This is a genomic window from Micromonospora sp. NPDC127501, assembly GCF_040302185.1.
Classification (GTDB): Bacteria; Actinomycetota; Actinomycetes; order Mycobacteriales; family Micromonosporaceae; genus Micromonospora.
Genome location: NZ_JBEORJ010000008.1, coordinates 171,765 through 229,435 on the forward strand (window position 1 = coordinate 171,765; position 57,671 = coordinate 229,435).

The window sequence follows — 57,671 nt, forward strand, 5'->3', positions numbered from 1 at the left end:
TCGTGACGCTCGCCGACCGGAACCCGGTGACCGGCATCGGGCCGAACATGACCCAACGTGAGACCGACGAGGCGAAGAAGCCGCACAACGACTTCCTGCGGGCGTACGTGGAGACCGGGCTGCTCGGTCTCGGGGCGTACCTGCTGATGCTGTTCGCCTTTCTGCACACCGCCCGGACCGCGCTGCGGCGCGCGCCTCCGGGCAGCTTCGAGCGCGGCGTCGCCGTCGGGTTCACCGGCTGCGCCGCCGCGTTCGTGGCGGTCAGCGCCGCCTCCAACGTCATTTCCAACGTGGTCACCCTCTGGTACTTCGTCGCGTTCGCCGCGGCGGCCAGCGTGATCGCCCGCCAACCGGCTCCGAACCTGGCCGGCGAGCAGCCACGAGGCACGTCCGTCCCGGTTTGACTGAACGACAGCATTGGGGAAAAAGTGGAGATCGTCGACTACCTGCGGGTCGCCCGGCGGCGCCTCTGGGTACTCGTGGGCGTGCCGGTGCTCGCCACCGGCGCCGCGGCCGCCATCGTCCTGCTCGCGCCACAGCAGTTCAGCGGGACCGCGTACGTGGCGGCGCCGGCGCTGGTGGGCGGCGCGGCCGGGACGCAGTACACCGGTACGCAGGCGGCGAACCAGTTCGTCGCGGCGTTCGGCGCGGCGGTCACCTCGCCCCGCGTCCTCGCCGACGTGGCCGCTGACACCGGGGTGCCGCCGGAGCGCTTGCGCGACGGGCTCGCCATCACCCAGGTCGGCGCGAGCAGCCAGTTGGAGGTCACGTACACCGCCGGCGACCGGGCGACTGTCGCGCCGGTGCTGACCGCGACCACCACCCGGGCGCTGGCCTTCCTCTTCTCCTCCCAGGTCGGCATCGCCACCGGTGAGGTCGAGGCGGCCAACGCCGACGTCACGGCGGCGACCAAGGCGATCGGCGAGTGGGAGAAGACGAACAAGGTCTCCCAGCCGGACCGGATCTACCAGGCCACGCTGGGCGAGCTGACCAGCCTGCGCCAGCAACAGCTCTCCATGCAGGCGGTCGGCAACGGCCGAGGTGTCGACGCGGCGACCGCCGCGATCACCGCCGCCCAGAAGAAGCTCGACGAGCTGGGGCCGAAACTCCCCGACTACCAGGCCCTGCTCGCCCAGCGGGACGCGGCGACCAACGCCCTGTCCCAGGCGCGGGAAGGGTTGCAGGCGGCGCGGGCGCAGGCCCAGGCCGCTGATCCGTTGCAGGTGACCAGCATCGGCGAGGCGCACGAGGTGAGCCGGATGACGGAGCTGGTGCGCACCGCCCTGCCGGTGGGTGGCGCGGGTCTGCTGCTCGGGGTGCTGCTGGTGGGCGTACTCGAACTGCTCTCCCGAGGTCGTGCCGCCGCCCGGCCGACGGCCCCGGCGGCGACCACCGCGGCCCCCTCGGCGCCGGCGGAGGCCGTGACCGCGGCACGACCGTGACCGTCGGGAAACGGGCCGCCGGGTGCGCGAGGTGACCGGCCGGTCGCCGGCCGCGCCGGAGGCGGGCGACCAGCAGGTACGCGGCATGGCCCGCGGAGGTGTGCTGAACCTGGGCAGCGCCGTGCTCAGCCAGGTGGCCCTCTTCCTGGTCATGCTGTTGCTGGCCCGGGTCCTGGGTGTACGCGAACTCGGCCGGTACGCCCAGGTCTACGCCGTGCTGTCGCTGCTCGGGTTGCTCTCGCTCTCCGGTTTCCGGGCCGGGCTGACCCGGTTCGTGGCGGTGCACCTCGCCGACGACGAGCCGGCCGCCCTCAGGGGCGCGATCCGCCTCGGGGTCGGCATCTCGGCCGTGGCGTCCACAGTGATCGCTCTCGGTCTGGCGGGCGGCGCGCCGTGGCTCGCCGACGCCCTGCACGACCCGCAGCTCACCACCGGGCTGCGGTTGGCGGCGCTCTGCCTGCCCGCCGCGACCGTCTGCGAGGCCGCGCTCGCGGCCACCCGGGGGTGGCGCACGCAACGGGCCTACGCGCTCATCGGCCAGGTCTACGAGCCGGCCGCCCGGCTGGTGCTCACCGCGCTGGTGCTCGTCCTCGGGGCGGGCCTGACCGGCGCGTTCTGGGCGCTGGTCGCGGCGAGCTGGAGCGCGGCCGGGCTCGCCCTCGTGGCGCTCGCCCGGATGGTGCGCCGGGTGCCCGCCGCCCGGCCCGCGTACCGGCCGGGCGAGCTGTTCCGGTTCTCCACCGTCAGCTGGGTCTCCTCGCTGTCGTCCACCGGGCTGATCTGGGTGGACGCGTTGCTGCTCGGCTTCTTCGACTACGGTCCGGACGCGATCGGCGTCTACCACGTGGCGACGAGGCTGGTCACGATCGCGGTGTTCGTGCTGGCGCCGGTGAACGCCTCGTTCGGTCCGCACCTGGCGCACCTCTACCACCAGGGTCGACTGGACGAGGTCCGCCGCATCTACCGGGTCGCCACCGGTTGGGTGCTCCGGCTGTCGTTGCCGGCCTTCGTGGCGTTGCTGGTCTTCCCGGAGCAGTTGCTGCGGCTGGTCGGGGGGCCGGGTCTGGCCGGCGGTGCGGCGGTGACGGTGGTGCTGGCGCTCGGCCAACTCGTCAACGCCGCCACCGGGCCCTGCGGGACGCTGCTGAACATGTCCGGCCGGGTCTCGGTCAACATGGTGGACAACCTCGCGGCCCTGCTGCTCAACGTCCTGCTCAACCTCTGGCTCATCCCGGCGTACGGCATTCTCGGCGCGGCGGTTGCCTGGGCGGTGTCGTTGGCGGCGGTGAACGTCGCCCGGGTCTGGCAGGTGCGCACGCAGGTGCACACCGTGCCGGTGACGGCGGGCATGGTCAAGGGCCTGGTCGCCGCGCTGGTCGCGATGGGCGTCGGGTTGGGTGTGCGGTGGTTGGTCGGTGGCGGGACGGGGCAGCTGGTGGTCGGTCTGGCCGCGATCGTGGTGGCGTACCTCGCCGTGGTGCTCGCCCTCGGGCTCAGTCGGGAGGACGTCATGGTGTTGCGCTCGGTGACCCGCCGAGGTGGTCGACGCGCCCCGGCCGACCCCGCCGACGGTGCCGGTGTGCGAGCCGGCCGCCCAGTGGTCCGCTCGTGACCGGCGTCGCGCGGCGTCAGGTCACCGACCGGCTGCGTCGGGGGGTACGCGCGGCGCGGGCCTGGGGGCGTGCGGCCCGGCCGGGAGAGCCCGGTCCGCTGCCCGACTTCCTGGTGATCGGTGGGCAGCGCTGCGGAACCACGTCGCTGTACCACCATCTCGCCGCGCATCCCCAGGTCCGGGTGGCCAGCGGCAAGGAGTTGCAGTACTTCAGCGTCCACCACGGTCGGGGGGTGCGGTGGTACCGGGGGCACTTCCCGCGCCTCGCTCCGGGTGAACGCACGTTCGAGGCGAGCCCCTACTACCTGTTCCACCCGAGCGTGCCGGCCCGGGTCGCGGCGACCCTGCCGCAGGCCCGCTTCGTCGTCCTGCTGCGCGATCCGGTGCAGCGGGCCTACTCGCACTACCTGCACACCCGCTCGTACGGCTTGGAGCCGCTGTCCTTCGCCGACGCGCTCGACGCGGAGGAGGAGCGGCTGGCCCGGGCGACGCGCGGTGGCCCGGACAGCGCCGCAGCGCACCGGGTGTTGCGTCATTACTCGTACGCGGCCCGGGGTCGCTATGCCGAGCAGTTGGACCGGTGGTTCGCGCAGGTCCCGCGGGAGCGGATCCACGTCGCCCGGACCGAAGACCTGCACACCGACCCGGCCGGCACGTACGGCGACATGCTGCGCTTCCTCGGCCTGCCGGCCTTCACCCCCGAAACGTTCACCCGGCACACCCGTCGCGTCGACCACGGCGTCTCGCAGCTGACCCCGGCTCTGCGCGAGCGTCTCGACGCGTACTTCGCGCCGCACAACGCCCGCCTGACCGCCCTGCTCGACTGGCCCGAACCCTGGCCCGGCTAGGGCACGGCGGTCACTCGGCACATCGACATGCGGGCCAGCGAGCGCACGCTGGAGGTCGCTAACGGACGGTGGCGAGGATCCGGTCCACCGGCTGGTCGGCGCGGAGCAGGACGGGGACGTCGGTCACCGTGGTGCCGCCACCGGCAGCGCCGAGCGGGGAACCCACCGCCCCGGCCCGTCCGCCCGGTGTCGCCGGCACGGTCACCGGCGCGTTCGACGCCGACCAGAGCACCAGCGTGCTCGACCCGCCCCGGACGAACGCGACCCCGTGCAGTCTGCCGGCCACCGGGGCGGGCAGCGGGGTGACGGTGGCGTCCCGGGCCGCGTCGGCCAGGGCCGCCAGCATCCGCCCGGCGTCCCGTTCGGCGCCGTCCGGGTCGAGCAGGCCGTAGCGGACCTCGCTGCCGGCGGCGTTGTTCGGGTTGTACGCCAACGGCAGCCAACTGATCTCGCCGATCCCGCCGGCGACCAGCAGGGTGACCGTCTTGACCATCTCCGCCGCCCGGCTGGTCGGGTCACCGTCGCCGTCGCGCCAGAACTGCCCGACCTCCCACGCCTGGATCGGCGTACCCGGCGGTGTGGTGGCGCGCAGGTAGTCCAGCAGCGGGGCCACCCCGCTGAAGTGCTCGTAGAAGTGCACCTGACGGACGTCGACGGTGCGGTCGGTCAGCAGCGACTCGGTCACCGCCAGGAAGCGCAGGCTGCGGCTGTTGGTCTCGGTGCCGAGCGCCCGGCGCAGCTGCGCCTCCCCGGTCACCGCCGGGATCTGCTGCCCCCGGGTGCCGACCCGACGTTGAAAGTACGCCTGGTAGGCGGCGATGGCCTCGGGCACCCGACCGGCGCGCACCAGCCGGTCGGCCACCCCCATGCCGTACGCGACGCTGCTGATGCCGGAATCGACAACCCGCGCCTTCGGGTCGGTCGCGTGGATCGTCTCGGCGGCGGCCCGGACCAGTCGCGCGTACTCCTCGGGGCTGCCGGCCCAGTAGCTCGGCGCGTTGACCTCGTTCTCGATGGCGTACTCCCGCACCCCGTACGGGCCGTAGCGTTGCACCACCGAGCGGACGAACCGCTGGTACGCGCCGAGGTCGGTGGGCATCGCCGACTCGGTCTTGTTCGCCGCGCCCCGGGTGTAGCGGGCGGTGCCACCGGTCGCCCAGCACACGCCGGTGCGGATCTTCAGGTGCAGTGTGATGCCCAGCTCCCGGCTGCGCGAGGCGATCTCGTCCAGCCCGGCCCAGTCGGCCTGCCCCGAGCTCCGTTCGATCTCGCACCAGGAGATCTCCTCGTACGTCGCCGAACCGGCGAGCCGGCGCAGGTACGGCTCGAACTGCTGGTACCGCGACCAGTCCCAGTGCGCGCCGAACGGGTTGCTCACCTGGTTAGCCGTGCGCTCCGGAGTGCCGGCTCCGGGCGCCGCCGTCGCGGAGGGGGTGGCGGCCGGCGGCGGATCGTCGCCGCCGGCGGTGCAGCCGGTGGTGAGCAGGAGCGTGGCGGCGACGGCGGTGGCGACCGCGCGCAGCCGGCCCGGGCGGGTCACCGGTAGCCCAGCGCGCGCAGGGTGCGACCGGAGAAGACCCGGACCAGCAGGCGGAGGAACGGGTCGAGTTCGCGGCGGTAGCTGCCGACCCGGGAGCCGTAGATCGGCGCGGTGTCGCCCACCGCCGCGCGTCGTCGCTCCGCCTCGGTGGTGTACTTCTGGGCCACGTCGTGCTGCTTGCTGTCGTAGTCGAGGATGCCGTCCTCCCACGGCTCGCCGAGGAACTCGAAGAGGCCCCGCATCGCCTTCTCCGGCTCGCTGACCGCCTGCTCGTACCGCAGCTCGTAGTAGCGGTCCGCCGGCAGGGTGGCGCCGACCGCCCGCGCGGCGCGGATGTAGCGCGGCCACTTCACCACGCACTTCACCGCGGACCAGTAGCCGAACCGTTTGCGGTGCGAGACCACCACGTCGCGTCCGTCCCGGATGAGGTGCACGATCTGGGCGTCCGGGAAGACCTCGGTGACGAAGTCGAGCGACATCGCGTACAGCGGGGTCTTGTCGGCCCACCGGGTCTTGCCCCGCGCGGCGGCGTAGTCGGCGTGCACGCCGCCGAAGAAGTCCCGGATCCGGCGCAGCCAGTCCTCGCGCGGAAAACCGAAGCGGGCCAGCCGTTCCCAGTCCCGGCCGACGATCCGTCGCAGGTCCGGCAGGAACCGGGTCTCCGGGCCGCAGCTGATCCGCGAGTGCGAGTCCAGGACGAGGCGCACCATCGTGGTGCCCGACCGCTGGCAGCCGACCAGGAAGATCGGCGCGGTACGGGTTCCGGTCTCAGCCACTGTCGACCGCCTTCGTCGTGTCGGATCGGGCGTCGGCCGCCGCGCGGTCGAGCCGGTCGGTCAGCTCGTCGCAGCGGGCCCGGACACGCGGGTCGATCGGTAGCCGTCGGTCGCTCGCCGCGCCGTGCGACGTGCGCGGGGCGATGTGCGCGTGCAGCCGGGGATGGTAGGGGAAGTCGAGGAAGGCGCAGAGCCGTCGGAGCTGCGCGGCGGGCTCGGCGACCAGGCTCTCGTAGCGGCAGAGCAGCACGTCGGCCCGCCGGTCCAGGCCGAGCTGGAAGAACAGCGCGTTGCGGACGTACCAGAACAGCGCCGCGCCGCTGTGCGGATCCAACCCCTGCGGGTCGTGGGCCCGGATCAGCTCGATGGTGTCGGCGTCGAGGCGTTGCCCCTCCCACCGGCGGCCGATGCTGCCGTCGGCGATCGCGCGCAGGGCCCGCAGGTTCGCGTCACCGAACTTGGCGACCTCGGAGCGGGCCCGGTCGTCGACGTCGCGGTAGACCCAGAGCGCGCGCCCCGGCGTCACCCCCGGCAGGGCCAGCAACTCGTCCACGCGGTGGCTCTCGCAGAGCGGTTTGACCAGCACGTACGCGTGCCGGCTGCGGTGGAGGGTGGCGGTCAGCACCGGGTCCGGGCGGAGGTGGAAGCGGTGGAAGACGGTGCTGTCGTTCTCGTTGCGGACCTCGACCTCTCCGGCGGCGTCCAGGCCCCGGACCAGCATGTTCGTGCCGGAGCGTTGCAGACCGACCAGGTAGACCGGCATCGCCGAGCCGGGCGTCCGGCCGGCCCGCCGTCGCCAGCGTCGCTTCGCCAGGGCGGTGCCGACCCGGTCGACCGGGTTGAGGCGGTCCTCCTCGATGAGCCGTCCGATCCCCTCGGTACGCGCCCAGCGCAGATGCCGTCGGACCCGCCGCGCGGTGTACGCGAGCGCGGAGACCTCGTCGTCGGCTGCCACGGTCCTCCTCGTCGGACACCGGCCCGGCCCTCCATCTGAGCGGGTGCGACCGGCGGCAGCCAGGCTATCGGGAGATCATGGCGGGAGGCCAGGCCGCGGACCGCACGGGCAGACGAAGATCACCCGTTCAGCCACATGCCAAACGTGAGCTGGACTCGCCGACCCGCCCTGCATACCGTGGGCCCTGGCCGGGGCGGGCAGACTCCGGTCGTCACCTCCGGGCCCGGTTCGCCCGATCGACGTGAGCAGGGCGAGTCGATGCGCGTGCTGCATGTGAACAAGTTCCTCTACCGCCGTGGCGGCGCGGAGGGGTATCTGCTCGATCTCGCCGACCTGCAACGGGCTGCCGGCGACACGGTCGCCTACTTCGGCATGAGCCACCCGGAGAACGAGTCGCCCCTGCCGTACGCCGCGCGGTTTCCGTCCGAAGTGGAGTTGGAGCCGGCGCCGAGCGGGGTGCGGCCCCGCGCGGTGGCAGTCGGTCGGATGCTGTGGTCACCGACGAGCCGCCGCGGGCTGGCCCGGGTGATCAACGACTTTCGGCCGGACGTGCTGCACCTGCACAACATCTACCACCAGCTCTCCCCGTCGGTGCTCGCCGCGGCCCGCGCCGCCGGTGTGCCGTGTGTGCTGACCATGCACGACTACAAGCTCGCCTGCCCGAGCTACCAACTGCTGGACCGTGGCCGCCCCTGCCAGGCGTGCGTCACCGGTGGCCCGTTGCAGGCGGCCCGTCGCCGCTGCAAGGACGGATCGCTGTCGCGCAGTGGCCTGCTCGCCGTCGAGTCCTGGCTGCACCGGCGGCTCGACGCGTACGACCCGGTGCAGCTCTTCGTGAGCCCGAGCGGGTTCCTGGCCGACGTGATGCGCCGCGCGGGCGTCTACCCGGGCCGGTTGCGGGTGGTCAACCACTTCGTCGACCTGACCGGCGTCGCGGCCAAGCAGACGTCCGGCGGCGGTGTCGTATTCGCCGGGCGGCTGGCGCCGGAGAAGGGTGTCGACGTGCTGATCGAGGCGGCCGCCGCGCTGCCGGACGGGGTCAGCGTCGACATCGCCGGAGACGGCCCGGCCCGCCCGGAGTTGGAGGCGCTCGCCGCTCGGCGGGTGCCCGGCCGGGTCCGGTTCCACGGCCGTCTCGACAAGCCGCGCCTGCACGAGCTGATCCGGTCGGCGGCGGTGGTCGCCGTTCCGTCCCGGTGGCACGAGAACCAACCGATGGCGGTGCTGGAGGCGTTCGCCTGCGGGGTGCCGGTGGTCGCCACCGACCTGGGCGGGCTTCCCGAGCTGGTCGAGCCGGGAGTGGATGGCCGCGTCGTGGCCGCCGACGCGCCGACGGCCCTCGGCGAAGCGCTCACCGACCTCCTGGCCGACCCCGAACGGGCGTACCGGATGGGCCGGGCTGGTCGGGCGAAGATCGCCGCCCAGTTCGCCCCGGACCGGCACCTGGAGCGGATCCGTGGCCTGTACGCGGAGGCCGCGGAGGCGCTGCCGTCGCGGCGGCGGGCCGGTCGGGCCACCGCCGGTGGGGGAGCGGCCCGGTGAACCCGGTACGGGTGCTCTACCTCGCCGGCAGTGGTCGCAGTGGCAGCACGCTGGTGACCACGGTCCTGGGACAGTTGCCGGGTTTCTTCGCGGCGGGGGAGCTGCGGTACCTGTGGCGGCGCGGCATCCTGGAGAACCGGCCCTGCGGCTGCGGCTCCCCGGTCGCCGACTGCCCGCTCTGGGCCCGGGTGCGCGCCGACCTGACCGACGCCGACCCGGCCGGGATCGCCGCCCGGTTGGCCCAGCGGCTGCGGCTGCGCGGACTGCCCGCACTGCTGCGCCGCCAGCGTCGGGGGCAGCCGCCGATCGCGGGCCACCCCGACGACACGCAGCTGGCCCGGCTCTACGCCTCGATCGCCGAGCACGCCCTGGCCGGTCGGTCGGACGGTGTCATCGTCGACTCGTCCAAGCTGCCGCCGTACGGGGCCCTGCTCGGCAGCCTGCCCGGCATCGACCTGTACGTCCTGCACGTGGTGCGCGACCCGCGCGCCACCGCGTACTCCTGGCGTCGCCGACGCCCACTGGACGGGCGCGCCGACGATGAGCTGATGAGCCGGCCACCGGTCGGCAAGGCCGCGCTGCTCTGGCTGGTCTGGAACACCGCGACCGTCCGACTCTGGGGCGACCGCCGCCGTGCGCCGGGCCGCTACCTGCGGCTGCGGTACGAGGACTTCGTCGCCGACCCGGCCGGCGCCACCGCCCGGATCGCCGGCTTCGTGGGCGCGACCCCCGACGAGCTTCCGTTTCCGACACCGGCCACGGTACGGCTCGCCCCCACCCACTCGGTGGCCGGCAATCCGTCGCGGCACCGCACCGGGCTGGTCGACGTGGTCGCCGACACCGAGTGGCTGACCGGGCTGCCCGCCCGCGCGTACGCCGTGGTGACCGGGCTGACCGCCGTGGCCCTGACCCGGTTCGGCTACCCGTTGCGCCGCCCGGCGGCCACCTCTCTGGCCGCCCGTCCCGCCGCGGACCCGGCCGTCTCCCCGTCACCCGCCACCCGGCAGGAAGGCTGAACGATGCTCTCACTGGTGGTGGGCACCGGTCGCTGCGGTTCGACACTGGTCCAGGAGTTGCTCTCCCGGCATCCCGCGGTCGGCTTCGTCTCCGGCCTGGACGACAAGATGGCCCGGCTCAACCCCAAGGGCAGGTTCAACGGCGCGCTCTACCGGCGTTCGGCGCCGCGCCCGGCGGGGATGACCTCGCTACGACACAGTCGACGGTTGCTGGAGCGGGGCCGGCTGCGGGTGGCGCCGTCGGAGGCGTACCACCTGCTCGACCGGCAGGTGCTGGCCGGCTTCTCCCGACCGTGTCGGGACCTGCTGGCCGAGGACCTGACCCCGTTCGTGGCCCGGCGGCTGCGGGCCTTCTTCGACGAGCGGATCGCGCGGCAGGGCTGTCAGCAGTTGGTGCAGCACGTCACCGGGTGGCCGCGGACCGGCCTGCTGCACGCCGCGTACCCGGAGCTGCGGGTGGTCAACGTGGTACGCGACGGGCGGGCGGTGGCCAACTCGTGGCTCCAGATGGGCTGGTGGGACGGCTGGCGCGGGCCGGACAACTGGATCTACGGCCCGCTCCCGTCCGACCTGCGCGAGGAGTGGGCCGAGTCCGGTCGCTCCTTCCAGGTGCTCGCCGCGCTGGGCTGGAAGATGCTGATGGACGCCTTCGCGCAGGCCCGGCTGCGTCACCCGGCCGACCAGTGGTTGGACGTGCGCTACGAGGACCTGGTCGAGCAGCCCCGCGAGCAGGTCGGCCGGATGCTCGACTTCCTCGGCCTGAGCTGGTCGACAGCCTTCGAGAAGGGCTTCTCCCGGTACGACTTCACAGTGGGCCGGGCGGAGGCGTACCGGGACGAACTCAGCCCGGCGCAGCTCGCCGCGATCGAACGGGTGCTCGAGAAGCCGCTGGCCGAGTGGGGCTACCCGATCTAGGGGCGTCTGTCGCCGTCCTCGCTATCGACGGACGTCACGGCGGCGGCTAATCTTTGGCCCCACACCATCGATGTGAGGAGATGCGATGGCGCGCCGTACCGGCCGACCCTCCTACCAGTTGGACAAGGCCGATGTGCGTCACCGCCGCACAGTGCGCTACGCGACCGTCGCGGGCGTGATCGCACTGGTCACCGCGTTGCTGGGTGGGCTGATCGGCTACCAGGTGGGCCGTCCGGACGCCACCGAGGCGACCATCGCGAGCCTCAAGGAGGCCGAGGCGAAGCGGGACGCCCAGCAGATCGTGGAGCTGATCGAGACGGCCCGACGGGTTCGCGATCAGGTCGCCCCGGTCCTGGCCGGCATCAAGACGGAGACGACCGGCGGACGTGCGCCGGATCCGGCGAAGGCACGCCAGTGGCAGGAGGTCATGCGCCGGGCGGCCGAGCCGTTCGCCGACCCGCCGTCGGGGACCACCGCCACCAACGTGGCGCGCGGAGGGTTGCGCGGAGCGGTCCAGCAGGCGTCGCTGGCCGTCGACGCCTACGCGCTGGCGGCCGGCGTTCCGGCGGCGCAGCGTGCGGCCCTGCTGGACGTCACCGCGCGGCAGGCGGCCGAGGCCGCGACGATCTGGTCGGTCGCGGCGACCCAGCTCGACCAGATCAGCGTCGATTCCGGCCAGGGCCACCAGCATGTGTTCCTGGACACAGACCCCCACGAAGGGGCCCTCACCCCGGACGGGGCGGCCGAGGGAACCGGTGGCTGAGTCACCTTGCGGGGCAAGTGTCGGGTTTGCCGGCGAAGGTCGCCGGGGCGGGTCGGCCGGGCGCTCACGGCGTGATCTGTGGGCGGTCCGCCGGATCGGGTACGGTCGCTTATCGCAAAGTCTATGAACCAGATTGGCTTTCTGTGCAATGGAAGCCGAATCGGAGGGACACAGCCGTGAGGTTCCCAAGCGCCGTCCGTCAGGCCGGACTCGTCGTGGCCGTCGCCGCCCTCGCGCTGACCGCGGGTTGCGCGAAGAAGGATGACAGCGAGGTCCAGGCGAGCGGCGTCAAGCTGGTCGCGGCGGGCAAGCTGACCGTCTGCACCCACCTGCCGTACCCGCCGTTCCAGTCCAAGGACGCCAGCGGCAAGGTGACCGGCTTCGACGTCGAGATCATGGACCTGGTCGCCAAGGAACTCGGCGTCGAGCAGACGATCATCGACACCCCGTTCGAGGGGATCAAGTCCGGCCAGGATCTCAACACCGGCAAGTGCGACGCGGCCGCCGCCGGCATGACCATCACCGAGGAGCGGCGGAAGGTGATCGACTTCTCCGATCCCTACTTCGACGCCACCCAGGCGATGCTGGTGAAGACCGGCAAGACGTACAAGTCGCTCGACGACCTCAAGGGCAGGAAGCTCGGCGTCCAGGCGGCCACCACGGGTCGTGACTACGCCAAGAAGCTCGAGGCGGAGAAGGGCCTGAAGCTCGTCGAGTTCGAGGACCTCGCCGCCCTCCAGCAGGCCGTCGCCAACGGCCAGGTCGAGGCCGCCATCAACGACCTGCCGGTCTGGACCGAGTACCTGAAGAAGAACCCGGGCGGGTTCGAGGTGGCCGCGGAGTTCGACACCGGCGAGCAGTACGGCTTCCCCGTGAAGAAGGACGCCAACCCGGAGTTGCTCAAGAAGATCAACGAGGTGCTGGCCAAGGCCAAGCAGGACGGCACGTACAACACGATCTACGAGAAGTGGATCGGTAAGCAGCCGAGCGTCTGAGCGCCGCGCAGTACCGGAGGGCGCGCGTCCCGCGCGCCCTCCGACGTCGGTAACCTCCGGGAAGGCAACGAGCGAACGTGAAGCTGCGACGCCGCCAGCGGGAGCGGCTGTCCCTCGGGCTCCAGTACCTGGTCTTCATCGCCATCATCGCCACGGTGCTCGTCGCCGCGGACTGGGACAGGTTGGCCGACGCGTTCTTCCGCGTCGACATCATCAAGTCGATGTTCCCGACGATCATCACCGTCGCGCTGCGCAACACCATCCTCTACACGCTGGGCGCGTTCGCCTTCGGCCTCGTGTTCGGCACCATCCTGGCGCTGATGCGCCTGTCCCGGGTGGCGCCGTACCGCTGGGTGGCGACGGCGTACATCGAGCTGTTCCGGGGTCTGCCCGCGCTGCTGGTGCTCTTCCTCGTCGGGTACGGCATCCCGATCGCCTTCCCGGAGCGCGAGATCCCGGGCGGGGTGTTCGGTTCGATCGCGATCGGTCTCGGGTTGACCGCCGCGGCGTACATGGCGGAGACGATCCGGGCCGGCATCCAGGCCGTGCCGAAGGGGCAGATGGAGGCGGCGCGGACCCTCGGCATGTCGCACTTCACCGCCATGCGCACGATCGTCATCCCGCAGGCGTTCCGGATCGTGATCCCGCCGCTGACGAACGAGCTCATCCTGCTCACCAAGGATTCCTCGCTGGCCTACGTGCTCGGGGTGACGGCGCAGACGATCGAGATCACCAAGTTCGGTCGGGACATGCTCAACGACCGGGTGAACGCGACCCCGCTGCTGGTGGCCGGCCTCGCCTACCTGGTGATCACCCTGCCGCTGTCGCAGGTGGTACGACGCCTCGAACTCCGCTACGCCAAGGCTCGGTGACCCCGATGACGACCACCCCTCCCCGCCCCGCCGTGGAGATCCGCGACCTGCACAAGTCCTTCGGGCCGCTCAAGGTGCTCAAGGGCATCGACTTCGAGGTCGGCCAGGGCGAGGTGGTCTGCGTCATCGGACCGTCCGGCTCCGGCAAGTCGACCCTGCTGCGCTGCGTCGATCTGCTGGAGGAGCCGACCGCTGGCAAGATCTGGGTGAACGGGGTCGAGATGACCGACCCGGACGTCGAGATCGACGCGGTCCGCCGCGGCATCGGCATGGTGTTCCAGTCGTTCAACCTGTTTCCGCACCTGACCGTCCTGAACAACCTCACCATCGCCCAGCGCCGGGTGCTCCGGCGAGGTCGGGCCGAGGCCGAGCGGATCGCCCGGGCCAATCTGGAGCGCGTCGGGCTGACCGACAAGGCCGATGCCTTCCCGGCGCAGCTCTCCGGTGGGCAGCAGCAGCGGGCGGCGATCGCCCGGTCGCTGTCGATGGAGCCGAAGCTGATGCTGTTCGACGAGCCGACCTCCGCGCTCGATCCGGAACTCGTCGGCGACGTGCTCACCGTCATGCGCAAGCTGGCCGAGGACGGCATGACGATGATGGTGGTCACCCACGAGATGGCGTTCGCCCGCGACGTCGCCGACCGGGTCGTCTTCATGGATGGTGGCGTGGTGGTCGAGCAGGGGCCGCCGCAGGAGGTGCTGGGCGCGCCGAAGCACGAACGGACCCGCGCGTTCCTCTCCCGGGTCCTCGACCCGACCCACGTCGCGCAGCTCGGTGGGCCCGACCAGTCGCCCGCGCCGCCCGACTAGCCGCTCGTGCGGGCGCGCGACGCACGCCCTGGACGAGCAATTGTGAGTTACCTGGCGGCTTTCACCGTGCGCTCGGCTGGCCCTCATGTCGAGCTGCTCGAAGCCGCATCCACCTCGACGTAGGTGACCGACGATGACCGGCGACATCCACGCCACGGCCGAGACGCCGGCACCGGCGTGGCCGCGCCCGACGATGCGTGTCAGCTTCATGTCAATCGACTGACGTCGTGATGTCAAGGTAATCTTCTTGCAATCAGAGCTGTACTTTCGTCGATGGATTACATAAGTTGCTGTCATCCATAGAAAGCTTTGAGTCTTCCGAGCAAAGTCCGCGACGAGCCTCACCCTCAGTCGTGCCACCGCCCCCGTGCTCGGGTCGATGCACCCTGCCCTCGTCGCGTCTTCGCCCGGTCGGGAACGGAGACCCATGGACGATCACGCTGGTGGCCCTCACCGCCACCTGTCCCGCAGATCGCTGATCGCCACCGGCGCGCTCGCCGCCGGGGCGTTGGGCGCGTCCGCCCCAACGATCGGCACCGCGTTCGGCGGCAGCCCCGCCCGGGCCGCCGCCGGTGTCACCAAGAAGATCACCATCTACGCCGAGCAACTGCCCGGCAACCTGTTCGGGTACGGCCTGGCGCCCGGTCAGGCCACCGTTCCGGGCCCGATCCTGGAGATGTACGAGGGTGACACGCTGGAGATCACCCTGGTCAACACCACCAGCCAGCGGCTGTCCATCCATCCGCACGGGGTGGACTACAGCACCGAGTCCGACGGCAGCCCGTTCAACGCCTCGTTCAACAACCCGGGTGAGACGCGGACGTACGTCTGGCGCTCCCACGAGATGGTGGCCGCGTCCGGTCGGCGGTACATGCCGGGCAGCGCCGGCTACTGGCACTACCACGATCACGCGATGGGTACCGACCACGGCACCGCCGGTGTCGCGAAGGGACTGTACGGGGCGCTGATCGTCCGGCGGCGCGGCGACATCCTGCCGTCGAAGCAGTTCACGGTCGTGTTCCACGACATGATGATCAACAACAAGATGGCTCCGGCGACCCCGATGTTCGAGGCGAACCTGGGCGAGCGTGTCGAGTGGATCGCCATCGGCCACGGCAACCTGTTCCACACCTTCCACCTGCACGCGCACCGCTGGGCGGACAACCGCACCGGGATGTTGGAGGGGCCGAGCGACCCGAGCCTGGTGGTCGACAACAAGGACCTCAACCCCGGCAGCTCGTTCGGTTTCCAGGTGCTGGCCGGGGAGGGCGTCGGACCAGGCGCGTGGATGTACCACTGCCACGTGCAGACGCACTCCGACGGCGGCATGGCCGGGATCTTCCTGGTGCGCAACGCCGACGGCAGCATGCCGCCGGGCGCCGAGGAGGCGATCCACCGGTTCCAGGGCCACACCCACACGCACGGAAGCTGACCGAACCGAAAGTGGGGACGGGCATGACCCGAAATCTACGACGAACCCTCGCCGCGGTAGCGGCCTTGGCGACACTGCTCCCGGCAACGACGGCGGCCGCGGCCGCACCACGAACGGCGGCCGCCCCGCAGGCGGCGCAGCCGCAGCAGACAGCGGTCCTGGTGTTCCACGGCCCGGTGGCCGAGCAACAGGACCCGGTTTCGCGCGCGGTGGACACCATCAAACAACTTGGTGCCGTTCATGACATCGATGTCACGGCCACCACGGACCCGGGCGCCTTCACCGCGGCCGGGCTGTCCGCGTACCGCAGCGTTGTCTTTCTCTCCGCGACGGGCGCCGCGCTCAACCGCGACCAGGAGTCGGCGCTCCAGAACTACGTCAAGGCCGGCGGCGGTTTCGTCGGCATCGCCGACGCCGCCCGAGCCCAGGTCGACTCCACCTGGTTCACCGGGCTGATCGGCACCCGCCCGGCCGGCGCCATCCCGATCGCCGAGCCGGTGGCCCGGGTGACCGCCAGCGGCGAGAACCCGCCCAACGAGACCAAGGAGAAGCTGACCGACGGCGACGCCAACACGAAGTGGCTGGTCCGCACCCCGACCGCCTGGGTGGCGTACGAGTTGAGCGCCCCGAAGAAGATCACCGGGTACGCGCTCACGTCGGCCAACGACTCCGCCGGTCGGGACCCGAAGGACTGGACCCTGCAGGGCTCCACGGACGGTCAGAGCTGGACCGACCTGGACCGCCGCACCGGGCAGACCTTCCCGGACCGGTACCAGACCCGGCGGTTCGACATCGCCGCGCCGCAGGAGTTCACGCGCTACCGGCTGAACGTCACCGCGAACAGCGGTGAACCGCTGGTCCAGCTCGCCGACCTGCGCCTGTTCACCGGCAGCACCACCGCCCCGGAGCCGCCCGCGGTGAACCGCGCGGTGGTGAACATCCTGGACCGCAAGCACCCGGCCACCGCGTCGCTGCCGATGACCCTCACCCGGTCCGACCGTTGGGAGAACTGGGACCCGAACCCGATCGGCACCGTGCACACCCTCGCCCAGGTCGAGGAGCGGCACTACAACCCGGGGGCGGCCGCCAACGGCCCCTTCCACCCGGTGTCCTGGTGCCGGGACTACGACGGCGGTCGGTCGTTCTACACCGGCATGGGCCACACCGAGGGCAGCTACGGCGAGGAGGCGTTCCGCACGCACCTCGCCGGCGCCCTCAACTGGACCACCGGTCGGGTACGCGGCGACTGCCAGGCCACCATCGCAGCGAACTACAAGGTGGAACGACTCACCGCCGCTAACCAGACCGGGCAGCTGGACCAGATCGGCGAGCCGCACGGGCTCACCATCGCGCCGGACGGCACTGTCTTCTACGTCGGCAAGGCGGCCTGCCCGAGCGGCCCGATCGCGGACTGGAACAACCCGAACGTCGGCCTGGGCTGCGGCACCATCCACTCCTGGGACCCGCGCACCAAGCAGGTCAAGCTGCTCACCACCCTGGAGGTGATGGGCAACCGGGGCAGCGGCTCTGAGCTGGTCAAGAACGAGGAGGGCCTGCTCGGCATCGTGCCCGACCCCGCGTTCGCCGAGAACGGCTGGCTCTACGTCTACTGGATGCCGCACGAGTCGGTCGACCGGGTGAAGCGGGTCGGTCAGCGGACCGTCTCGCGGTTCACCTACGACCGTCAGGCGCAGACCATCGACCAGGCCACCCGCAAGGACCTGTTGCAGTTCCCGGTGCAGATCCACAGTTGCTGCCACGCCGGCGGCGGCATGGCGTTCGACGCCAAGGGCAACCTCTACGTCGGCTCCGGCGACAACAACTCCTCGGAGGGGTCGCAGGGCTACTCCGGCAACAACTGGACCCAGGAGTACCAGGGGATCTCGTTCCAGGACGCCCGCCGCACGTCGGGTAACACCAACGACCTCGCCGGCAAGATCATCCGGATCCACCCGGAGGCCGACGGGACGTACACCATCCCGGAGGGCAACCTGTTCCCACCGGGCACCGAGAAGACCCGGCCGGAGATCTACGTGATGGGCGTACGCAACATCGCCCGCCTCCAGATCGACCCGGTGCACCAGTGGCTGACCGCCGGCTGGGTCGGCCCGGACGCCTCGTCGCCCAGCCCCACCCTGGGCCCGGCGAAGTACGAGACGGCCACCATCATCACCTCCGCCGGTAACCAGGGCTGGCCGTACTGCATGGGCAACCGGCAGCCGTACCGCGACCGCAGCACCACGGACGCGACGGTGCTGACCGGCTGGTACGACTGCGACAACCTGAAGAACGAGTCGCCGCGCAACACCGGACTGGTGGACATCCCGGCGGCCCGGGACAACATGATCTGGTACTCGCCCGACGGCGGCGGCCCGGTGTTCCCGAAGCGGACCGACGGCAGCGGCCTGCCGACCTACGTGGCGGCCGACGCCACCTACACGCAGCCGTACCTGCGCGGCGGCGGGCAGGCCATCATGTCCGGCCCGACGTACCACCGGAGCCTCGTCGACACCACCAGCGGCGTGGCATGGCCGGAGCACTGGGACGGCAAGTGGTTCATCGGCGACCAGTCGAACGCCGCCAACCGGGTCGCGGTCACCGTCGACCCGGCCGGCGTGCCGCAGGCCGCCCCACCGGTGTACGCCGAGTCGCTGCGGGCCATCATCCCCGGTGGCAACGGCGACAACCGGTTGCAGAGCTGGATGGACGCGAAGTTCGGCCCGGACGGCGCGCTCTACCTGCTCGACTACGGCGGCGGCTTCTTCAGCCTGCACGCGAACCAGAAGCTGATCCGGATCACCTACACCGGCGGGGCGCCCACCCCGGCACCGGCGGCGACCTCGGTCGCCGTGCAGAACAAGCCGCTGACCATCGCCTTCACCGGTTCCCGCTCCGGCGGCGTCAGCCACCGCTGGGAGTTCGGCGACGGCGCCACGTCGACCGAGGCGGACCCCCGGCACACCTACGCCACGGTCGGCACCTACACCGCGAAGCTCACCGTCACGTACGCCGACGGTCAGACCGCGACGGTGCAGACCACTGTGACGGTGGGCTGCGCGGTGCCCGACGACCGGTCGACGGTGTGGCTCGGCGACACGGACACCGGGGTGCCCAGTCGTACGGTCGGGCAGGGTTGCACGGCCAACGACCTGATCGACGACGAGAGCACCTGGGCCGACCACAACGGTTTCGTCCGGCACGTCACCGCGGTGGCCCGCACGTTGCAGGACGACAACCTGCTCAGCACCCGCGAAGCGGGGACCCTCACCCGCCTGGCCGCCGCGTCGGAGATCGGCCGGGACGGGCACACCGGGTACGAGCCGCTCTTCGACGGCACCGCCGAGTCGCTGCGCGGTTGGCAGCAGGCGCCGTCGGGACAGTTCGGCATCCAGCCGGACGGGTCGCTGCGCTCCAGCGGTGGCCTGGGCATGCTCTGGCACACCAAGGAGCTGGGCGACTTCTCGCTGAAGCTGCAGTTCCGGGACATCGCGCCGGGCACCGGCCGGGCCAACACCGGGGTCTTCATCCGGTTCCCGGATCTGCGAACGCCCCTCGACCAGCGGCCACCGGACAGCTGCGGCACTATCGGGTCGGCGCGGACATCACCGGCCTGGATGGCGATCTACTGCGGACACGAGATCCAGATCTACGACGGTGACACCGGTGAGCCGCAGAAGACCGGCTCGGTCTACAACTTCGACCCGGTGCCGCTGGCCCAGGCCGGGGTGACGCCGAAGAACGAGTGGAACGACTACGAGATCCGGGCCGTCGGGCAGCACTACACGATGATCCGCAACGGCGTGGTGATCAACGAGTTCGACAACACGCCGGGCAAGCAGTCGTCGCGCGCCGGCGACCCGCCGACCGACCTGCGGCAGTTCCTGCGCGGCTTCATCGGCCTGCAGAACCACGGTGACAACGACCTGACCGAGTTCCGCAACATCCGTGCGCGGGAACTCTAGGAGTGACGATGACCCGACGACTGACGGCCGCGCTGGCGGCGCTCCTGCTCACGGTGATCCCGTTGGCAGTGGCGCCCGCCTCCGCCGCCCCGCGTGTCGCCGCCGACCAGGTGTTGACCTGGACCGCCGACGACAGCATCACCCAGTACAAGTCCGCGCCCACCACGGCGGTGGCCGGAGCGACCACGATCATCTGGGAGAACAGCGCGGCCACCGGCAACACCACCGGAATGCCGCACACGCTGACCTTCGACACCAGCACCGAGGGCTACAACCACGACGTCACCCTCAACATCCTGGCCAGCCCGTTCGACGCCAACGACGGCCGCCACCAGGCGACCGTGACGCTGACCCCGGGCCGGTACCGGTACTTCTGCTCGATCCCCGGCCACAGCTCGATGGTCGGCGAGCTGGTGGTCACCGAGGGCGGTGGCGGCGGCGACACCACCGCGCCGACCGTGACCGCCGCGGTCTCCGGTGACCAGGACCAGGACGGCAACTACCTGGGCGCGGCCACGGTGACCGTGACGGCCACCGACGCCGACTCGGGGGTCCAGACCGTCGAGTACCAGGTCGACGACACCAGCTTCCTGCCGTACACCGAGCCGGTGCGGGTCACCGCGATCGGTGACCACGCGGTGCAGTTCCGCGCCACCGACCAGGCCGGCAACACCAGCGCCGTCGGCTCGGTGGCGTTCCGGATCGTCGAGCCGGGGGAGGAGGACACCACCGCGCCGGTGGTCGCGGTCGCGCTGGCCGGCGACCGCGACGGCGACGGCAACTACATCGGTACGGCCACCGCCACGTTGACCGCCACCGACAGCGGATCCGGTGTCGCCACCATCGAGTACGCCCTCGACGGGGCGGTTTTCACCGCGTACACGAACCCGATCGTGGTGAACGCGGCCGGGATGCACATGCTGCACTACCGGGCCACCGACGTCGCCGGCAACACCTCGGCGGAGCAGATGTCCCACTTCACCGTCGTCGAGCCGCAGGCCGAGGACACCACCCCACCCACTGTCGCCGCCACTGTGGCCGGTGACCGGAACGACGACGGCGGGTACGTCGGTGGCGCGACCGTCACCGTCACGGCCACCGACGCCGAGTCGGGCGTGGCGAAGATCGAGTACGCGCTCGACACCGGTGGCTGGACGGCGTACGCCGCTCCGGTCGCCGTCCGCGCACCCGGCGCGCACACGGTGCGGTACCGGGCGACCGACACGGCGGGGAACTCCTCCACCGAGCAGTCGACGTCGTTCACCGTCGTGGTCGACGACACCGACCGCTGCCCCGACTCGGATACCCGGGCAACCGTGGTCATCGACGGGGGCGACACCGGTGTGGCCAACGTGGACACCGGCGACGGCTGCACCATCAACGATTTGATCGACGAACACGCCGACTACCCCGGCCACGCCGAGTTCGTCCGACACGTGGAAGCGGTCACCGCCGCGCTCGTGACCGGCGGCACGCTCGACCGGCGGCAGCAGGGCGCCATCGTCCGGGCCGCGGCCCGATCGGACGTCGGCGCATGAGTCCTCGAACCTCATTGACAGGGAGTACCACGATGCCCGGACGTACCGTCGCCAAGCTCGCCACCGTGAGCGCCGTCATCGCGGCCTCGGTGCTGGCCGTGGCGCCCACCGCACACGCCGACCTGGTCACCCACTGCATCGGCACCGGCGGCGCGGTGACCGTGCCCAACGACCTGCTCGTGCCCGCCGGCGAGTCCTGCGCGCTCACCGGCACCACGATCACCGGCAACGTCACCGTCGCGGCCGGCGGCAACCTGGTGGTGACCGGTGGCCGGGTCAGCGGTGAGGTACGCGTCGCCGCCGACGGGTACCTCGACGCGACCGAGACGACCGTCGACGGCCAGGTGGTGCTCGCGGCCGGGGGGTACGGCGTCTTCCTGAAGGACGCCCGCACCGGCGCCGTCACCGTACGGCCGAAGGGCTCCACGACCATCGACAGCTTCCTGTTCGCCGAGGCGTCGACGGTCACCGGGCACGTCACCGTCGGTGCCGGCGAGGTCCGGCTCGACCGGGGCACCCAGGTGCAGCGCAACCTCAGCAGCACCGGCACCTACTACACCGACCTGCACGACTCGTTCGTCGACGGCACGCTGTCGGTACTCAACAGCGCCACCGGCAGCGTGGTGTGTGGCAGTGCGGTCCAGGGGCGAGCCACCTTCGCCGGGAACCTGGGCGGTGTGCAGCTCGGCCCGAACGGCACCCTCGACAGCTGCGCCTCCGGCGGCTACTGGGGTGGGGACGTGAGCATCACCAGCACCACCGGTGGCGTCACCGTCGACGACAACATCATCAACGGTCAGTTGGCGGTGACGTCCAACGACCCGGCCGCCCAGGTGGCCGCCAACAACCGGATCCGTGGCGGGGTGACCGGTGATCAGGCCGCGGCGACCATCAACCGGTCGGCCCGGGTGGCCGGCCCGGACCGGGAGGACGCCGGCGACCAGCGGGCCGAGGTCCGCCGTACCTCGGCGGTGCAGGAGGCCACCGAGGCGGGCGCGGCCCGGCTCTAGCTGATCGACGCGACGGCGGCCGGCCACCCCTGCGTTCGGGGTGACCGGCCGCCGCCGTCGTACCGGGGTCGCCTAGAAGTTCGCCACTCCACTTTCTTGAGTGGTCGGCCGTGTCGGTCAGCAGCGGTCGCGTGCCTTGCGCAGGAAGGTCTCCCGCGACACGACCTCCGTCGAGTTGTGTCCGCGCGGCGCCAACACCTCGTCCGGGCCGATCCGTGGCAGGTCCGCGAGGGTGAAGTCCACCGAGAGAGCCTCGCTGCGGCTTGACCCGTCGAGGGTGTAGGTGACCCCGGCCTGAAGTTCGGTGAGCAGTTCGACGTCCACCTCGGTCGCAGGGCTGTCGACAGCGTCGGCGACCTCCCAGCCCTCCGGCGGCTGACCCAGCAGCGCCACCTCGACGACCTCGCTCGCGGGCGGGCCGCCGATGCTCCACTTGATCAGGGACCGTTTACCCGGTTCACCCTTGTGGTCGTTCTCGAACACACGGAGATCGGCGTCCCGGTCGTCGCAGGTGACCAGCACGCCGACCGGCCGGCCGTCCTGGACGGCGAGAGCGACAATCGGCTGCTCCGCCGGCGAGCAGGCGGTCAGGACAAGGAGGGGGAGCGGGAGCAGAATCCATGGACGTCGTCTTCTGCGCATGTGGGCAGCGTTCCACGACGCCATCACGCTTCGATGCCCCGAGGATCACGAAAGGGAAGCGCAACCGCAGGGCCCGGACCCGCGCCGTGCCGCACGTTCCCACCTTCGTTGCGTGATTGTCGGAAACAGCGCAGGGCCCCGCCGACGCGGAGAGAATTGCCGCCACGGAGGCACGCGGAAGCCGGGGGACGTTCGATGGGTTTACGAAGGCGTATGGCGCTCGTTGCGGTGACCGTCGCGGCGACATCGCTGGTCCTCGGTGGGTGCACCACCGAGCGGAAGGCAGCCGTGCGTCCCGCCGAGCAGGTGGTGCCATCGCCCGAACTGACCCTCACGCCCGCCGACCTCTCCCGGAACGTGCCGCTCAGCGCAGAGGTGGTTCCGCTCGTCACGGGCGGAAAGATCACCGCCGTACGCATCGTCGACGACACCGGCACCCTGGTCGGGGCGGAGCCACGCGAGGACGGCTCGGCCTGGGTGCCGACCACTCCGTTGCGGCCGCAGCACACCTACACCGCGGTGGTGACCGCCACCGGCGACTCCGGGCGGACCACCACCCGCACCACCACCTTCACCACCGCCCCCGCGTCGACGAAGCCGCAGGTGACCAGCACCCTGTACTTCGCCGACAAGCAGACGTACGGCACCGCGATGCCGGTGACCATCGGCTTCGATCCGCCCATCGCCAGGGCGGCCCGCGCCGACGTGCAGCGTCGCCTGTTCGTCACCACGAACCCACCGCAGCCGGGCGCCTGGTCGTGGGTGGACGACGGCAGCCAGGTCTACTACCGGGCCCCCGACTTCTGGCGGCCCGGCACGACCATCAGTGTCCGGGCCGGCCTGGAGGGCCTGCCCATCGGCAGGAACCACATCGGTGACGCCGACCGCACCGCGACGTCCCGGATCGGACGGCAGGTGGCGCTCGAAGTCGACAACGCCACCAAGCAGATGCGCGTGCTGCGCGACGGCAAGCTGATCCGCAGGATCCCGGTCAGCCTCGGCAAGCGCAGCACCCCCACGTCCAGCGGCAAGATGGTGATCATGGAGAAGTACCAGAACACCACCTTCGACACGCGGGGCGAGCCGAACGGCGGCTACGTGGTGAACGTCAAGGACGCGCAACGGCTCACCTGGGGCGGCGAGTTCATCCACGGGGCACCCTGGTCGGTGGCGGATCAGGGACACCGCAACGTCTCGCACGGCTGCACGAACATCTCGGCGGCCAACGCCGACTGGTTGATGGGCGTCACCCAGGTCGGTGACCTGGTCACCTTCACCGGCACCGAGGTCCGGCTCCAGCCGGGCAACGGCTGGACGGCCTGGAACACCAGTTGGGGCCAGTTCGTCAAGGGCAGCGCACTGCCCGTACCCGCGGATCTGCGACCGGCCCCGGCGCCGTCCGCGCGTGCGGTCGCCGGTGGCGTGCCGACGCCGGGTCCGTCCGCCTCCGGAGGCTGAACCACCGGCGCCCGGCGGGCTCTCGCCGCTTGCCCGGCGGCCCTACCCTCCGGGCCATGACGTACGAGCCGATGATGGTTCCCGATCCGAGGCCCAACCGGACGCTTCGTACGGTCCTGATCGTCGTCGGCGCCCTCCTGGCCGTGTGCTGCGTCATCGGCACCTGCGTCGGCCTCTGGTTCTACCGCTCGATCAGGAACTCCGTCGAGCCGGCCGGGGCGGCCGCGACGGGGTTCGTCGACGACGTGCAGGCCGGCAACTACCCCGGCGCGTACGGGTGGCTGTGCGACCGGGTACGCGACGGGATGACGCAGGAGGAGTTCGCCCGGGTCCAGGCCGCCCAGTTGAAGATCAGCAGTTACGAGATCACCAACGTGAACGTCAACAACGTCAACGGGCGGCTGACCGCGACCGCCACCGTCGAGGCGGTGCAGGAGGCCACCGGTGCGAGGCTCACCCAGGGGCTGGCGCTGGTCAAGGAGGACGGCGAGTGGCGCGTCTGCCGGTGAGTCATCGCGTCGTCGCCGCATGGAACCCGCTCGGGTCGTTGGTCAGGCTCCACTCGGCTGCCTTGACCGCTTTGCGGTCCAACAACTGTCCGGCGAAGTGGCGGCAGATGCCACGGTTGGTGCCGGTGACCAGAGCGCCGGAGTTCCGCAAGTTACCTCCTGACAGTTTCAGGTCGAGCGGCATGCGAGCTACGGTAAACCTGACGTTCATGTGAGGGACAAGGCCGTGTGACTGGCGTTACCGGCCGGGGGAGGGGTCGATGCGGATCGGGGAACTCGCCACCAAGACCGGGGTGTCGGTACGAGCCCTGCGCTACTACGAGGAGCAGGGCCTCCTTTCTGCTGCACGCAGCGGTGGCGGCCAGCGCCACTACCTCGACGACGCGGTCGACCGGGTGTATCTGATCCAGATGCTGTACGCCGCCGGCCTGTCCAGCCGAACGATTCTGGACCTGCTGCCCTGCGTCGACGCGAAGGTCAACACACCGCAGTCGCGGGCCATGCTCCGCGCCGAACGCGACCGCATCGATCGGCAGATCACTCAGCTCCGGCAGGCGCGCAAGCGGCTCGACGAGGTCATCGCGCTCAGCGAGAGCCCAGCCAGCGGTTGCACCCGAACGGACAGCGACGCCTCGGTGGCGTAGGCCCCGTCGCCGACGGCGGGCCGCGTCGCGTTGGAGCCCGCGCTCTGGGTCGGGCTGAAATCGGTGCACCGCTTCGTCTTCCGCAACTGGCAGAAGATGGCGCTGTCACCACCCGCCACCCTCTGACCTCGTGGCGATCGGTGGCAGCTCAGCGGGGCGTCGCTCGGCGTGTCGAGCTGCTCAGCTGCCGACGATCAAGGAATCGCACTGACCCCCGGGCGGTCGGGGATCAGATCGGGGCCAGCTCCGGGATGCCGTAGTGCTGGTCGAGGACCTGCATGGCGGCGCCTGCGGCGATCACGTCCGCGCCGAGGCTGGACAGGGCCACAGTGGTGCTGAGCCAGTCCGCGCGCCGGGCGTCCGCCCCGACGGCCTCGGTGACCGCCGCGAGATAGGTCTGCGGGTGCCGGAGGAGGTCCGCGCCCGTCAGCACCACGTGGGCGAGGTCGAGGGTCTGGAGCAGGTTGACGACGCCGACGGCCAGCACGCGGGCGGCGTGTGCGATGTCTCCGGCCTCGGCGGCCCGGTGGTGCACGATCTCCAGGCACCCGTGCCGGCCGCAGACGCATCGGGGTCCGGTCAGGTCGACCACCGTGTGGCCGAACTCGCCCGCGTTGGTGTGCGCCCCCCGGTGGGCCGCGCCACCCAGCCAGAAGCCGCCCCCGATGCCGGACTCGACCATGATGAGGGCCGCGTCGCCGAACGTCGCACCGTGCCGCCAGGCCTCCGCCGTGATTCCCGCGGTGACGTCCTTGTCCAGGTGGACGGGGAGGCCGAGGTGTTTCTCGGCGATCTCGCGCAGCGGTACGTCGTGCCAGTGCCGCAGGCCGTGGGCGTCCCGGACCAGGCCGTTGGCGTGGTCGAGTGGGCCGATCATGCCGATGCCCAGCCCGGTGAGCCGGCTCCGTAGGTCGCCGAGGCCGGCCATCGTGTCGATGCCGACGCTCAGGGCGTCGAGGAGCTGCTCCGGGGTGAAGTCGCGGGGCAGTGGGCTGACCGCCGAGTGGCGTACGGTGCCGGCCAGGTCGACCAGGACGAGCCGCAGCGTGCGTCGGGCCACGTGGGCCCCGATCGCGTACCGGCTGTCCGGGACGAGTTCGTAGACGACCGCGGGCTTGCCGATGCCCGGGCGCCGGACGCCGGCGGGGCGGATCAGGCCGTCGGCGATCAGCCGGGCGATGACCTTGGAGACCGCCTGTGGTGTCAGGCCGGTGGCCTCGACCACTGTCGAGCGCTCGAACGTGCGAGCCGTGCGCCCCACCGCCATGACCAGGGCCTGGTTGTAGCCGCGGAGGAAGGTGACGTCGGCAGTGACGCGAGTCATCTCACCACCCTATTACGCAACGCTGTTGCTAAATTTTTTCGGTGATCGAGTTGAGTAGAGGTCGACGGTTGGCGGCGCTGGCCGCCCTGGCACTGGGCGGCGTCGCGGTCGGCCTGACCGAGTTCGTGGCGATGGGGCTGCTGCCCGACATCGCCCGCGGTCTGCTCCCGCACAAGTACGCGCAGTCGTCGTCGGACGCCGTCGCCCGGGCGGGCTGGATGATCACCGCGTACGCGCTCGGCGTGGTCGTCGGCGCGCCTCTGATCGCCGCGTTGAGCGCGCGCCTGCCCCGCAAGAAGCTCGTCCTCGGGCTGCTCGTGCTGTTCGCCGTCGGCACTGTCGCGTCCGCGCTCGCCCCCACCTTCGACCTGGTGCTGGTGGCCCGGTTCGTGGCGGCGCTGCCGCACGGCGCGTACTTCGGTGCGGCCGGTCTGCTCGCGGCGACCCTGTTGGGTCCCGGCAACGAGGCCCGTGGTTTCGCCACAGTGCTCGGCGGTCTGACAGTGAGCAACCTGGTCGGCGTACCCCTCATCACGCGGCTCGGGCAGGCCGTCGACTGGCGGGTCGCGTACCTGGTCATCGCCGGCTTCTTCGTGCTCACCCTGCTGGCGGTCCTGGCGGTCGTTCCGGAGGTCGCCGCGGCGGTCGACGGCTCGCCGGCCGCCGAGTTGCGGGCGCTGCGGACCTCGCAGGTCTGGCTGGTCGCCGCGACCGGCGCGGTCGGTTTCGCCGGCTTCTTCGCGGTGAACACCTACATCGCACCGGTCACCACCGACGTCACCGGCCTCTCCGCCGCGACGGTGCCGTGGACGCTGGTCGCGGTGGGTCTCGGGATGACCGTCGGCAACGCCCTGGGCGGCTGGCTGGCGGACCGCGACCTCCAGCGGAGCATGGTCATCGGTTTCGTGGCGATGATCGTGAGCATCGCCGTGTTCAGCCTCGTGGCGTCGACCCGCGTCGGTCTGTTCGTGGGCGCGTTCCTGGTCGGTGCGACCAGCCTGTATCTCGGTCCGGTCCTGCAGGCGCGCCTGATCACCGTCGCCCCGGGAGCGCAACTGATGGGCGCGGCGGTCAACCAGTCGGCCATGAACATCGCGAACAGCCTGGGCGCCGCGCTGGGCAGCGTCGCCATCGCCGCTGGATTCGGTTACCTCGCGCCGGCCCGGGTGGGCGTCGTCCTGGCGGTCGTCGGGTTGATCCTGGGGCTGGTCAGCTTCGCCGTCGGGCGACGCGTGCCCGAGCGGGTCCCGGCCAGCGTCTGACGAGTGCGAGCGGTGCCCCGGCCACCGTCTCCACCTTCGGTGGCCGGGCCGTGCGCGAGACGCGGTCAGAAGTCGTCCACGCTGACCGTCACCCGGTCGGTGCTCGATCTCCAGTTGGGCACGTTGATCACCTCGTGTCCGCCGCCGCGTTGGCCCACGGTGATCCGTACCAGGCCGAGGTGTGCCGGCGTCGCCGGGATGAAGACGTCCATGCCGGTGATGAAGGTCTGACTGAAGAACTCCGGCAACGGTGCCGTCAGGTCGGTGACGCCGTCGCTGCCGTCGTCGAAGGCGAAGATGCCGATCGTCCGCTTGGCGCGCGGTGTGTTCGCCGCGTTCAGGACATCCCTGCCGTTGATCCAGAGGTGGTCGCCGGCGTCGCCCTGGTCGCCCCACCACTCCTTCTGCCGTTGGATGGTGAGCGCCGTGTGGCGGTCGCTGGTCTCGACCAGGCCGCTGAGGCCCTCGCCCGGCTCGCTGGTCGCCAGGCGCAGGAACGAATCCGAGCGGAGAAACGGCTGGAAGTAGAAGTGGTGCGTCGCGGCGCCCGGGCGCACGATGGCGAACTCGTAGCGGACCGTGGCGAGCACCGGGAGAGGGCCGAAGGAGCCGTCGCCGCCGAGTGACAGCCGATGTGCGGGCCGGTGCGACAGTCGGCCGCCGGTCAGCGGGCTGACCGGGTAGACCTCGAGGGTCGCGCCGGTGACCCCGACGTTGCTCGGGAAGAGCACGGCGCGGCCGGAGACCCGGGCGGCGCCGAAGAGTTGCGGCACGATCCGCGTCGTGTGGGGCGCGCGGCCCCGGAGGAAGCCGAAGACCTCGGTGAACGACTCCGCCGACGACACGGTCTGGGTGTGCGACTGGTCCGGCAGGTGCACGTTGGTCGCGCCGACGACGGCGCGGGCCGGGTCACCCTCGCCCCAGATGGCGAGCGTGGGCACACCGCCCGGCGGGGAGGTCGCGGGACGTCCGTCCAGGTTGACGTAGTGCGCGACCCGGGCGGCACGCTCCGGCGAGCTGTTGAGATAGCCCTGCGAGACGAAGGTGCCCAGCGAGTGCGCGACGAGGTCGACCCGGTCCGCGCCGGTGGCCGCCAGCAGGCGGGAGATCCGTGCGTCGAGTCCCGCGTACACCTGGGGCAGGATCGTCGCGACGTTCGGGGAGTCGTACTCGTGGGCTTCGATGATGTCGATCGGGTACCCGTTGCTGGCCAGCCGTTTGGCCTGGGTCTCGAACTGGGCCGCCGATCCCGCGCTGCCGTGTACGAAGATCACTGGACGGTACGTCGGTGTGGCGGTGGCTTCGGCGGCGCGGGGAACGGCGACTGCGGACAGGCTGGCCGTGAGGGCGACCCCGGCCACCACGGAGAGCAGGCTCCGGAGAGATGTGTGCATCGATCCTCCACCTGGACGGACGAAGTATTTGCACTACTAGCGCAAGTATCGTGTCAGGGTGGGGCGCGACGGTCCACACCTTCCGGTCAGTTGACCTTTGTGGCGAGCAGGTCGCCGACGGCGGCGCGGACCGGGTCGGGGTTCGACCAGCTCCAGTTGGGGTGCGCGCGGTTGGTGAGCAGCGCCAGAACGAGTTTGCGGTCGGGCGCGACCAGCAGCGAGGGACCGGCGAATCCGGTGTGGCCGAAGGTCCGGGCCAAGGCGAGCTTCCCCATGAACCAGCTCTGGTCGAGGACGACGCCGAGGCCGTGCGCCGAGGTCCGGTTGGGTCGCTCGGGGTCGATGGCGGGTTTGCCGGCGTTGTGGTTGGTGAGCATCCGGCGCACCGTCGCCGCGGCGAGGATCCGCTTGCCCTGGTGGGTGCCCTCGTTGAGGAGCAACTGGCCGATGGCCGCGAGATCGGCCGCGGAGGCGAAGATGCCGGCGTGGCCGGCGATGCCGCCGAGGTGGTTGGCGACGTCGTCGTGGACGACGCCACGGAGCAGCCCCCGGGACGAGCGGGCGTCGGTGGCGACCAGTCGGCTGGCCTTCGCGGCGGCCGACAGCCAGCTGTTCGGGTTGAAGCCGGTGTCGCGCAGGCCGAGCGGGTCGGTCAGGTTGGTCTTGAGCGCCTGGTCGAGCCGCTGGCCGGTGACCTTCTCGACGATCTTGCCGGCGACCATGAGCCCGACACTGGAGTAGCGGAACGTGTTCCCCGGCACGGCACCGGAGACCAGCGGCGTGCCGAGCACGGCGTTCCAGCGGGCCGTGTTGTCGGGCAGGCCGGTGACCTTGGCGCCGACGGGAAGGCCGCTGGTGTGGGTGAGCAGCATCTCGACGGTGATTCGCTCCTTGCCCGTACCGGTGAAGGCGGGCAGGTAGTCGCGCACCGGAGCGGCGAGGTCGACACGTCCCTTGTCGACCTGCTGCAACAGCAGGATGGCCGTGTACACCTTGGTGACCGAGGCGAGGTCGAAGATGGAGTCCCGGCGCATCGCGACGCGCTGGTTCGCCGCGAGCAGCTTCGGGCCCGCCTCATAGCGCAGCGCCTCACCGACCGCGGTGTGCACAGTCATCTTCCCGCCCACCAGGACGAGAGCGACCGCGCCGGGGAAACCCTTGTGTTGCACGGTCTGCGGGGTCGCGGGCAGGTGCCGGTGGAGCAGGGCGGTCACGTCCTGCGCGTAGCGGGCCTGACGGACTGGTGGGTTACCGCCGACCGGTGCGTCCGGTGCCCTTGGCGGCGGCTCGAGGTCTCCCGCCGAACCAAATCCGGCTCGGTTGCCGGCGGCGCCCTTCCCGGTCGCCGCGTCGCCAGGGGCGGCCGCACCGGGGTTCGGCGCGCCGGTGGCGCCGCAACCGGTGAGGGCGGAGGTCGCGGCGGCCAGACCGGCCCCGAGCAGAGTACGACGCGCAACGGGCATGCCGCAGATCGTGACAGCCGGCCCGACAGCGCGCCACCTGACCCGTCCGAACGTCGGGCCCGTCCGGCCCATCAGTCAACACGTGGTCATCTGGCGGACACAGCCGGTTGCCGTTCCGGTGGTTGTGCGACGATCGGCGGGCAAAACGTCGAACGACCGTCCACCGGTCTGTCCGCGCACGGTCGCGGACAGTGGCCGGGGAGGGCACACACCCCGTTACCCCCTTGGAGAGCACGATGTCCCTCTCCCCGTCCCGGGTCTTCGCCGAGCTGAATGCGGCCCGACCCCCTGACCAGCCGTCCCCGACGATGGGCACGGCCGTCGTGGTCGGCGGCAGTGTCGCCGGTCTGCTGGCCGCCCGGGTGCTGTCCGACCACGCCGACACCGTCGTCATCATCGACCGGGACGACCCGCAGGTGACCGGCGCGCGGCCCGGCGTACCCCAGGGGACGCAACTGCACGCGCTACTGCCCGGCGGCCTCTTCCAGCTGGAGCGGCTGTTTCCCGGATTCCGCGACGAGGCACTGGCACGCGGAGCGGTCGAGGCGCCGCCCGCGGCCCGGCGCAACTACCTCGACGGGCGTCTGAAGGTCGTCGTCCCCGACGACGCCGACAGTCTGGCGGGCAGTCGCCCGCTGCTGGAGGGCCTGATCCGCCAGCAGGTGCTCCGACTGCCCAACGTCAAGACGATCACCGCCCGCGCCACCGGCCTCGTGTTCGACGGCACCGCGGTCACCGGCGTCCGCTGTGAGGTCGGTGGGGTGCCCGGTGTCGAACGCGCTGACCTCGTGGTGGACGCCATGGGGCGTTCCAGCAGGCTCTCCGACTGGCTGGAGCAGGCCGACTGGGACCGGCCGGTCACCCGGCGGATGACAGTGCACCTCAACTACGCGACCGCCCTGTTCCGCCGCCCGGAGGTCACCCCGGCCTCAACGGTCGTACTGGCCCTGAACACGCCGAGGATGGCGATGGACGTGGCCGGGGCCGCGTTCTTCGCCATCGAGGACGGCCGGTGGATGGCCATGATGGCCGGTTACGGCAACGACCGTCCGGGGCGTACCGCGGCGGACTTCGTCCGCCGCCTGCGCGAGCAGTTCCCACCGGAGTTCGGCGAGGTCGCCGACCAGGAGATGATCGGCGACGTCGAGACCTACCACCATGCCGACAGCCGACGACGGGACTTCCACGCGCTCAAGCGGTTCCCGGCCGGCCTGATCAGCGTCGGTGACGCCGTCGCGTCGTTCAACCCGGTGTACGGGCAGGGCATGACGGCGTCGGCCCTGCACGCGGCCTGCCTGTCGACGTACCTCCGGTCCGGCCCGGACCTGCGGGCGCCCGCGCGCCACTACCTCGCGTTGCAGAAGGTCGTGGTCGACGCCGCCTGGTCGCTCTCCACCTCGGCGGACCTGGCGTTGCCCCACGTCGACGGGCCCTACCCGCGCGGCTACCGGTTCTCCCGCTGGGCCAGCAGCCAGGTCATCGCCGCGACCGTCACGGACGTGGCGACCGCGCGGAAGTTCAACGACGTCGTCTCCATGCGCGAGCACCCGCACTCGCTGGCCCGCCCCGGCGTGCTCCTGGGCGCCCTGCGCGCCAACCGGCGCGCACGCTGAACAGGTGACCCGGCGGCCTCGCTACGAGGCCGCCGGGAACGCTCTACCGGGGGAGCTTGCGGAGGATGTCGACCACGAAACGGTGGTCGTCCAGCTGCGGCAGCCCGGAGACACCGACCCAGCCCACCACACCGGTGCCGCGCACGCGCAGCGGCACCGCGCCCCCGGCCGCCGCGTACCGCGCGGCCGGCAGGCCGTACCTCTCTGCCAGCGTCACCTGCTTGTCCTGGCACAGCCGGGCCATGTAGAGCGAGGAGTGCTCGAACCGCATCACCACCCGCCCCTTGCGGCGCAGCCACGCATCGTTGTCCGCCGTCGACCCCGGCAGGCCACAGTGGAACAGCTGCCGCCCGGCCCGCCACACGCCCACCGAGACCGGCAGCCGCTGCTCGGTCGCGGCGGTGACGGCGAGCATTCCCAGCTCGTACGCGTCGGTCTCGGACAGACCCGCGAGCTCCAGCTCGTGCTCCTCGCGCACCAGCTCGTCCAGCGTCGGCCACGATTCACGGTCAGCTGACATGTTCTTCTCCTTCGTGGTGCGGGGCGATCATCCTCGTCGTGCGGGGCGATCACCAGGCGCAGGGCGCGTAGTCCTTCAGGAAACAGCCGTACAGATCCTCGCCCTGCTCGCCGCGGACGATCGGGTCGTACACCCGGGCCGCGCCGTCGACCAGGTCCAGTGGGGCGTGGAAGCCCTCGTCGGCCAGCCGCATCTTCGTCGGGTGGGGGCGTTCGTCGGTGATCCAGCCGGTGTCGACGCTGGTCATCAGGATGCCGTCGGTCAACATCTCCTCGGCGCTGGTGCGGGTCAGCATGTTCAGCGCCGCCTTGGCCATGTTGGTGTGCGGGTGCCCCGGCCCCTTGTAACCGCGGCCGAACTGGCCCTCCATCGCCGACACGTTCACCACGTACTTGCGGCGGGCCGACGCGGCGGCCATCACCGGACGCAACCGACTGACCAGTACGAACGGCGCGGTGACGTTGCACAGCTGCACTTCGAGCAGCTCGACCGGGTCCACCTCCTGGACCCGCTGGACCCAGCTGTTGACCGAGTCGAGGTCGGGCACGAGACCGCCGGCGTCGATGGCCGTGGACGCCGCGATCCGTTCCGGCGAGGCCGAGCCGCTGGTCAGCGCCAGCGCGGTGAGCGCGTGCGGGGTGAGCGCCGTCGACTGTGGCCCGGCGGTCAGGCTGCCCACCGGGCCGCCCTGCCCGTCCGGCTTGGCGAACGTGATCAGCTCCGGCAGCGGGCCGTCCGGCAGGGCCGCGGCCTCCGCGGCGATGAGCTGCGCGTACGCCCCGGGGGACCGGCGGACGGTCTGCGCCGCGTTGTTGATCAGGATGTCCAGGGGGCCCTGGCTGCTGACGTCGTCGGCGAGCGCGATCACCTGGGCGGGGTCGCGCAGGTCGATCCCGACGATGCGCAGCCGGTGCAGCCAGTCCGCGCTGTCGGGCATCGCGGCGAAGCGGCGGACCGCGTCGTGCGGGAACCGGGTCGTCACCGTCGTGTGCGCGCCGTCGCGCAGCAGCCGCAGCGCGATGTACATGCCGATCTTGGCCCGGCCGCCGGTGAGCAGCGCACGCCGGCCGGTCAGGTCGGTGCGGGCGTCGCGGCGCTCCCGGTTCAACGCGGCGCAGGACGGGCAGAGCTGATGGTAGAAGGCGTCCACCTCGCGGTAGCGCTGCTTGCAGACGTAGCAGCCGCGCGGGTTGTGCAGGAAGCCGGCCGTCTCGCCCGCGACGGAGGACGCGAGTGGAATGCCCTGTGTCTCGTCGTCGATGCGCCCCGGAGCGCCGGTGGCGGTGGCCTCGGTCACCGCGCGGTCGGCGGCGAGGATGGCGTCCCGCCGCTCCTCCCGCCGCCGCTGCTTGATCACCTTGTAGAGCCGGGCGGTGGCCCGCTGCACCTGCACCACGTCGGGGTGGTCGGAGGGCAGCGCCTCCAACGCCTCGAAGACGCTGAGGCAGGCCTCCAGCCGGCTTCGGTCAATACCTTCTTGACCGTTTTCGGTAATGTTGTCCACCGTCATGCGTCGTTGTCTCGTCCCGTATCCCGTGCCGGCTCCAGCCGACCCGCCCCAAGTCCGACCCGAAACGGTACGCGCCTCACGGCCTCCGACGCACCTCGCGGCCACTCGGCGTGGTGCGCCTCGCGGCGCTGTCAGGCGGCGTCGGCGTGGCCGAGACGCCAGTAGCCCATGAAGGCCACCGCCCGCCGGTCCAGACCCCGCTCGGCGACCAGGTGCCGGCGCAGGTTACGGATGACGCCGGCCTCCCCGGCCAGCCACGCGTAGAGCGGCGTCGAGGCCACCTGCTCGGGCACCTCCCACAGGATCTCGGTGTCCACGTCGACGTCCGGCACGGGCTGGGCGGCCGTCGACGCGCCGGGGGCCAGCAGTTCCCCGGCCGCCGCGACGACGGCGGGCACCAGCCGGCTGCCGTACCCGTCGGCGCCCCGGGCCAGCCAGCGGACCTCGACGCCAGGCGGCGCGAGCAGCGGCAGCACGTCGGCGGCGTCGGGCACCTCCAGCACGACAGTGCCCCGGGCGTCGAGGGGAAGCCGCTCGCAGATGCTGCTGATCGCCGGCACGGCGGTCTCGTCCCCGGCCAGCAACAGCGTGCCGCCGGTGGACGGTCGAAACTCGACCCCGCCGTGGTTGCCGTCGAAGCCGGCATCCGGCCCGACCAGGGCGATCTCGTCGCCGACGCTGGCCCGCCGAGCCCAGCGCGTCGCCGGGCCACTGTCGCCGTGCAACACCAGGTCGACGTCGACCTCGGCCAGGTGCGGCCGCACCGCCCGCACCGTGTAGGTGCGTATCGGGTTGCGCAGGTGCTCGGGCAGGGCCCGCCACGTCGCGTACCAGTCCGCGCCGTCCGGCAGGGTCGCCCGGTCCTGACCGGGCAGCGGCAGTGCCAGCTTGATCCGCTGGTCGTAACCGTTGTCGGCGAAGCGGTCCAGGTCCGCCCCGGTGAAGGTCACCCGGGTGAAGGACGGGCTCAGGCGGCGTACCGCGCTGACGGTGACGGCGAACACGCGCCACGGGGCGATGGGCAGGGTCTCGGTCATGGTGCCTCTCTCGACTCGGGCCGGCGTCTACCGGGTGGTGCTCGCCACGGCGCGGGAGCGCCACAGCAGCCAGACGAAGTACGGGGTGCCGATCATGGCGGTGACCAGGCCGGCGGGGATCTGGGCCGGAGCGATGACCGTCCGACCGAGGGTGTCGGCGAGGCTGACCAGCGCCGCGCCGAGCAGGGCGGCCACCGGGAGCACCCGGGAGTGCCGGCCGCCGACGAGCGCCCGCGCGGCGTGCGGGGCGACCAGACCGACGAAACCGATGACCCCGACGGCCGAGACGGCGGTGGAGGTGAGCAGCGCCGCCGCGCCGAGCGCGATCAACCGGGTGCGTTCCAGTCGGACGCCCAGCACCCGGGGGGTGTCGTCGTCCAGCGCCATCAGATCGAGTTCCCGGCGGGCGGCGACCACAGCCGGGGTGAGCACCAGCAGGGCGATCAGCACCGGCAGCACCTGGGTGGGCATCCGGCCGTAGGTGGAGCCGGACAGCCAGGTCAACGCCTTCCCGGTGTTCCACGGATCGAAGGCCACGACCAGGTAGGTGATGACCGCCATGCCGCCCTGCCAGGCGCCGAAACCGATCAGCACCAGTCGGTCGGAGCTCAGTCCGCCGCGCCAGGCCAGGCCGTAGACCAGGGCGAACGCCAGCATCGCGCCGAGCCCGGCGACGCCGGAGACGGCCCACACCCCGGCCAGCGGCACGAAGGTGAGCAGGGAGACGGCGCCGAGCCCGGCGCCGGCGGTGATGCCGAGGATGCCGGGTTCGGCCAGCGGATTGCGGCAGACCGCCTGCACTGTGGTGCCGGCGACCGCGAGCGCCGCGCCGGCCAGGACCGCTGCGGCGACGCGCGGCCACCGCTGGTCCAGCACAAAGGTGTACGCGGGCCCGGTGGTGCCGTTGACCCAGTTGACGACGTCACCGAGCAGCACCCAGGTGTCACCGGCGAGCATGCCGACCGCCACGGCGCAGACGGTCAGGACGGCGGTGACGGCGACGACGCCGCGGTGGAAGGCGGCGGAGCGGACGGCCGCGTGCCCTCCGGGCGGACGACGGGTGGGGCCGGCGTCGCGGTGCCGGCGGGCCAGCCAGATGAGGATCGCCGCGCCGAACAGGGTGGTGACCACGCCGGTGGGGATGTCGACCCCGGCCTGCCCGCCCATCACGGCCCGCAGCAGCACGTCGGAGCCGAGCACGATGACGACGCCGGCGATGCCGGACAACGGCAGCAGGATGCGGTGCCGGTGCACGCCCGGCACCACGGGGGCGAGGAGCCGGACGATCACCGGTGCGCACAGGCCGACGAAGCCGACCGGGCCGGTGAGGGTGACGGCCGCCGCGGAGAGCAGCACGGCCAGCACCATGACGGTGAGCCGGGTGCGCCGCACGTCGAGGCCGAGCACTGTGGCGGTGTCGTCGCCGAGGGCGAGGATGTCGAGGCGGTGCCCGAGCAGCACGAGCACGATGGTGGCGCCGACGATCACCGGGGCGAGTTGGGTCAGCGCGGTCAGGTCGCTCTGCACCAGCGAGCCGTTCCCCCAGGCGAACAGCCCGATGGTGGCCTGCTCGAACAGGAGCAGCAGCAGGGTGGTCACCGACCCGAGAGCCAGCGCGGTCGCCGAGCCGGCGAGGATCAGCCGGGTGGTGCCGGCCTGCCCACCGGAGGACATCGCCATCACCAGGCCGGCGGCGGCCAGCCCGCCGCAGAAGGCGAGGCCGCCGGCGGGCAGCGCGGGCAGCGAGACGCCGAACGCGGCGACGGCGACGATCGCCAGGTGGGCGCCGGCGTTGACCGCGAGGGTGTCGGGGGAGGCGAGCGGGTTGCGGGCGATCGACTGCAACGCCGCCCCGGCGAACCCGAGCGCCACGCCGATGGCGAGCCCGGCGAGCAGCCGGGGCAGCCGGGACGCGATCAGGACGCGGGCCGCCTCGTCGTCCGAGCCGGTCGCGAGCCGCAGCAGGTCGAGGGCGCCGACGTTCGAGGTGCCCTGGGTGAGGTGCACCGCGCCGACCACGAGCAGCAGCAGGATCGCGGCGACGAAGACGACGGCGACGCGGGGCACGGCCTGGCGTCCGCCCGGAGCCGACCGGGTGGCCGGCTCCGGGCGCGGGGGCGCGTTCAGCACGCTCACACCGTGTACGTCTTGACGAGTTCGTCGATGTACTGCTTGCCGGAGAGCGGACCGCCGAAGGTCCAGATGCCGTTGGGCATCTTGTGCAGGTTGCCCTTCTGCACGAAGGGCAGCGACTTCCAGATGGCGTTGCCGGCGAGACCGTCGGCGAACACGTCGTCGCCGTCGGAGGCGTTGTAGAAGAGGTGCGTGTTGGGGTCCTTGAGGACTGTCATGCCCTCGACGTCGGTCTGGCCCAGGCCCCACACGTCATCGGTCTTGCCGGTCCAGGCGTTGGTGAGGCCGAGCTGGATGCCGATCTGGGAGACCAGCGAGCCCTTGCCGAACATCCGGATGCTGACGGTGCTGCCCTCCTTCCAGCCGTCGGCGATGGCGAACGGACGGCCGGCGGCACCCGCGTCGGCGATCTTCTTCCTGCCGTCGGCGATGGCCGCGTCGAAGTCGGCGAGCAGTTTCTCCGCCTCGGTGGTCTTGCCGACCGCCTTCGCGATCATGTTGAGGTCGGTGCGCATCCGGCCGAGGTTGTCGGCGGCGTCACTGCCCTTGGCGACCACCACGGGCACGAACTTCTCCAGCTGACTGACCATGTTGGCGCCCCGGTCGTCCTCCATCACGACGAGGTCGGGCTGGAGGGCGACGATCGCGTCGACGCTGGGCTCGCCGCGGACCCCGACGTCCTTGACGCTCGGGTCGAGTTTCGCGGAGGTGACCCAGGTGCCGTAGCCCTTGGGGTCGGCGACACCGACGGGCATGACGCCCAGGCTGACCAGCAGCTCGACCTCGCCCCACTCAAGCCCGACGACCTTGGTCGCCGGCGTCTTGAGGGTGATCTCCTTGCCCCGGCTGTCGGTAACGGTGACCGGGCCACCGGCCGCCGAGGCGGAGGTGTCGGGGGCCGCGGCGTTCTCGGTGGTGCCGCAGGCGCCGAGCGTCAGCGCGGCCACGACGGCGATGAGGGCGGTGAAACGGGTACGAGTCATGACGGTCTTTCTCTGCTGTGGATGGGGGTGCTCAAACCAGGGCGCGGATCTGGTGCCGCCCGACCGGGCGGGTGGTGACCAGTCCGCTGAGCGGATCGGTGGTCACCTCGATGCGGATCCCGTAGGTCTCGGTGAGGGCGTTCTCGGTGAACACCGTTGCCGGGGTGCCGGTGGCGCGGACCCGGCCCTGCTGCAACAGGACCACCTCGTCCGCCACGGCGGCTGCCTGGTTGAGGTCGTGCAGCACGACGCCGACGGCGACGCCGTGATCGTCCGCGAGGTCACGGACCAGGTCGAGGATCTCCACCTGGTATCGCAGGTCGAGGAACGTGGTGGGTTCGTCCAGGAGCAGAACCGGGGTGTCCTGGGCGAGGCAGGTGGCCAACCAGACCCGCTGCAACTCGCCTCCGGAGAGTTCGTCGACGGGACGATCGGCCATCGCGGCGACGCCGGTGACGTCCATGGCGCGTGCGATGGCGGCGGGGCCGTCCGGGTCCTCGGTGCGCCAGCGCCCCCGGTAGGGGTGGCGGCCGTAGCCGACGACGTCGCGGACGGTGACTCCGCTGGGCACCGGCCGGCTCTGGGCGAGCAGGGTGACCCGCCGGGCGAACTCCCGGGCCGCGAGGCTGGCGGCCGTGACGCCGTCGGCGAGGTGCACGATTCCGGCCTCGATCGGGTGCAGCCGGGCCAGGGCCCGCAGCAGGGTGGACTTGCCGCTGCCGTTGGGCCCGACCAGTGCGGTCACGGCACCCGCGCGGAGGTTGATCACGGCACCGTGCACCACCGGCACACCGTGATAACCCAGACGGAGGTCGACGCCGGACAGGCTGCGCTCCCCGTTGACCGACGCCAACTCGTTCTGCATGAGGTTAGGCTAACCTAACCAAACGACGTCGTGTCAAGTCGGTCGTGGGGCCGTGACCGGCCTGGCGGACCGGTGGTCGTCGGGTCCGTGCGCGCGTGGGGGATGCTGGGTCCGTGCAGATCGCGACCCTCGGCCCACTCGCCGTCGACGGCCAGCCCGTTCGGGGTGAACGGCTCGCGGCGGTGCTCCGCGCGCTCGTCGACGCGCGGGGGCGGGCGGTCTCCGTGAACCTGCTCGTGGACGCGGTCTGGGACGGGGTGCCACCCGACGACGCGACCGGCGCCGTCCAGGCGCTCGTGTCCCGGGTGCGCCGTCTCGGGCTGCCAGTGGTCGCGGTGCCGGGCGGATACCGGCTGCCCGCCGAGGAGATCACCGTCGACGCGGTCGAGGCGCGCGCGCTCGTCGATCAGGCGGGCACCGTGCTCCGGTGCGGTGACGTCCGTGCCGCCCGGGGCCTGGCCGATCAGGCGCGGGCCCTGTTCCCCGAGGTGCCGGAGTTGGTCAGCGCCGAGGACACCCGCCTGTTCGCGGAGGTCGCCGCGCTGCGCGCGCAGGCGGCACTCGCCGGCGTGGGCACGTTCGACGAGGTCGACCTGGGCCGACTCGTCGCACGGACACCGCCGGACGAGCCGTCCGCCGCCCTGCTCGTCCGGGTGCTTGCCGCGCAGGGACGGGAGGCGGAGGCGTTGGAGGTGGTCGAGCGGCTGCGCGCCGACCTGGCCGACCGCTACGGCACCGACCCGTCGCCCGTGATCACGGGCGTCCACCTGGCGTTGCTGCGCGGTGAACTCACCGCACCGCCCGCCGCGGCGCCGCCGCCTCGGCAGCAGGCGCGGATCACGCTGCCCGCCGCGTGGCGCCGCCCCATGGCCGGCCTCGTTGGACGGGAGCGGGACGTCAAGGCCGTCACCGACGCGCTCGCCGAGACACCCGTCGTGACGATCGTGGCGACCGGCGGGGCGGGCAAGACCCGGCTCGCCGCCGAGGTCGCCAGGCGTACGGCGGCGGGTGGGCAGGCGGTACGCGTGATCGAACTCGCCGGTCTGCGCTCGCCCGACGAGGTGCTGCCCACGGTGCTCGCCGCGCTCGGCGGCGCGGACACCACGGCGACCGGCGGCAACCTGGGTCTGGAGCGGCGGGTCCTCAGCCCCGAGGAGCGGCTGCGCGCCGTGGCGCCGGACCTGGACGGGCTGGTGGTGCTGGACAACTGCGAGCACGTGCTCGACGCGGTGGCCGTCGTCGTCGCCGACCTGGTCGCGGCGGCCTCGCCGGAGGTCGCGGTGCTCGCGACGAGCCGCGCCCCACTGGGCCTCGTCGGCGAGCTGGTGCACCGGCTGACAGCGTTGCCGGACGCCGACGCGCTCGCTCTGGTCGAGTCCCGGGCACGGGCCGGTGGTGCCGTATCGACCTGGGACACCGAGCGGGCGCTCGCCCTGTGCCACCGGCTCGACAACCTGCCGTTGGCCCTCGAACTGGCCGCCGCACGGCTGCGGCACATGCCGATCGACGACGTGCTCGCCGGGCTGACCGACCGGTTCGCGCTGCTCGACGACGCCCTGCGCGGCCTGCCCGAGCGCCACGCGAGCCTGTGGGCGCTGGTGGACTGGAGCAGGGAACTGCTCGCCGAGGCCGACCGCGACCTGCTCCAGCGGGTCGCGGTCATTCCCGCGCCGTTCACCGCGGACCTCGCCGCCGCCGTCGCGCAGGTCCCGGACGTCCGTCGCGGCCTGGCTACCCTCGTCGAACAGTCCCTGTTGACCCTTGTCGAGGGGGACGGTCCGCCGCGCTACCGCATGCTCGAAACGGTCCGCGAGTACGGCGAGGCCCGGCTGGACGCGGCCGGTGCCCGGGATCAGGCCATGGCCGGCCTGGTCAGGTGGGCGCGGGAGCAGGCCGTCGCGCTGGCCGGCCGCTTCATCGGCGCCGGCCAGGTCGAGGCGCTGCACCGTTGCGCCGCCGAGCAGGACAATCTGGTCGCGGGCCTGCGGTGGGCAATGGGTGCGGACGACGAGGCCGCCGCCGTCGACGTCGCCACCGCCCTGTTCCACCTCTGGTCGGTGCGGGGCCTGCACCTGGAGGTCCTCGCCTGGGCGCGCGGGCTGCTGCACATCGACGACCCGCAGCGGCGGCTGCGGTCGGCGATCCTGCGCGGCGCGGCCAGCGGTCGGCCACTGCCCAACGCCGACCGGCTGGCCTGGATGTGCGTGGTGGTCAGCGTGAACGCCGGCGTCAGCGCCGATCTGCGGCCGGCCGTGCTCGCCCGGCGGGCGCTGCGGACGCTTCAGACCGAACGTCCCGGCGAGGTGTCGTCCCGGATGACCGCTCTCGCGTCGGCGCTGCCCGGCTTCGACGCGTCCGATCTGGAGCAGAGCCTGAAGAGCGCGACCGAGATGGTCGTGCACCCGGACCCGTACGTGCAGGGGTTGGGGCTGTTCGCGCGCGCGGCGGTACGGGAGAACGGCGGCCTGCCGGAAGCGTCGATCAGCGACGCCGAGCAGGCTTACCACCGCTTCGAGGCCGCCGGCGACCACTGGGGCATGGCGATGGCGGCGGGTGCGGTCGGGCAGTTCCTGGTCCCGGGCGGGGATGCCCGGTCGGCGGAGTGGCTGACCCGCAGCGTCCGGCACATGGAGCTGGTCGGCGCCACGCAGGACGCGCGGTCGATCCGGGTACGGCTGGACGTGCAGCTCGCCCTGACCGGCGACGCGGAGGCGGAGCGGCGACTGGGCGAGACGGCCGCGCTGGGCCAGGCCGAGCAGATCGACGCCGCGCAGGCGCTGCTCGGCCTGGCGCACCTCGCCTGGCAGCGTGAGCGGTACGACGAGGCGCTCGCCTACGCCGACGAGGTGACGAGCGTCCTCGCCGGCTGGGTCGGACCGCAGCCACAGCCGCGCGTGATGCTCCGGGCCACGGCGGCGATCATCTACCTGCGCGTCGCCCAGGTTGGGCGGGTGTCGGGCACCGACGCCACCATCCAGGCGGCGGCGATGCTGTCGCTCGCCCGTGAGGATGCGCTGACGTCACGGGACCTGCCGGTGATCGGGGCGTGGGCGTCGGGCGGCGCGGAGCTCGCGGCGTACCGGGGTGACGTCGACGCCGCCCGCGAACTGGCCGTACTCGCGAAGCGGATCGGCACCCAGATCGAGATGTTCTTCCCCTTTGAAAACGGCGAACGGCTCAACGCCATCCTCGGGAACGAGGAGCAGCGTGAGCCGTTGCTGGCCGCGTGGCGCGAGCGGCCACCCGCCGCGGCCGTGAGCCGGATCCGCGAGCTGATGGACGACCTGCTCGCCTGACTCAGATCTTCTTGCGGTACGCCCGCAGCGCCAGCGGCATGAACACCGCAACGAAGCCGGCGCACCAGGCGAGCGTCCACCACACGTGGTTGTCCAGTGGGGTGCCGAGGAACAGCCCGCGCACCGACGCCACCAGGTGGGTCATCGGGTTGACGTCCACGAACGCCTGCATCCAGCCGGGCAGGGTGTTGGCGCCGACGAACACGTTGGACGCGAAGCTCAGCGGCATGATCAACGCGAACATCACACCCTGCACGGCACCCGCGGTCCGCACCTTCATCGACACCAGCACCGGCAGCCAGCTCAGGCAGAGCGCGAACAGCACCGCGAGCAGACACCCGGCGATCGCCCGGAACGGGTCGGTGTCGATCCGGAAACCCATCACGTAGCCGATCGCGAGCGTCGACACGGTGACGATGACGTACCGGACGACATCACCGAGGACCGCGCCGACCAGCGGTGCGGAGCGGGGGATCGGCAACGACCGGAACCGGTCGAAGATGCCCTTGGCGATGTCGGTGTTGAGGTTGACGCCGATCGCGATGGCGCCGGTCGCGATCGTCTGCGCCAGGATGCCGGGCAGCAGGAACTGCAGGTAGTCGTGGGTCGATCCGGCGACGGCCCCGCCGAAGACGTACACGAAGATGATCAGGAACAGCACCGGTTGCAGGGTGACGTCGATGAGCGCCTCGGGCGTACGCCAGGTCTTGATGAGGCTGCGCTTGGCGAGCGCCAACGAATGCCGGACCAGCCGGAACGGCCGAGGGTTCGGCGCGGAGTTCGACAGCGCGCGGCTTCTCGTGGGCGCTGTGTCGGTCAGAGTGCTCATGCCGCGACCTCCGAGGGGCGGGTGGTGTCGTCTTCTGATGCCGTACGCCCGGTGAGGGTGAAGAACACCTCGTCGAGGCTCGGCAGGTGCAGGGAGAGTTCGGTGACCGCGATGCCGGCCGTGGCGAACCGCGCGACGCTCTCGGTCAGGGCCGCGTCGTCGGTGACCGGCACCGCGAGCACGCCCTTGCGGATCTCGTCGGCCTGCCCGCCGGAACCGACCTGGGTCAGGATCTCCGCGGTGCGGGGCAGCTGGGCCGGATCGGAGGGCCGGACCTCAAGGGTCTGCCCGCCGACCACCCGCTTGAGCCCTTCGGGGGTGTCGTGCGCGATGACCCGGCCGTGGTCGATCACCGTGATCGCGTCGGCGAGCGCGTCGGCCTCCTCCAGGTACTGGGTGGTGAGCAGCACCGTCGAGCCGTTGTTGACCAGGGAACGGACGACGTCCCACATGTCCTCGCGTTTGGCCGGGTCGAGCCCGGTCGTCGGCTCGTCCAGGAAGATCACGTCGGGGGAGCCGACGAGGCTGGCGGCCAGGTCCAGCCGTCGCCGCATGCCGCCGGAGTAGGTCTTGGCCGGACGGTTCGCCGCATCGGTCAGGTCGAACCAGTCAAGCAGTTCGGCGGCCCGTCGCCGGGCTCCGGCGCGCCCCAGCTCCAGCAGGGTGCCGAACAGCTCCAGGTTCTGCCGCCCGGTCAGGTCCTCGTCGACCGAGGCGTACTGGCCGGTGAGGCCGATACTCTGCCGAACTCGTTCGGCGTCCCGTACCACGTCGAAACCGCTGATTCGGGCGGTCCCGCCGTCCGGGGTGAGCAGGGTGGAGAGGATGCGCACGGCGGTGGTCTTGCCGGCGCCGTTGGGGCCGAGTACCCCGAGCACCGTCCCACGGGGTACGGCGAGGTCCACGCCCTGAAGCGCCCTCGTCTTCCCAAACGTCTTCACGAGGCCCTCGGCCTCGATCACCAGGTCAGCTGTCATGCGCCGAGTCTGCGCGGGCCCGCTGACACCGCTCCGACACGCCACCGACACGGGCTGACACGGGCTGACACCGGGGGCCGAGAGGGAGGGCGGCCAGGGTGTGCACATCCGCACCGGCGGTCGGCGTCACGATATGCTGGCCGCGGCAGAGCGCCTGCCAGCGCCCGATGTGGTGGCCCACGCCTGACCACATGCCTGGGGCCAAGAGTCTCCGACTCCGCGCCGATGTGTCGGCTCTCGGCGTGCCGGTCACGCCGCCCGTTCGGTGGAGTGCGTGGGGCTGCACCGGAGGCGTCATGTCTGATCCCATCCCCCGACGGATCCCGGCCCCGGGACGCGCCCGCAAGCGCGCCATCCGGGAGCATGCAGCCCGGGCTGGCGTCGCCTACTCGGAGGCGGCCCGGCAACTCGAGTCGGTCGGCCTCCGGCCCGGCGAAACCCTCGCCAGGTACGGGCGGACGATCTATCCGGTCGGGTTCGACCCGCATCGCCAGCTGCTCGTCGAACGCCGTGAGCGGCGGTCGTTCGAGGAGCGGGTGTCGGACACCAGGCGAGCCGCTGTCCTGCCTCATGGCCGCGCGCAGCACCTCGTCGAGCGGTTCCCGCCCAGCCGTGGGCGTACCGGCAGCGGGGTGGGCTCGCTCTATCACGGCGAGGGCCGCGAGGAACTGCTCGCGATGCTGTACATCGTGGTCGTGGCCGAGTCGCCAGGGTTGCTGCCCGAGGTGGGGGACCTCGCCTGGATCGCGGAACTCGGCGAGGACACGGCGCTCGACACGGCCTGCGCCGACATCGACCGCGGAGCCCGCCGCCTGCTCGACCAGGAGCCACTGGCCCTCTGGTCGAGCATCCAGAAGTCGCTGACGATCGCCGAACGCATCGTGGAGGGGCAGGTCCGTCAGGAGGCGATCCGGCAGACCGCACTGTTGGGCACCATGATGACGCCGCGTCTGGGATACGCGGGTGAGCCGTACGTTCCGGGGTTGCCTGTCGCCGGTGCCCGGCAGATCCTCGACGCGCTGCTCATCGTCGCCGACGACGGACACGCACCGGGCACCCGGGTACGCCTGCTCACGCAGCCGCACGATGCACCGTCGGCCACGATCATCGGTGCCCGGTGGGACTCGTCCGGTCCGCCGGTGGGCTATCTCGTGTGGCTCGACGGGGCGACGGCGCCGCTGTCGGCCCGCCCCGACGACCTGATTGTCCTGGCCGGCCAGGAGTCGCTTCCTCGGTGAGCGAGGGCCCGGACCGGCCTGCTGACAGCCACGACGGACACGGGCCGGCCGGGCTCCCTTGCGGGGAGCCCGGCCGGTGCGGTCGGCGCCGTCGTAGAGCTGTCCGGAGCGCAGCCGGGGGGTGCTGCGGCGGGAGAGGTACGGGCGGCGCGACCGCGCTCCGCGCGGTGGTCCACCTGCTCAGCTCGGTAGGCGGCCCCGCGTGGAGACGAAGTGGTACGACATGACGGCGAACCCGGGGTCACGGAGCAGCCGTCGGAAGGCGTGCAGTTGTTGGGGCGACAGCCCGGCCGCCAGCAGGTCCGGTTCCAACTGGCGGGAGTTGGTCTCGTAGAGCGACGTTCCGGTCGACCCGCCGGCCCAGCTCTGCGAGTGGGTGATGGTGTCCAGGTCGGTCAGACCGGCGAGGGCCATCTCGGTGTGTACGTCCTGCGCCCATCCCAGGTCGGCGCCGTGGTCCTCCAGGACACCCATCATGGCGTCCATGACCTGCGCGAAGAGCTTCGCGGCGTCGTCGGTCGGGGCGGTCAGGACCCGCTGCGGCGCGGTGCAGTCGAACTCCTCGACCACCAGCCACCCGCCGGGCGCCAGCGCGCCGGTGAGCGTGCGCAGGACCCGTCGTCGATCGGGGAGGTGCAGCAGCACCAGGCGGGCGTGGATCAGGTCGAACGCGTCCCCGGGGGGCGGTTCGGTGCGCACGTCGTGCTGGCGTACGTGCAGGTTGCCGTCGGCCACGAGGTGTGTGGGGTCGATGTCGGTGGCCAGCACGTGTCCGTCGTCGCCGACCGCGCGGGCCATCCGCCGGGCCATCGAGCCGCCACCGGCCCCGACCTCCCAGCAGGTCGCGCCCGGCGCCAGCACCGGGCGGGCCAGCCGACGTGTCGTGATCGGATCCAGGAAGGACTCCAGAGCGTGCATCTGGGGAACGGCGTCCGGTGCGCCGTTGTCGAACGTGTACGTGTCATCGCTCGTAGCGGTTGTCATCGGTGTCTACCTCTCCGTGAATGGTCGGGTGACTACGGGGTGTCGGCCCAGAGCCGAGGGGTCGATCGGTTGGCCGGGGGCGGCGCAACGGCGGCGACACTCAACATCGCCGCCAGTGGGGCCGGATCGCGGCGGGCCTCCGCTGTCGGCCGGTCGTAGACCACCCGGCCGTACTCCAGCACCGCCACTCGGTCCGCGAGTTCGATGGCGTGCTGGAGTTGCTGCTCCACGAGCAGCACGGTCAGGCCGTCGGCGGCGAGACCGTTGACGAGTTCGCGGACCCGCGCCGCCAGATCGGGCGAGAGCCCCTCACATGGTTCGTCGAGCAGCAGCACCCGGGGTTGGCCGAGCAGCGCACGGGCTATCGCCAGCATCTGCTGCTCGCCGCCGGAGAGTTCGCAGCCGCGGTGGCGCAGCCGAACCGCCAGCCTCGGCAGCAGTTCCAGGGTCCGGGCGACCGTCCAGCCCTCGCCGCCGGAGGTGCGGGCCCGCCACGGTGCGGCCGCCAGGTGCAGGTGCTCGGCCACTGTCAACCGGGAGAAGACCCGTCGGCCCTGCGGGACGAGACCGACGCCGGACTGGGCGATGCGATGTGGTTGTCGGCCGGCGACGTGCACGCCGCCGATCTCGATGCGACCGCTGGACGCGCGCACCAGCCCGGCGATGGTGTGTACGAGCGTGCTCTTGCCCGCCCCGTTGCGTCCCACCACGGCCTGGATGCTGCCCGGGCGTACCCGCAGGCTGACCTCGTGCAGGACGGTTCCCCCGCCGTAGCCGGCGCAGAGACGATCCACAGTGAGCATCAGGCCACCCCGTCGGCGTAGGCCTGCCGCACCAGCGGCGAGGTACGGATCTCGTCCGGTGTGCCGGCGGCCAACGTCTGACCGTCGCGTAGCACCGTGACCGTGTCGGAGAGCGCGTACACCAGGTCCAGTCGGTGTTCGACCAGCAACACGGCGACCGCCCTGGGCAGCGCCTGGAGCAACTCGACCAGCCGGCCGACCTCGATGGCGGATAGCCCGGCCGCCGGTTCGTCGAGGAGCAGCAGGCGAGGGCGGCCGGCCAGGGCCATGGCGATCTCCAACTGGCGTCGTTGCCCGTGCGCGAGGTGCCCGGCGGGCACCGCCGCGACGGCGGTGAGTCCCATCTGCTCCAGCAGCGGACCGGCCAGGCGCTGCGCGGCGCGTCGGCGTCCGCCCGGCCACCACCGGCGGCCCACGAGGACCCGGGGCAGCGCGGCCACCACGACGTTCTCCGTCGCGGTGAGCGTGGGAAAGACCGCGGGGCGTTGGTGGATGCGGTTGATGCCCCGCCGGGCCCGGGCCGCCGGGCCGAGCCGACCGACGTCCCGTCCGTCGAAGCGCACCGTGCCGCGTTGCGGCCTGGTGGATCCGCCGAGCACGTTGAGCAGGGTCGTCTTGCCGGCCCCGTTCGGGCCGATCAACGCGTGCCGCTGGCCGTCGTGGATGCGCAGGTCCACGCCGTCGAGTGCGGCGAGCGAGCCGTACCGCACGCTGATCTCCTGGGCTTCCAGCAGGCCGGTCATCGGTGCAGCTCCGCAACGGTGGTCTGATCATGGAGGGCTGAAGGGTCCGGCTGTCGTGCCGGGGAGCCCGGCGGGCGCAGCCGACCCCGGGCCCGGTCGACGCCGGTGGGCAGCAGGTAGACCGTCGCCACGAACAGCGCGCCCAGCACCAGTGGCGCGTGGCCGGGCAGCACCCCGAACAGCCAGTCCCGGACGGCGATGACCAACGCCGCACCCACCAGGGCGCCGCCCACCGAGGCGGTGCCTCCGATGACGACACCGAGCAGCAGCAGCGCGGACGTGTCGAAGCCGAAGTCGGCGGGGGAGATGTACTGCTGGGCGACGACCAGGAGCGAGCCGGCGGCACCGGCGATCGCCCCGGCGGCGATGTGCGCGCCGGACAGGTGCAGCGCCACCCGGTGACCGCTGGCCCGCAACCGCGTCTCGTCGTCGCGGCCGGCACGCAGCACCAGCCCGGCCCGGGTACGCAGCAGCACCAGCACCGCGCCGACCAGCGTGGCCACGACGACCAGGGCGTACAGGTAACGGGCCTGATCGCTGGCCAGGGCCGGCAGCCCCCAGAACGGGCGGACCGCGGGGATGCCGGCCAGCCCGTCCGTGCCACCGGTCACCGACCGCCACCGCCCGAGGACGATGACGACGAGTTCGCCGATCGCCAGGGTGATCATCAGGACGATCACCCCTCGGGCGTGCACGACGAGCGGCACGGTGAGCGCGGCCACCAGCGCCCCGGCGGCCGCCGCGACGACGAGCTGCACGACGCCGACGTCGGAGACTCGGCTGCCGACCACGGCGCAGGCGTAGGCGCCCGCCGCGTACGGTGCGGTCTGGCCGAGGGTGGGCATGCCGGCGACGCCGGTGAGCAGCGCCACGCTCACCCCGACCAGGGCCAGCGCCAGCGTCCGGGCGAGGATCGACGTGGTGTAGTCGTCGACCACCCAGGGCGCCACGACCAGGCCGACCAGGACGAGCGCCGCGATGCCGCCCCGAACTCGCCGGATCACCTCACCCCTCATGCCGCCCTCCACCTGCCGGCCAGGCCACGCGCCCGCACGGCCAGCACGGCCGCCATGGCGGCGAACAGCAGAAACGGCGCGGCGGACGGCAGCAGCGCCACACCCAGCGTCTGGATCTCGCCGATCGCGAGCGCGGCCAGCAGGGTGCCCGCCATCGACCCGAGACCACCGAGGACGACCACCACCAGGGAGAGCAGCAGCACCGTGTCGGCGGTGCCCGTGCCGGGGCCGATGATGGGCGCGCCCAGGACCCCGGCCGCGCCGGCCAGCGCACCGGCGGCGGCGAGCACACCGGCCCGGATCCGTGCCGGACTCACGCCCAGACAGGCGACCATCTCCGGGTCGTCGACGGCCGCCCGGACCAGCATCCCGGCCCTGGTGCGTCGCACCACCAGGTAGAGGGCGGCGGCGAGCACCGCCGCGACGACGATGAACACCAACCGGTACGCGGCGTAGCGGTGACCGGCGACCGTCACCGATCCCTCCAGGGCTGCGGGCACCTGGACCTGCGGGTTGTCGGGTCCGAAGCCGGCGACGAGCAGGCTGCCGCCGGCCAGCGCCACACCGAACGTCAGCAGTGCCTGACTCAGGTGATTGCCGGCGGCGACCGGTGTGAGCAGGCCGGCCAAGAGCACCCCCGCCGCGGCGGCGGCCAGCACACCGACGGCGAGGGCCAACGCCAGACTCGCCCAGCCGCCGTCGAGCAGCGCCGCGGCGGTGTATCCGCCGATCGCGTAGAGCAGGCCGTGCGCCAGGTTGAGGATGTTGGCGACGCCGAAACAGAAGACCAGGCCCGACGCGGCGACGAACACGAGCAGCCCGTAGGCGACTCCGTCCAACGCTGGGATCAGGTACGGGTCGATCCGGTTCGTGCCGGCCGCCACCGCTGTCACCGGCCGACGGTCGCGAGGTCGCCCACGACGGTGTTGGACAGCGCCCGGCCGTCCTGGCGGACCTGCCGCAGGTACCACTTCTGCACGGGGGAGTGTGTGGTGGTGGAGAACTGCCAGGTGCCGCGCGGGCTGGCGATCTGGCCGAGTTGGCCGATGGCCGTGTTGATGGCCTCGGGGGTCGGGTCGCTTCCGGCGGCGCCGATCGCCCGGTCCAGCACCGCCGCCGCGTCGTACGAGGCCAGCGCGTAGGTCGTCGGTGAACCGTCGTGCTTCGCCTTCCACGCGGCCACGAAGGCGCGGTTCTCCGCGTTGTCGAGGTCGGGCGAGTAGTTGAGCACCGAGTAGATGTCCCGGGCGGCCTCGCCCTGCGCGTTGAGCACCCCGCCCTCGGTGAGGAAGCCGGCCGCGTACAACGGGATGTCCTTGATCTCGGACTGCGCGTACTGCTTCACGAAGTCGACGGCGGCGCTGCCGGCGTAGAAGGTGTAGACGGCCGCCGCGCCGGAGGCCTTGATGCGGGCGAAGTACGGGAGGAAGTTGGTGGTGGCCGGGAACGGCGTGAAGGTGGTCTTGCCGTCGGCGTTCGCGAGCTTCCCGCCGATCTTGCCGAACGCGTCGGTGAAGCCGCGCAGCTCGTCCCAACCGCCCTGGTAGTCCGGGCCGATCGCGTACACGGAGCCCTTCACGTTGTCGCGGACGTGCTGGGCGATCGCCGCCCCGGGCTCGTCGGAGAGGTACGAGGTGTGCCAGACCCGGGAGACGTCCTTGAGCTCCGGGCGGCCGTTGGAGCCGACCAGTGGCACCTTGGTCTCGTTGAGCACGGGGGTGACTCCGGCGACCGAGCCGCCACCCACGATGCCGGTGAGCGCGGACACCCGGTCCTGCTTGAGCAGCTTGGTCGCCGCCGGAACCGCGGTCTGGGCGCCGTTGCCCTCGTCCGCGACGATGAGGTCGACCTGCCGGCCACCCAACTTGCCGTCGTGGGTGTCCAGGTAGAGCTGGAAGCCGTCGCGGATTTCCGTACCGACCGCCTGGTACGTCCCGGACAGCGAGGCGAGCAGGCCGATCTTTATCGAGCCGCCGGCGCTCGTGCCCGGAGTGTCGTCGCCGCAGGCCGTGCTGGTGGTCAGCACGGCGGCGAGCAGCGCGGCGGTGAAGGCACGGCTGCGCCAAGGCGTGGTGAAAGGCATGTCTGACTCCAGAGGAAGGGGAAGGGGTCTCCGGCGTGGGGGCGCCGGGGTGGTCAGCGGCTGCGGGCGAGCGCCGCTCGGGCAGCGGGGGTCAGCGCGTCCCCGATGCGGTTGGCCAGCTCGGTCATCTCGTAGGAGACCTTGCCCACGTCACACTCGGGCGCGGCGAGCACCAGCAGCGAGGCGCCGTCGTTGAAGGCCATGGAGAACATGAACCCGCCCTCGAGCTGGGTGACGTTGGAGATCACCGCGCCGGCGTCGAAGAAGGCCGCCGCCCCCCGCAGCAGGCTGACCAGACCGCTGCCCGTGGCGGCCAACTGGTCGGCCCGGTCCGGTGGCAGGTCGCGGGTGGCGGCCACCATCAGGCCGTCGCTGGAAATGGCGATCGCGTGGCTGACCTCGGTCGCGCGCGCCGCGAAGTTGTCCAGCAGCCAGCCGAGATCCTGTTGGTCGGTCACGTGCTCTCCTGTCGCGTCACTTGTTGCCGAGGTTGATCGGGGTACGCCGTCGGTTCGCCACGCCCCGCGCGTACGCGGCCATCGCCGTCGCCACCTGCGCCGGGTCGCGGTACTCGGACCGTTGCTGCTGCTGGGGCACTGTCACACCGCCGGGCACGAGGTGCCGTTGCGGCTGTCGTTTGGGCAGGCCCGAGTTGGTGGTCGTGGCGACCTCGGGGGTGTGCGCCTGGGCGGCCGTACGCCAGGCGTCGTCGGCGGGGCTGGACCACTGCTGGCCGTTCTGGCCGTTCTGGCCGTCGACGACGTCGTTCTGGAACCAGTGGTTGACCTGTTCGAAGATGAGCAGCTCCTCGGTGGGTGCGTCGCCCCGGTCCGGGGGCGCGGGAGCCGGTCGGAAGACCGGCGCGGCCGGCAGGGTCCGTTCGGCCGGCGGGCGTCCGGCGGTGGGTTCGAGGCGCGGCTGGTAAGGCGGCGGAGGGCTGGACGTCCGCGCTGCCCGCCGCGACAGCCGGCCGGGTGCGAGCAGGTACTCCTCCGGTGGCAGCGACCGGATGATCGCCGCGGGCAGTGTCGCCTCGGCGAGGATGCCGCGGCGGGGGCCGCGTCGTAGTTGGACGGTGGCGCCCAGCCGGGCCGCGAGCTGGCCCACGACGACCAGCCCCATCGCCCGTACGGCTGCCACGTCGATGGCCGGTGGGCGGGCCAGCAGCTCGTTGAGTTGCTGCATCCGCTGCGCGGACAGCCCCACGCCCTCGTCGCTGATCTGGACGATGACGCGGTCTCCCAGGCTCCGGCCGCTCACCCAGGTCTCGCTGCCCGGCGGCGAGTACGTCGTGGCGTTGTCCATGAGTTCGGCGAGCAGGTGCACGACCTCGTCGACGGTCTTGGCGGCCACCGCGACGTCCCCGTCGATCATGCCGAGTCGGACCCGCGCGTAGTGCTCGATCTGGGACAGCGCCGCCTGGAGCACCTGTTGCAGCGGAACGTCGCGCTGACGTACGCGACCCACGCCGACACCACCGAGCACCAGCAGGCTGGCGTTGATCCGGCCCATCCGGGTCGCCAGGTTGTCTAGTGTGTACAGCTGGTCGAGCCGGTCGGGGTCGGTCTCGTCCCGCTCGACGAGGTCGACCTGGGCCAGGACGGCGTCGACAAGTCGCTGTTCGCGGCGGCTCAGGTGGATGAAGATGTCGGCGGTGTTGGCGCGCATGACCGCCTGTTCGGCGGCGGTGCGCACGGCGGCCTGGTGCACGGCGCTGAACGCCTGACCCAGTTCGCCGATCTCGTCGTCGCTGGACGGTTCGAGGGCGGCACTGGACTGCTGGTGGGCCAGCTTCTGTGGGTCGACGGTGGCGCTGCCGGGCTGTTGGAGCTGGGCCACCACGGCGGGGAGCTGTTCGAAGGCCACGGCGTTGGCCGCGTCCCGTAGCCGGCGCAGCCGTCGGGTGATCTGCCGTGCGACGGCCCAGGTCACCAGAGCGGTCAGGATCAGGGCCAGGAGGACGCTGGCCGCCTCGGCGACGGCCCGGCGGCGCTGGTCGGCGTGCGCGGCCCGAACGTCGTCCTGAACCGCGTCGTCGACCCGGGCGCGCAGGTCGGCCAGCCGGGCGGCGCGGGTCTGGGTGGTGGAGACCCAGGCGTCGGTCTCCAGTTTCAGTTGCGACCCCGGCTGGGCCCGGGACACCTCGTCCTGCATCCGTTGCAGGGCGAGTGCCTCCTTGCCGGTGCCGGCCTGCTCCCACCAGATGCTCCAGTCAGGTGGGGCCAGGGCCAGGAACGACAGGCTCGACTCGGTGTAGCTGGTGCGGGCCGCGGTGATGTCCTGCTGCATGGCCGGGGTCAGTTCCCCGCCCGCGACGGCGCGCAGCACGGCCACCTGTTGCTGACCGATGGCCTCGGCCGTCTTCGACAGCGCCGCCGAGGCCCGGATCCCGTCGGCGAGCGGGGCGTCCACCACGCCGTGTGAGACGTTCTCCCGGAGACTGATGAGGTCGGCGATCGCGATGCGGTAGCTGAAGGTCATCGCCGACACCGACGCGTGCGTGGCGGTGCGCACCTGGGTCCGCAGCGGGGCGAGGCCGTCCAGGGCCGCGTCGATGCGCCGCAGGAGAGCCGAGCTGGTGCCGTTGTCGGTGGGCAGTCGGTCACGCTGCCCGCGGTAGCGGACAACGGCGTCATCGGTGGCGGCCATCTCCACGCTGAAGGCGTCCTGCTGCTCCGGCCGGGCATAGGTGAGCAGGTCGGCGGCGGCGATGCGTTCGCGTTGCAGACGGTAGGCCAGGTCGCCGGCCTCGGCACCGACCTGCGCCAGTATCTGAAGGTCGCTGGCGCGGGCTGTCTGGCGTGCGCTCTCGGTCAGCGCGAGACCGGCGAAGCCGATCACGGCGACGAGCGGGGCCGCGACGATGAGCCGCATCCGGCCGGCAATCTTCCAACCGCGTCGACGGGTCGGGTAGGGTCTGGCCGCGTGGGACCGGGTGCTCGACGCCAAGATTGACTCCCACGACTCGTCGATGACGGTCTATCCGCACGTTGCCGAATGCAAGTCCCATTCGGCCGGAAGCCGCGCTCGTAGACCAGACCTGGCCGTGGTACAAACTGCCCGTACCAGTATCTGTACCCAACGTCAGCGACCGGTGACGCCCCGGGGTCGGGCTGGATTCGTCGGGTCAGCGCTGGTTGTCGAGGGGTTCGGCCGACGGGTGCCGCCGCTCCGGTTCATCCGCTTCGGGCTGACCGTTGAGCACCTGGCCGATCAGCTCGCGCAGCTCGTCGATCGCGTCCACCACGGCGCCCGGGTCGCGCGCGTCACGCCGTCCGCGCTGTCGCGGCACCTGCCGATCCAGTCGAGCCGGTTCCGGCGCGCGGGGGCCTCGGCGGCCGTCGGCGGCCAACTGCTCGGCCGCGACCTGCGGCCACAGCGCGGCCAGCCGGCCGCCGGTGTCGAGTACGTCATCGCAGCGCAGTGCGAACTCGTGGCTGCCGAACCGGCGACCTGACTCGACCGCCGCGACCGTCTCCCGGCTGAACCGCACCAGGTCCGCCAGGGCTCGTTGGGTCAGGCCCCGTTGGACGCGGCAGTCGCGCAACTCCCGTCGGAACCGCTGACTGGCCGCAGAGTGCGCCGAGCTCGACGGGGACGTGTGCTCCATGCGCTCACCTTCGTGGAACGGACATTCAGCGGCGGACACCAGATCGAGATTGGCCGATGAGCTGAACATTCACAGAGGGCAATTCTTAACCCATGACGCGATGGGTGTGAAGACGTTCACCGGCATGGATCGTCGGGAAAGCGGGAAAGGTGCGTGCCGGACCCGGTGCCGGCGCTGAGGCGCGCCGGGTGGAACGGGTCGACGTCGGCCGCACTGCGCCCTCGACCCGTCCGCAGGTCAGCACCGCTGATGCCCGTGCCCGCTCAGGCGGCGTGCACTTCGGCCGTCGCGCCATCCCGTGCCGCCGGTACGTCCGCGGGTGCCGGAACGTCGATTATCGCCAGCAGCGTACGGTGCGCACGAAACGCGACATTGGGTTTGTACGAGCGATGTTGCTCCGGTGACAGCCTCAGCCCGGGAATGGCTTCGGCGAGTCGGCTGAGGGCGGTTCCGGCTTCCAGTCGCGCCAATCCCGCACCGATGCAGAAATGTGGACCGTGGCCGAACGACAGGTGATTGCCCGCATCGGCCCGGTGTGGGTCGAACCGGTCCGGGTCATGGAACGCCGCCGGGTCCCGGTTCGCGGCTCCGATCAACAGCAGGCAACGCGCCCCGGCGGGGATCGTCACCGCCCCCACTGTGGCATCCCGGGTGGTCACCCGCAGCCAGCCGTCGATGGCGGGCGCGAACCGTAGCGTCTCGCCCACGAAGGCGGGGACGAGCCCCGGGTCCGCGGTGATCGCCGACCAGCGCTGGGGAGCGGACAGGGCCTGATCGAGGGCGTGCGCGAGCAACCCGGCGGTGGTCTCGTGGCCCGCGACCAGGAGGTTGAAGGCGAGGCTCGCCACCTCGGGCACCGTCAGCACGCTGTCGTCGTCGTCCCGGTAGTCCAGGGCACGGCTGATGAAGTCCTCGCCCCGGTGTCCACTGTCCAGCCGTTGGCGGACGAGGTCCTCGCAGTAGTGCCAGAACTCCAGCAGGCCCTGGGCCAGGCGTACCTGCTCGGCCGGGTCCGGCTGCCCCCAGATGAGGGCGATCTGGCCGTCCGCCCAACTCCGGATGCGCCCGATGTCGGCGTCGGGCACCCCGAGGATGTCCAGGACCACCAGCAGGGGAAGTTCAGTCGCGAACTCCGGGATCAGGTCGACCTGATCGCCCTGGCGGGCGGCGAGACGGGACACCAGTTGGTCGACCCGGCGTCGGATGATCTCCCCGTACTCAGCCTCGACCCGCTCGGCGGTGTTCGCGAAGATCGCCCGTAGGGCCCGCCGGGTGCGCGGGTGCTCCGGTGGGTCCGCAGCGGCCGTCGTGGGTGGCGCGTCGATCTGCATGATCACGTTCAGTGCCGGTGGACACACCTCGTAGACCGGGGCGAGGGTGAGGGCGTTGGCGAATGTCGTGACGTCGGCGAGGGCCCGCCGGACGTGTGCGTGTCGGCTGATCAACCACAGGCCCAGATCCTCGGCGTAGTGCACCCCGTCGGGATCGTCGAGAATGCGCCGCCACATGCTCGCCGGATCGGTGAGATAGAGCCCTGTGAACGGATTCAACCGCATGGAAAGCCTCCTGATGCACGCGGCGCGAAACCGGCAGCGCCTCCATTTAGCGATCCACTTCAGTCGGGCCGATAATGGCGCGCATCTGCCTCTGGCTCTTTACGGTGCGCTGGCCGGCCGCGCAAGTCAAGATTGGTGTCTGTCTATTTATTAGCCGGCCTAATTGCGTGTTGCAACAGCGGAGCGAACTTGGCCAGATGCAAGTTGCGGCGCGGTCCTTGCCCTGAAGTCGACCCCGCCGGACGGTGCAATCAACTCGCCGCTTTCGCTCATGACCGGGGAAACGACCCCCGAGACGACGAGTGACGCCGGAGTCCGGTCACCGACCCCGACGGAAGGCACCGGCGCTGACGGAAGGGGCCGAGCCCCGGGTGGGCGGAGCCGGTCCGCGACACACCGTCCACGTGTCGCGGGGGTCCCGGCCCACGCCGGAACCCCCGCGCTTCTTCTTGTCGGAACGGCCAGGTCAGCGGGCAGCGGTCAGGGCGCCCACGGAGCGGCGATGTTCCAGGTGCTGTCGGCGGTCCACGACGTCGGCGTGTTGTACGCGTCGCCGCCGGCGCCGTTGCTGAGCCAGACCTCCGCGTTGTAGTGCCGCAGGTACCTACCGCGGAAGTTGTACGACTCCAGCGACACGCCGGCGCCGGTCAGCCCGGTTCGGGCGCACCAGGTGGCGTCGGCGCGCAGCAGCGCTGAGCCGTCGTCCGGCGAGTTGCGGACCCGGGAGTTCTGGTGGCGCAGGTACTGCCCGGGAAAGTTGACCGACTCGAACGAGTAGCAACCGGCACCGGCCAGACCGGGCCGGATGGTGTACGTGGCGTCGGCCTTGAGCAGGCTGGAACTCGCGGCGTCGACCACCTCCGTGTAGGCCAGGCTGTCCTGATGGCGTAGGTAGCGGTTGGTGAAGCCGGGCGTGGTCACCTGCAACGACCGGCGGGTGTTGACCGGCAGGGCGACGGGTGCCGAGCTGCCGATGGCCTTCGAGGCGTTGATCAAGGCGGTGTTGGCGGCGCGTACCCGCGCCTGGTCCATCTTGATCACCTGTCGGTCGTAGGTGAGGAACCCGTTCAGCTCACCCTCCAGGTCGGTGATCTCGGTGTAGATCGAGGCGCTGAGCCCCTTGCCGAGCATCAGGTTCTGGGTGCCCTGCAC

Annotated in this window: 49 protein-coding genes (2 of these 49 cut by a window edge); 22 read left to right on the forward strand and 27 right to left on the reverse strand. The window is 71.7% G+C overall.

What is annotated here, in order from left to right:
* The 4 genes in view from ABTW72_RS19955 to ABTW72_RS19970 are tightly spaced (at most 24 nt apart) and all read left to right on the forward strand, a layout consistent with a single transcriptional unit that may run on beyond the window.
* Positions 1 to 404: the final stretch of an O-antigen ligase family protein gene (locus ABTW72_RS19955; RefSeq protein ID WP_350860755.1), read on the forward strand. It extends 1,054 nt beyond the left edge of the window; the window shows 404 of its 1,458 coding nt (coding positions 1,055-1,458); its start codon lies off the left edge, out of view; its stop codon occupies positions 402 to 404.
* A gap of 24 nt (positions 405 to 428) precedes the next feature.
* On the forward strand, positions 429 to 1,442 hold the full coding sequence (locus ABTW72_RS19960; RefSeq protein ID WP_350860757.1) for a Wzz/FepE/Etk N-terminal domain-containing protein: 1,014 nt from the start codon (positions 429 to 431) through the stop codon (positions 1,440 to 1,442).
* A gap of 22 nt (positions 1,443 to 1,464) precedes the next feature.
* On the forward strand, positions 1,465 to 3,054 hold the full coding sequence (locus tag ABTW72_RS19965) for an oligosaccharide flippase family protein (protein WP_350860759.1): 1,590 nt from the start codon (positions 1,465 to 1,467) through the stop codon (positions 3,052 to 3,054).
* Positions 3,051 to 3,902 carry a sulfotransferase family protein gene (locus ABTW72_RS19970; RefSeq protein WP_350860761.1) on the forward strand — a complete coding sequence of 284 codons (852 nt, stop codon included), beginning with the start codon at positions 3,051 to 3,053 and terminating at the stop codon, positions 3,900 to 3,902. The genes ABTW72_RS19965 and ABTW72_RS19970 overlap by 4 nt, the downstream gene beginning before the upstream one ends.
* A 58-nt stretch (positions 3,903 to 3,960) precedes the next feature.
* Here ABTW72_RS19970 and ABTW72_RS19975 read toward each other — a convergent pair whose 3' ends face one another.
* From ABTW72_RS19975 to ABTW72_RS19985, 3 genes are read right to left on the reverse strand one after another with little or no spacing between them, the layout of a single operon-like run.
* Positions 3,961 to 5,442 carry a hypothetical protein gene (locus ABTW72_RS19975; protein WP_350860763.1) on the reverse strand — a complete coding sequence of 494 codons (1,482 nt, stop codon included), beginning with the start codon at positions 5,440 to 5,442 and terminating at the stop codon, positions 3,961 to 3,963.
* On the reverse strand, positions 5,439 to 6,218 hold the full coding sequence (locus tag ABTW72_RS19980; RefSeq protein ID WP_350860765.1) for a sulfotransferase family protein: 780 nt from the start codon (positions 6,216 to 6,218) through the stop codon (positions 5,439 to 5,441). The genes ABTW72_RS19975 and ABTW72_RS19980 overlap by 4 nt, the downstream gene beginning before the upstream one ends.
* Complete coding sequence (locus ABTW72_RS19985) at positions 6,211 to 7,173, reverse strand: sulfotransferase family protein (protein ID WP_350860767.1); 963 nt, start codon at positions 7,171 to 7,173, stop codon at positions 6,211 to 6,213. Before ABTW72_RS19985 ends, ABTW72_RS19980 begins: the two co-directional genes overlap by 8 nt.
* Before the next feature lie 258 nt (positions 7,174 to 7,431).
* On the opposite strand from ABTW72_RS19985, the gene ABTW72_RS19990 reads away from it, so the two are divergent.
* The 11 genes from ABTW72_RS19990 to ABTW72_RS20040 all read left to right on the forward strand — a co-directional run bounded on the left by ABTW72_RS19990 (position 7,432) and on the right by ABTW72_RS20040 (position 22,027).
* Positions 7,432 to 8,715, forward strand: a complete 1,284-nt coding sequence (locus tag ABTW72_RS19990; protein WP_350860769.1) for a glycosyltransferase family 4 protein — start codon at positions 7,432 to 7,434, stop codon at positions 8,713 to 8,715.
* Positions 8,712 to 9,731, forward strand: a complete 1,020-nt coding sequence (locus tag ABTW72_RS19995) for a sulfotransferase (RefSeq protein WP_350860771.1) — start codon at positions 8,712 to 8,714, stop codon at positions 9,729 to 9,731. Before ABTW72_RS19990 ends, ABTW72_RS19995 begins: the two co-directional genes overlap by 4 nt.
* Before the next feature lie 3 nt (positions 9,732 to 9,734).
* Positions 9,735 to 10,646 (forward strand): sulfotransferase family protein, encoded by a 912-nt coding sequence (locus ABTW72_RS20000; RefSeq protein WP_350860773.1) that lies wholly within the window; start codon positions 9,735 to 9,737, stop codon positions 10,644 to 10,646.
* Positions 10,647 to 10,731: 85 nt separating this feature from the next.
* Entirely contained in the window at positions 10,732 to 11,409 is a 678-nt protein-coding gene (locus tag ABTW72_RS20005; protein ID WP_350860775.1) for a hypothetical protein, read from the forward strand.
* Positions 11,410 to 11,585: 176 nt separating this feature from the next.
* A complete protein-coding gene (locus ABTW72_RS20010) occupies positions 11,586 to 12,404 on the forward strand; it encodes a basic amino acid ABC transporter substrate-binding protein (protein WP_350860777.1) in 819 nt (272 codons plus the stop codon).
* A gap of 77 nt (positions 12,405 to 12,481) precedes the next feature.
* Positions 12,482 to 13,276 carry an amino acid ABC transporter permease gene (locus ABTW72_RS20015; RefSeq protein WP_091406922.1) on the forward strand — a complete coding sequence of 265 codons (795 nt, stop codon included), beginning with the start codon at positions 12,482 to 12,484 and terminating at the stop codon, positions 13,274 to 13,276.
* 5 nt (positions 13,277 to 13,281) lie between these two features.
* Complete coding sequence (locus ABTW72_RS20020) at positions 13,282 to 14,085, forward strand: amino acid ABC transporter ATP-binding protein (RefSeq protein WP_350860779.1); 804 nt, start codon at positions 13,282 to 13,284, stop codon at positions 14,083 to 14,085.
* Positions 14,086 to 14,512: 427 nt separating this feature from the next.
* Positions 14,513 to 15,517, forward strand: coding sequence for a multicopper oxidase domain-containing protein (locus tag ABTW72_RS20025; protein ID WP_350860781.1), 1,005 nt, complete (start codon positions 14,513 to 14,515; stop codon positions 15,515 to 15,517).
* Positions 15,518 to 15,540: 23 nt separating this feature from the next.
* Complete coding sequence (locus ABTW72_RS20030) at positions 15,541 to 19,479, forward strand: ThuA domain-containing protein (RefSeq protein WP_350860783.1); 3,939 nt, start codon at positions 15,541 to 15,543, stop codon at positions 19,477 to 19,479.
* Between the two features lie 8 nt (positions 19,480 to 19,487).
* Positions 19,488 to 21,017, forward strand: coding sequence for an OmpL47-type beta-barrel domain-containing protein (locus tag ABTW72_RS20035; protein ID WP_350860785.1), 1,530 nt, complete (start codon positions 19,488 to 19,490; stop codon positions 21,015 to 21,017).
* A gap of 32 nt (positions 21,018 to 21,049) precedes the next feature.
* Positions 21,050 to 22,027: a hypothetical protein gene (locus ABTW72_RS20040; RefSeq protein WP_350860787.1), complete on the forward strand. Its 978-nt coding sequence runs from the start codon at positions 21,050 to 21,052 to the stop codon at positions 22,025 to 22,027.
* A 117-nt stretch (positions 22,028 to 22,144) separates the two neighbouring features.
* Here the strand turns inward: ABTW72_RS20040 and ABTW72_RS20045 are convergent, their stop codons facing one another.
* Positions 22,145 to 22,669 (reverse strand): hypothetical protein, encoded by a 525-nt coding sequence (locus ABTW72_RS20045; RefSeq protein ID WP_350860789.1) that lies wholly within the window; start codon positions 22,667 to 22,669, stop codon positions 22,145 to 22,147.
* A 213-nt stretch (positions 22,670 to 22,882) separates the two neighbouring features.
* On the opposite strand from ABTW72_RS20045, the gene ABTW72_RS20050 reads away from it, so the two are divergent.
* Together ABTW72_RS20050 and ABTW72_RS20055 are read left to right on the forward strand one after the other, a co-directional pair.
* Positions 22,883 to 24,127, forward strand: coding sequence for a L,D-transpeptidase (locus ABTW72_RS20050; protein ID WP_350860791.1), 1,245 nt, complete (start codon positions 22,883 to 22,885; stop codon positions 24,125 to 24,127).
* Positions 24,128 to 24,183: 56 nt separating this feature from the next.
* Complete coding sequence (locus ABTW72_RS20055) at positions 24,184 to 24,636, forward strand: Rv0361 family membrane protein (protein WP_350860793.1); 453 nt, start codon at positions 24,184 to 24,186, stop codon at positions 24,634 to 24,636.
* A gap of 1 nt (position 24,637) precedes the next feature.
* Here the strand turns inward: ABTW72_RS20055 and ABTW72_RS20060 are convergent, their stop codons facing one another.
* Positions 24,638 to 24,820: a hypothetical protein gene (locus ABTW72_RS20060; RefSeq protein WP_350860795.1), complete on the reverse strand. Its 183-nt coding sequence runs from the start codon at positions 24,818 to 24,820 to the stop codon at positions 24,638 to 24,640.
* Positions 24,821 to 24,896: 76 nt separating this feature from the next.
* Here ABTW72_RS20060 and ABTW72_RS20065 point away from each other — a divergent pair, with 76 nt between their 5' ends.
* A complete protein-coding gene (locus ABTW72_RS20065; RefSeq protein WP_350860797.1) occupies positions 24,897 to 25,280 on the forward strand; it encodes a MerR family transcriptional regulator in 384 nt (127 codons plus the stop codon).
* A 229-nt stretch (positions 25,281 to 25,509) separates the two neighbouring features.
* On the opposite strand, the gene ABTW72_RS20070 is transcribed toward ABTW72_RS20065, so the two are convergent.
* On the reverse strand, positions 25,510 to 26,604 hold the full coding sequence (locus ABTW72_RS20070; protein ID WP_350860799.1) for an ROK family transcriptional regulator: 1,095 nt from the start codon (positions 26,602 to 26,604) through the stop codon (positions 25,510 to 25,512).
* A 41-nt stretch (positions 26,605 to 26,645) separates the two neighbouring features.
* Here ABTW72_RS20070 and ABTW72_RS20075 point away from each other — a divergent pair, with 41 nt between their 5' ends.
* Complete coding sequence (locus tag ABTW72_RS20075; RefSeq protein WP_350860801.1) at positions 26,646 to 27,866, forward strand: MFS transporter; 1,221 nt, start codon at positions 26,646 to 26,648, stop codon at positions 27,864 to 27,866.
* Positions 27,867 to 27,931: 65 nt separating this feature from the next.
* Here the strand turns inward: ABTW72_RS20075 and ABTW72_RS20080 are convergent, their stop codons facing one another.
* The gene (locus ABTW72_RS20080; RefSeq protein WP_350860803.1) at positions 27,932 to 29,260 is read right to left on the reverse strand and encodes an alpha/beta hydrolase; all 1,329 of its coding nucleotides are present in this window, start codon (positions 29,258 to 29,260) and stop codon (positions 27,932 to 27,934) included.
* An 86-nt stretch (positions 29,261 to 29,346) separates the two neighbouring features.
* Complete coding sequence (locus ABTW72_RS20085) at positions 29,347 to 30,723, reverse strand: serine hydrolase domain-containing protein (protein WP_350860805.1); 1,377 nt, start codon at positions 30,721 to 30,723, stop codon at positions 29,347 to 29,349.
* Positions 30,724 to 30,959: 236 nt separating this feature from the next.
* Between ABTW72_RS20085 and ABTW72_RS20090 the strand changes: the two genes are divergently transcribed.
* Positions 30,960 to 32,336 (forward strand): FAD-dependent oxidoreductase, encoded by a 1,377-nt coding sequence (locus ABTW72_RS20090; protein WP_350860807.1) that lies wholly within the window; start codon positions 30,960 to 30,962, stop codon positions 32,334 to 32,336.
* 43 nt (positions 32,337 to 32,379) lie between these two features.
* On the opposite strand, the gene ABTW72_RS20095 is transcribed toward ABTW72_RS20090, so the two are convergent.
* From ABTW72_RS20095 to ABTW72_RS20120, 6 genes are all read right to left on the reverse strand, one after another.
* Positions 32,380 to 32,856, reverse strand: coding sequence for a heme-degrading domain-containing protein (locus tag ABTW72_RS20095; protein ID WP_350860809.1), 477 nt, complete (start codon positions 32,854 to 32,856; stop codon positions 32,380 to 32,382).
* Between the two features lie 49 nt (positions 32,857 to 32,905).
* Positions 32,906 to 34,366: an SDR family NAD(P)-dependent oxidoreductase gene (locus tag ABTW72_RS20100; protein WP_091406888.1), complete on the reverse strand. Its 1,461-nt coding sequence runs from the start codon at positions 34,364 to 34,366 to the stop codon at positions 32,906 to 32,908.
* 131 nt (positions 34,367 to 34,497) lie between these two features.
* Positions 34,498 to 35,403, reverse strand: coding sequence for a siderophore-interacting protein (locus tag ABTW72_RS20105; RefSeq protein WP_350860811.1), 906 nt, complete (start codon positions 35,401 to 35,403; stop codon positions 34,498 to 34,500).
* A 27-nt stretch (positions 35,404 to 35,430) separates the two neighbouring features.
* On the reverse strand, positions 35,431 to 37,530 hold the full coding sequence (locus ABTW72_RS20110; RefSeq protein WP_350860999.1) for an iron ABC transporter permease: 2,100 nt from the start codon (positions 37,528 to 37,530) through the stop codon (positions 35,431 to 35,433).
* Between the two features lie 5 nt (positions 37,531 to 37,535).
* Positions 37,536 to 38,519: an ABC transporter substrate-binding protein gene (locus ABTW72_RS20115; protein WP_350860813.1), complete on the reverse strand. Its 984-nt coding sequence runs from the start codon at positions 38,517 to 38,519 to the stop codon at positions 37,536 to 37,538.
* Between the two features lie 31 nt (positions 38,520 to 38,550).
* Entirely contained in the window at positions 38,551 to 39,384 is an 834-nt protein-coding gene (locus ABTW72_RS20120) for an ABC transporter ATP-binding protein (protein WP_091406882.1), read from the reverse strand.
* A 113-nt stretch (positions 39,385 to 39,497) separates the two neighbouring features.
* Between ABTW72_RS20120 and ABTW72_RS20125 the strand changes: the two genes are divergently transcribed.
* A complete protein-coding gene (locus tag ABTW72_RS20125) occupies positions 39,498 to 42,680 on the forward strand; it encodes an ATP-binding protein (protein WP_350860815.1) in 3,183 nt (1,060 codons plus the stop codon).
* A 1-nt stretch (position 42,681) separates the two neighbouring features.
* On the opposite strand, the gene ABTW72_RS20130 is transcribed toward ABTW72_RS20125, so the two are convergent.
* Positions 42,682 to 43,509: an ABC transporter permease gene (locus ABTW72_RS20130; RefSeq protein ID WP_350860817.1), complete on the reverse strand. Its 828-nt coding sequence runs from the start codon at positions 43,507 to 43,509 to the stop codon at positions 42,682 to 42,684.
* Complete coding sequence (locus tag ABTW72_RS20135) at positions 43,506 to 44,486, reverse strand: ATP-binding cassette domain-containing protein (protein ID WP_350860819.1); 981 nt, start codon at positions 44,484 to 44,486, stop codon at positions 43,506 to 43,508. Before ABTW72_RS20135 ends, ABTW72_RS20130 begins: the two co-directional genes overlap by 4 nt.
* Before the next feature lie 296 nt (positions 44,487 to 44,782).
* Here ABTW72_RS20135 and ABTW72_RS20140 point away from each other — a divergent pair, with 296 nt between their 5' ends.
* Positions 44,783 to 45,724 carry a hypothetical protein gene (locus tag ABTW72_RS20140; RefSeq protein ID WP_350860821.1) on the forward strand — a complete coding sequence of 314 codons (942 nt, stop codon included), beginning with the start codon at positions 44,783 to 44,785 and terminating at the stop codon, positions 45,722 to 45,724.
* A 180-nt stretch (positions 45,725 to 45,904) separates the two neighbouring features.
* On the opposite strand, the gene ABTW72_RS20145 is transcribed toward ABTW72_RS20140, so the two are convergent.
* From ABTW72_RS20145 to ABTW72_RS20195, 11 genes are all read right to left on the reverse strand, one after another.
* Positions 45,905 to 46,708, reverse strand: coding sequence for a class I SAM-dependent methyltransferase (locus ABTW72_RS20145; protein ID WP_350860823.1), 804 nt, complete (start codon positions 46,706 to 46,708; stop codon positions 45,905 to 45,907).
* A gap of 32 nt (positions 46,709 to 46,740) precedes the next feature.
* Positions 46,741 to 47,511 carry an ABC transporter ATP-binding protein gene (locus tag ABTW72_RS20150; RefSeq protein ID WP_350860825.1) on the reverse strand — a complete coding sequence of 257 codons (771 nt, stop codon included), beginning with the start codon at positions 47,509 to 47,511 and terminating at the stop codon, positions 46,741 to 46,743.
* A complete protein-coding gene (locus tag ABTW72_RS20155) occupies positions 47,511 to 48,254 on the reverse strand; it encodes an ABC transporter ATP-binding protein (protein WP_350860827.1) in 744 nt (247 codons plus the stop codon). The genes ABTW72_RS20150 and ABTW72_RS20155 overlap by 1 nt, the downstream gene beginning before the upstream one ends.
* Positions 48,251 to 49,270: a branched-chain amino acid ABC transporter permease gene (locus ABTW72_RS20160; RefSeq protein WP_350860829.1), complete on the reverse strand. Its 1,020-nt coding sequence runs from the start codon at positions 49,268 to 49,270 to the stop codon at positions 48,251 to 48,253. Before ABTW72_RS20160 ends, ABTW72_RS20155 begins: the two co-directional genes overlap by 4 nt.
* Positions 49,267 to 50,163, reverse strand: a complete 897-nt coding sequence (locus tag ABTW72_RS20165; RefSeq protein ID WP_350860831.1) for a branched-chain amino acid ABC transporter permease — start codon at positions 50,161 to 50,163, stop codon at positions 49,267 to 49,269. Before ABTW72_RS20165 ends, ABTW72_RS20160 begins: the two co-directional genes overlap by 4 nt.
* Positions 50,160 to 51,353 (reverse strand): ABC transporter substrate-binding protein, encoded by a 1,194-nt coding sequence (locus tag ABTW72_RS20170; protein WP_350860833.1) that lies wholly within the window; start codon positions 51,351 to 51,353, stop codon positions 50,160 to 50,162. The genes ABTW72_RS20165 and ABTW72_RS20170 overlap by 4 nt, the downstream gene beginning before the upstream one ends.
* Before the next feature lie 53 nt (positions 51,354 to 51,406).
* Positions 51,407 to 51,811: a roadblock/LC7 domain-containing protein gene (locus tag ABTW72_RS20175; RefSeq protein WP_030490280.1), complete on the reverse strand. Its 405-nt coding sequence runs from the start codon at positions 51,809 to 51,811 to the stop codon at positions 51,407 to 51,409.
* A gap of 16 nt (positions 51,812 to 51,827) precedes the next feature.
* Positions 51,828 to 54,227: a sensor histidine kinase gene (locus ABTW72_RS20180; protein ID WP_350860835.1), complete on the reverse strand. Its 2,400-nt coding sequence runs from the start codon at positions 54,225 to 54,227 to the stop codon at positions 51,828 to 51,830.
* Positions 54,228 to 54,480: 253 nt separating this feature from the next.
* Positions 54,481 to 54,963: a helix-turn-helix transcriptional regulator gene (locus ABTW72_RS20185; protein ID WP_350860837.1), complete on the reverse strand. Its 483-nt coding sequence runs from the start codon at positions 54,961 to 54,963 to the stop codon at positions 54,481 to 54,483.
* A gap of 263 nt (positions 54,964 to 55,226) precedes the next feature.
* Positions 55,227 to 56,519, reverse strand: coding sequence for a cytochrome P450 (locus tag ABTW72_RS20190; protein ID WP_350860839.1), 1,293 nt, complete (start codon positions 56,517 to 56,519; stop codon positions 55,227 to 55,229).
* A 480-nt stretch (positions 56,520 to 56,999) separates the two neighbouring features.
* Positions 57,000 to 57,671 carry the 3' portion of an AbfB domain-containing protein gene (locus tag ABTW72_RS20195; RefSeq protein WP_350860841.1) on the reverse strand. 1,683 nt of this gene lie beyond the right edge of the window, so only the last 672 of its 2,355 coding nucleotides appear in the window; its start codon lies off the right edge, out of view; it ends in the stop codon at positions 57,000 to 57,002.

Coding starts and splice junctions, on each gene's coding strand:
- ABTW72_RS19990 (WP_350860769.1), top strand. CDS start 7,432: ATGCGCGTGCTGCATGTGAACAAGTTCCTCTACCGCCGTGGCGGCGCG.
- ABTW72_RS20000 (WP_350860773.1), top strand. CDS start 9,735: ATGCTCTCACTGGTGGTGGGCACCGGTCGCTGCGGTTCGACACTGGTC.
- ABTW72_RS20005 (WP_350860775.1), top strand. CDS start 10,732: ATGGCGCGCCGTACCGGCCGACCCTCCTACCAGTTGGACAAGGCCGAT.
- ABTW72_RS20020 (WP_350860779.1), top strand. CDS start 13,282: ATGACGACCACCCCTCCCCGCCCCGCCGTGGAGATCCGCGACCTGCAC.
- ABTW72_RS20025 (WP_350860781.1), top strand. CDS start 14,513: ATGGACGATCACGCTGGTGGCCCTCACCGCCACCTGTCCCGCAGATCG.
- ABTW72_RS20030 (WP_350860783.1), top strand. CDS start 15,541: ATGACCCGAAATCTACGACGAACCCTCGCCGCGGTAGCGGCCTTGGCG.
- ABTW72_RS20035 (WP_350860785.1), top strand. CDS start 19,488: ATGACCCGACGACTGACGGCCGCGCTGGCGGCGCTCCTGCTCACGGTG.
- ABTW72_RS20040 (WP_350860787.1), top strand. CDS start 21,050: ATGCCCGGACGTACCGTCGCCAAGCTCGCCACCGTGAGCGCCGTCATC.
- ABTW72_RS20045 (WP_350860789.1), bottom strand. CDS start 22,669: ATGCGCAGAAGACGACGTCCATGGATTCTGCTCCCGCTCCCCCTCCTT.
- ABTW72_RS20050 (WP_350860791.1), top strand. CDS start 22,883: ATGGCGCTCGTTGCGGTGACCGTCGCGGCGACATCGCTGGTCCTCGGT.
- ABTW72_RS20055 (WP_350860793.1), top strand. CDS start 24,184: ATGACGTACGAGCCGATGATGGTTCCCGATCCGAGGCCCAACCGGACG.
- ABTW72_RS20060 (WP_350860795.1), bottom strand. CDS start 24,820: ATGCCGCTCGACCTGAAACTGTCAGGAGGTAACTTGCGGAACTCCGGC.
- ABTW72_RS20065 (WP_350860797.1), top strand. CDS start 24,897: ATGCGGATCGGGGAACTCGCCACCAAGACCGGGGTGTCGGTACGAGCC.
- ABTW72_RS20070 (WP_350860799.1), bottom strand. CDS start 26,604: ATGACTCGCGTCACTGCCGACGTCACCTTCCTCCGCGGCTACAACCAG.
- ABTW72_RS20080 (WP_350860803.1), bottom strand. CDS start 29,260: ATGCACACATCTCTCCGGAGCCTGCTCTCCGTGGTGGCCGGGGTCGCC.
- ABTW72_RS20085 (WP_350860805.1), bottom strand. CDS start 30,723: ATGCCCGTTGCGCGTCGTACTCTGCTCGGGGCCGGTCTGGCCGCCGCG.
- ABTW72_RS20090 (WP_350860807.1), top strand. CDS start 30,960: ATGTCCCTCTCCCCGTCCCGGGTCTTCGCCGAGCTGAATGCGGCCCGA.
- ABTW72_RS20095 (WP_350860809.1), bottom strand. CDS start 32,856: ATGTCAGCTGACCGTGAATCGTGGCCGACGCTGGACGAGCTGGTGCGC.
- ABTW72_RS20100 (WP_091406888.1), bottom strand. CDS start 34,366: ATGACGGTGGACAACATTACCGAAAACGGTCAAGAAGGTATTGACCGA.
- ABTW72_RS20105 (WP_350860811.1), bottom strand. CDS start 35,403: ATGACCGAGACCCTGCCCATCGCCCCGTGGCGCGTGTTCGCCGTCACC.
- ABTW72_RS20115 (WP_350860813.1), bottom strand. CDS start 38,519: ATGACTCGTACCCGTTTCACCGCCCTCATCGCCGTCGTGGCCGCGCTG.
- ABTW72_RS20120 (WP_091406882.1), bottom strand. CDS start 39,384: ATGCAGAACGAGTTGGCGTCGGTCAACGGGGAGCGCAGCCTGTCCGGC.
- ABTW72_RS20130 (WP_350860817.1), bottom strand. CDS start 43,509: ATGAGCACTCTGACCGACACAGCGCCCACGAGAAGCCGCGCGCTGTCG.
- ABTW72_RS20135 (WP_350860819.1), bottom strand. CDS start 44,486: ATGACAGCTGACCTGGTGATCGAGGCCGAGGGCCTCGTGAAGACGTTT.
- ABTW72_RS20140 (WP_350860821.1), top strand. CDS start 44,783: ATGTCTGATCCCATCCCCCGACGGATCCCGGCCCCGGGACGCGCCCGC.
- ABTW72_RS20145 (WP_350860823.1), bottom strand. CDS start 46,708: ATGACAACCGCTACGAGCGATGACACGTACACGTTCGACAACGGCGCA.
- ABTW72_RS20150 (WP_350860825.1), bottom strand. CDS start 47,511: ATGCTCACTGTGGATCGTCTCTGCGCCGGCTACGGCGGGGGAACCGTC.
- ABTW72_RS20155 (WP_350860827.1), bottom strand. CDS start 48,254: ATGACCGGCCTGCTGGAAGCCCAGGAGATCAGCGTGCGGTACGGCTCG.
- ABTW72_RS20160 (WP_350860829.1), bottom strand. CDS start 49,270: ATGAGGGGTGAGGTGATCCGGCGAGTTCGGGGCGGCATCGCGGCGCTC.
- ABTW72_RS20170 (WP_350860833.1), bottom strand. CDS start 51,353: ATGCCTTTCACCACGCCTTGGCGCAGCCGTGCCTTCACCGCCGCGCTG.
- ABTW72_RS20180 (WP_350860835.1), bottom strand. CDS start 54,227: ATGCGGCTCATCGTCGCGGCCCCGCTCGTCGCCGTGATCGGCTTCGCC.
- ABTW72_RS20185 (WP_350860837.1), bottom strand. CDS start 54,963: ATGGAGCACACGTCCCCGTCGAGCTCGGCGCACTCTGCGGCCAGTCAG.
- ABTW72_RS20190 (WP_350860839.1), bottom strand. CDS start 56,519: ATGCGGTTGAATCCGTTCACAGGGCTCTATCTCACCGATCCGGCGAGC.